Source organism: Vibrio sp. 10N.261.46.E11, from assembly GCF_041472735.1.
GTDB lineage: Bacteria > Pseudomonadota > Gammaproteobacteria > Enterobacterales > Vibrionaceae > Vibrio.
In genome coordinates this window covers 57,672-115,342 of the sequence record NZ_JBFRQW010000027.1, presented here as the reverse complement: position 1 = coordinate 115,342, position 57,671 = coordinate 57,672, and the positions used below count along the sequence as shown (strand labels likewise).

At 43.1% G+C, this 57,671-nt stretch carries 55 protein-coding genes and 2 pseudogenes (2 of these 57 cut by a window edge); 21 read left to right on the top strand and 36 right to left on the bottom strand.

The annotated features are described in order from the left end of the window. Positions 1 to 83: the 5' portion of a phosphoenolpyruvate synthase gene (gene ppsA, locus AB4407_RS09660; protein WP_372120401.1), read on the bottom strand. 2,290 nt of this gene lie to the left of the window's left edge; only the first 83 of its 2,373 coding nucleotides appear in the window; the start codon lies at positions 81 to 83; the stop codon falls past the left edge of the window. Positions 84 to 261: 178 nt separating this feature from the next. On the opposite strand from ppsA, the gene AB4407_RS09655 reads away from it, so the two are divergent. After that, positions 262 to 1,095: a pyruvate, water dikinase regulatory protein gene (locus AB4407_RS09655; protein WP_372120400.1), complete on the top strand. Its 834-nt coding sequence runs from the start codon at positions 262 to 264 to the stop codon at positions 1,093 to 1,095. Between the two features lie 167 nt (positions 1,096 to 1,262). On the opposite strand, the gene AB4407_RS09650 is transcribed toward AB4407_RS09655, so the two are convergent. The 5 genes from AB4407_RS09650 to AB4407_RS09630 all read right to left on the bottom strand — a co-directional run bounded on the left by AB4407_RS09650 (position 1,263) and on the right by AB4407_RS09630 (position 5,670). Further along, positions 1,263 to 2,435, bottom strand: a complete 1,173-nt coding sequence (locus AB4407_RS09650) for a serine protease (RefSeq protein ID WP_372120399.1) — start codon at positions 2,433 to 2,435, stop codon at positions 1,263 to 1,265. Further along, positions 2,435 to 3,112: a hypothetical protein gene (locus AB4407_RS09645; protein WP_372120398.1), complete on the bottom strand. Its 678-nt coding sequence runs from the start codon at positions 3,110 to 3,112 to the stop codon at positions 2,435 to 2,437. The genes AB4407_RS09650 and AB4407_RS09645 overlap by 1 nt, the downstream gene beginning before the upstream one ends. Before the next feature lie 324 nt (positions 3,113 to 3,436). After that, positions 3,437 to 4,069, bottom strand: a complete 633-nt coding sequence (gene grxB, locus AB4407_RS09640; protein ID WP_372120397.1) for a glutaredoxin 2 — start codon at positions 4,067 to 4,069, stop codon at positions 3,437 to 3,439. A 295-nt stretch (positions 4,070 to 4,364) separates the two neighbouring features. After that, positions 4,365 to 4,526 (bottom strand): hypothetical protein, encoded by a 162-nt coding sequence (locus AB4407_RS09635; protein ID WP_009846296.1) that lies wholly within the window; start codon positions 4,524 to 4,526, stop codon positions 4,365 to 4,367. 163 nt (positions 4,527 to 4,689) lie between these two features. After that, positions 4,690 to 5,670 carry a Gfo/Idh/MocA family protein gene (locus AB4407_RS09630; RefSeq protein ID WP_372120396.1) on the bottom strand — a complete coding sequence of 327 codons (981 nt, stop codon included), beginning with the start codon at positions 5,668 to 5,670 and terminating at the stop codon, positions 4,690 to 4,692. 604 nt (positions 5,671 to 6,274) lie between these two features. Here AB4407_RS09630 and AB4407_RS09625 point away from each other — a divergent pair. From AB4407_RS09625 to AB4407_RS09615, 3 genes and pseudogenes are all read left to right on the top strand, one after another. After that, positions 6,275 to 7,051 carry a glycosyltransferase family 25 protein gene (locus AB4407_RS09625; protein WP_372120395.1) on the top strand — a complete coding sequence of 259 codons (777 nt, stop codon included), beginning with the start codon at positions 6,275 to 6,277 and terminating at the stop codon, positions 7,049 to 7,051. A gap of 213 nt (positions 7,052 to 7,264) precedes the next feature. Further along, positions 7,265 to 7,747 (top strand): annotated as a pseudogene (locus AB4407_RS09620) (N-acetyltransferase family protein). A gap of 2 nt (positions 7,748 to 7,749) precedes the next feature. After that, entirely contained in the window at positions 7,750 to 8,523 is a 774-nt protein-coding gene (locus AB4407_RS09615; RefSeq protein WP_372120394.1) for a murein L,D-transpeptidase family protein, read from the top strand. A 105-nt stretch (positions 8,524 to 8,628) separates the two neighbouring features. Here the strand turns inward: AB4407_RS09615 and AB4407_RS09610 are convergent, their stop codons facing one another. From AB4407_RS09610 to AB4407_RS09580, 7 genes are all read right to left on the bottom strand, one after another. After that, positions 8,629 to 9,366, bottom strand: a complete 738-nt coding sequence (locus AB4407_RS09610) for a sulfite exporter TauE/SafE family protein (protein WP_372120393.1) — start codon at positions 9,364 to 9,366, stop codon at positions 8,629 to 8,631. 160 nt (positions 9,367 to 9,526) lie between these two features. Further along, entirely contained in the window at positions 9,527 to 10,246 is a 720-nt protein-coding gene (locus AB4407_RS09605; protein WP_372120392.1) for a glycerophosphodiester phosphodiesterase family protein, read from the bottom strand. A 56-nt stretch (positions 10,247 to 10,302) separates the two neighbouring features. Beyond that, positions 10,303 to 11,601 (bottom strand): sn-glycerol-3-phosphate ABC transporter ATP-binding protein UgpC, encoded by a 1,299-nt coding sequence (ugpC, locus tag AB4407_RS09600; protein ID WP_372120391.1) that lies wholly within the window; start codon positions 11,599 to 11,601, stop codon positions 10,303 to 10,305. Further along, positions 11,591 to 12,433 carry a sn-glycerol-3-phosphate ABC transporter permease UgpE gene (gene ugpE / locus AB4407_RS09595; RefSeq protein ID WP_048669553.1) on the bottom strand — a complete coding sequence of 281 codons (843 nt, stop codon included), beginning with the start codon at positions 12,431 to 12,433 and terminating at the stop codon, positions 11,591 to 11,593. The genes ugpC and ugpE overlap by 11 nt, the downstream gene beginning before the upstream one ends. Positions 12,434 to 12,471: 38 nt before the next feature. Next, positions 12,472 to 13,353, bottom strand: a complete 882-nt coding sequence (locus AB4407_RS09590) for an ABC transporter permease subunit (RefSeq protein WP_372120390.1) — start codon at positions 13,351 to 13,353, stop codon at positions 12,472 to 12,474. Between the two features lie 262 nt (positions 13,354 to 13,615). Further along, the gene (locus tag AB4407_RS09585; RefSeq protein ID WP_372120389.1) at positions 13,616 to 14,908 is read right to left on the bottom strand and encodes an extracellular solute-binding protein; all 1,293 of its coding nucleotides are present in this window, start codon (positions 14,906 to 14,908) and stop codon (positions 13,616 to 13,618) included. Positions 14,909 to 15,213: 305 nt separating this feature from the next. Continuing rightward, positions 15,214 to 15,816 carry a 2OG-Fe(II) oxygenase gene (locus AB4407_RS09580; RefSeq protein WP_108020116.1) on the bottom strand — a complete coding sequence of 201 codons (603 nt, stop codon included), beginning with the start codon at positions 15,814 to 15,816 and terminating at the stop codon, positions 15,214 to 15,216. Positions 15,817 to 16,018: 202 nt separating this feature from the next. Here AB4407_RS09580 and AB4407_RS09575 point away from each other — a divergent pair, with 202 nt between their 5' ends. Then, complete coding sequence (locus tag AB4407_RS09575) at positions 16,019 to 16,807, top strand: MBL fold metallo-hydrolase (protein WP_372120388.1); 789 nt, start codon at positions 16,019 to 16,021, stop codon at positions 16,805 to 16,807. A gap of 130 nt (positions 16,808 to 16,937) precedes the next feature. Here AB4407_RS09575 and AB4407_RS09570 read toward each other — a convergent pair whose 3' ends face one another. Together AB4407_RS09570 and rimK are read right to left on the bottom strand one after the other, a co-directional pair. Then, positions 16,938 to 17,366, bottom strand: a complete 429-nt coding sequence (locus tag AB4407_RS09570; protein ID WP_132745697.1) for a RimK/LysX family protein — start codon at positions 17,364 to 17,366, stop codon at positions 16,938 to 16,940. Positions 17,367 to 17,455: 89 nt separating this feature from the next. Continuing rightward, a complete protein-coding gene (gene rimK / locus AB4407_RS09565) occupies positions 17,456 to 18,361 on the bottom strand; it encodes a 30S ribosomal protein S6--L-glutamate ligase (protein WP_372120387.1) in 906 nt (301 codons plus the stop codon). Between the two features lie 602 nt (positions 18,362 to 18,963). On the opposite strand from rimK, the gene AB4407_RS09560 reads away from it, so the two are divergent. The 3 genes from AB4407_RS09560 (at position 18,964) to AB4407_RS09550 (ending at position 23,295) form a co-directional block, all read left to right on the top strand. After that, on the top strand, positions 18,964 to 20,748 hold the full coding sequence (locus tag AB4407_RS09560; protein WP_372120386.1) for an SgrR family transcriptional regulator: 1,785 nt from the start codon (positions 18,964 to 18,966) through the stop codon (positions 20,746 to 20,748). Positions 20,749 to 20,916: 168 nt separating this feature from the next. Next, positions 20,917 to 21,699: a 2-keto-4-pentenoate hydratase gene (locus tag AB4407_RS09555; RefSeq protein ID WP_372120385.1), complete on the top strand. Its 783-nt coding sequence runs from the start codon at positions 20,917 to 20,919 to the stop codon at positions 21,697 to 21,699. Positions 21,700 to 21,936: 237 nt separating this feature from the next. Further along, the gene (locus tag AB4407_RS09550) at positions 21,937 to 23,295 is read left to right on the top strand and encodes a Na+/H+ antiporter NhaC family protein (protein ID WP_048663277.1); all 1,359 of its coding nucleotides are present in this window, start codon (positions 21,937 to 21,939) and stop codon (positions 23,293 to 23,295) included. 81 nt (positions 23,296 to 23,376) lie between these two features. On the opposite strand, the gene AB4407_RS09545 is transcribed toward AB4407_RS09550, so the two are convergent. Further along, positions 23,377 to 23,772, bottom strand: coding sequence for a hypothetical protein (locus AB4407_RS09545; RefSeq protein ID WP_123284960.1), 396 nt, complete (start codon positions 23,770 to 23,772; stop codon positions 23,377 to 23,379). 156 nt (positions 23,773 to 23,928) lie between these two features. Then, positions 23,929 to 25,641, bottom strand: coding sequence for a pseudouridine synthase (locus tag AB4407_RS09540; protein WP_372120384.1), 1,713 nt, complete (start codon positions 25,639 to 25,641; stop codon positions 23,929 to 23,931). A 284-nt stretch (positions 25,642 to 25,925) separates the two neighbouring features. On the opposite strand from AB4407_RS09540, the gene AB4407_RS09535 reads away from it, so the two are divergent. Next, positions 25,926 to 26,378 (top strand): NUDIX pyrophosphatase, encoded by a 453-nt coding sequence (locus tag AB4407_RS09535; RefSeq protein WP_372120383.1) that lies wholly within the window; start codon positions 25,926 to 25,928, stop codon positions 26,376 to 26,378. On the opposite strand, the pseudogene AB4407_RS09530 reads toward AB4407_RS09535, so the two are convergent. The 7 genes and pseudogenes from AB4407_RS09530 to AB4407_RS09500 all read right to left on the bottom strand — a co-directional run. Next, positions 26,378 to 26,479 (bottom strand): annotated as a pseudogene (locus AB4407_RS09530) (nitrate reductase); the annotation flags it as partial. The gene AB4407_RS09535 and the pseudogene AB4407_RS09530 overlap by 1 nt on opposite strands. Further along, the gene (locus tag AB4407_RS09525) at positions 26,476 to 26,766 is read right to left on the bottom strand and encodes a putative quinol monooxygenase (protein WP_372120382.1); all 291 of its coding nucleotides are present in this window, start codon (positions 26,764 to 26,766) and stop codon (positions 26,476 to 26,478) included. The gene AB4407_RS09525 and the pseudogene AB4407_RS09530, both read right to left, overlap by 4 nt. Before the next feature lie 950 nt (positions 26,767 to 27,716). Further along, positions 27,717 to 28,574, bottom strand: a complete 858-nt coding sequence (locus tag AB4407_RS09520; protein WP_372120381.1) for a hypothetical protein — start codon at positions 28,572 to 28,574, stop codon at positions 27,717 to 27,719. Beyond that, a complete protein-coding gene (locus tag AB4407_RS09515) occupies positions 28,574 to 29,428 on the bottom strand; it encodes an ABC transporter ATP-binding protein (RefSeq protein ID WP_372120380.1) in 855 nt (284 codons plus the stop codon). Before AB4407_RS09515 ends, AB4407_RS09520 begins: the two co-directional genes overlap by 1 nt. Next, entirely contained in the window at positions 29,425 to 29,796 is a 372-nt protein-coding gene (locus AB4407_RS09510; protein WP_372120379.1) for a GntR family transcriptional regulator, read from the bottom strand. Before AB4407_RS09510 ends, AB4407_RS09515 begins: the two co-directional genes overlap by 4 nt. Before the next feature lie 357 nt (positions 29,797 to 30,153). Continuing rightward, on the bottom strand, positions 30,154 to 32,109 hold the full coding sequence (locus AB4407_RS09505; protein ID WP_372120378.1) for a putative bifunctional diguanylate cyclase/phosphodiesterase: 1,956 nt from the start codon (positions 32,107 to 32,109) through the stop codon (positions 30,154 to 30,156). A 59-nt stretch (positions 32,110 to 32,168) separates the two neighbouring features. After that, positions 32,169 to 32,726 (bottom strand): hypothetical protein, encoded by a 558-nt coding sequence (locus AB4407_RS09500; RefSeq protein WP_372120377.1) that lies wholly within the window; start codon positions 32,724 to 32,726, stop codon positions 32,169 to 32,171. A 542-nt stretch (positions 32,727 to 33,268) separates the two neighbouring features. On the opposite strand from AB4407_RS09500, the gene AB4407_RS09495 reads away from it, so the two are divergent. Both AB4407_RS09495 and AB4407_RS09490 read left to right on the top strand, forming a co-directional pair. Further along, a complete protein-coding gene (locus AB4407_RS09495; protein WP_372120376.1) occupies positions 33,269 to 33,958 on the top strand; it encodes a response regulator transcription factor in 690 nt (229 codons plus the stop codon). A 4-nt stretch (positions 33,959 to 33,962) separates the two neighbouring features. Further along, entirely contained in the window at positions 33,963 to 35,300 is a 1,338-nt protein-coding gene (locus AB4407_RS09490; RefSeq protein ID WP_372120375.1) for a sensor histidine kinase, read from the top strand. Positions 35,301 to 35,445: 145 nt separating this feature from the next. Here AB4407_RS09490 and AB4407_RS09485 read toward each other — a convergent pair whose 3' ends face one another. After that, complete coding sequence (locus AB4407_RS09485; RefSeq protein WP_372120374.1) at positions 35,446 to 35,991, bottom strand: GNAT family N-acetyltransferase; 546 nt, start codon at positions 35,989 to 35,991, stop codon at positions 35,446 to 35,448. A gap of 222 nt (positions 35,992 to 36,213) precedes the next feature. Here AB4407_RS09485 and AB4407_RS09480 point away from each other — a divergent pair, with 222 nt between their 5' ends. Next, positions 36,214 to 36,711, top strand: a complete 498-nt coding sequence (locus AB4407_RS09480) for an HD-GYP domain-containing protein (protein WP_372120404.1) — start codon at positions 36,214 to 36,216, stop codon at positions 36,709 to 36,711. A gap of 156 nt (positions 36,712 to 36,867) precedes the next feature. Here the strand turns inward: AB4407_RS09480 and AB4407_RS09475 are convergent, their stop codons facing one another. The 5 genes from AB4407_RS09475 to AB4407_RS09455 all read right to left on the bottom strand — a co-directional run bounded on the left by AB4407_RS09475 (position 36,868) and on the right by AB4407_RS09455 (position 41,614). After that, a complete protein-coding gene (locus AB4407_RS09475) occupies positions 36,868 to 37,587 on the bottom strand; it encodes a DsbA family protein (RefSeq protein WP_372120373.1) in 720 nt (239 codons plus the stop codon). Between the two features lie 111 nt (positions 37,588 to 37,698). Continuing rightward, positions 37,699 to 38,268 (bottom strand): protein disulfide oxidoreductase, encoded by a 570-nt coding sequence (locus AB4407_RS09470; protein ID WP_048661122.1) that lies wholly within the window; start codon positions 38,266 to 38,268, stop codon positions 37,699 to 37,701. Between the two features lie 3 nt (positions 38,269 to 38,271). Beyond that, positions 38,272 to 40,335, bottom strand: a complete 2,064-nt coding sequence (locus AB4407_RS09465; protein WP_372120403.1) for a protein-disulfide reductase DsbD family protein — start codon at positions 40,333 to 40,335, stop codon at positions 38,272 to 38,274. A gap of 95 nt (positions 40,336 to 40,430) precedes the next feature. Beyond that, the gene (locus tag AB4407_RS09460; protein ID WP_372120372.1) at positions 40,431 to 40,907 is read right to left on the bottom strand and encodes a hypothetical protein; all 477 of its coding nucleotides are present in this window, start codon (positions 40,905 to 40,907) and stop codon (positions 40,431 to 40,433) included. A gap of 458 nt (positions 40,908 to 41,365) precedes the next feature. Next, positions 41,366 to 41,614 (bottom strand): hypothetical protein, encoded by a 249-nt coding sequence (locus tag AB4407_RS09455; protein ID WP_372120371.1) that lies wholly within the window; start codon positions 41,612 to 41,614, stop codon positions 41,366 to 41,368. 250 nt (positions 41,615 to 41,864) lie between these two features. On the opposite strand from AB4407_RS09455, the gene AB4407_RS09450 reads away from it, so the two are divergent. The 5 genes from AB4407_RS09450 (at position 41,865) to AB4407_RS09430 (ending at position 47,247) form a co-directional block, all read left to right on the top strand. After that, complete coding sequence (locus AB4407_RS09450; protein ID WP_372120370.1) at positions 41,865 to 43,469, top strand: mechanosensitive ion channel family protein; 1,605 nt, start codon at positions 41,865 to 41,867, stop codon at positions 43,467 to 43,469. 164 nt (positions 43,470 to 43,633) lie between these two features. Beyond that, positions 43,634 to 44,467 carry a RecX family transcriptional regulator gene (locus AB4407_RS09445; protein WP_372120369.1) on the top strand — a complete coding sequence of 278 codons (834 nt, stop codon included), beginning with the start codon at positions 43,634 to 43,636 and terminating at the stop codon, positions 44,465 to 44,467. Positions 44,468 to 44,985: 518 nt separating this feature from the next. Continuing rightward, complete coding sequence (locus tag AB4407_RS09440; RefSeq protein ID WP_102457637.1) at positions 44,986 to 46,221, top strand: MFS transporter; 1,236 nt, start codon at positions 44,986 to 44,988, stop codon at positions 46,219 to 46,221. After that, positions 46,222 to 46,701 carry a hypothetical protein gene (locus AB4407_RS09435; protein WP_372120368.1) on the top strand — a complete coding sequence of 160 codons (480 nt, stop codon included), beginning with the start codon at positions 46,222 to 46,224 and terminating at the stop codon, positions 46,699 to 46,701. 81 nt (positions 46,702 to 46,782) lie between these two features. Then, on the top strand, positions 46,783 to 47,247 hold the full coding sequence (locus AB4407_RS09430; protein WP_372120367.1) for an aKG-HExxH-type peptide beta-hydroxylase: 465 nt from the start codon (positions 46,783 to 46,785) through the stop codon (positions 47,245 to 47,247). A gap of 250 nt (positions 47,248 to 47,497) precedes the next feature. On the opposite strand, the gene AB4407_RS09425 is transcribed toward AB4407_RS09430, so the two are convergent. Then, positions 47,498 to 49,345 carry a M3 family metallopeptidase gene (locus tag AB4407_RS09425; RefSeq protein ID WP_372120366.1) on the bottom strand — a complete coding sequence of 616 codons (1,848 nt, stop codon included), beginning with the start codon at positions 49,343 to 49,345 and terminating at the stop codon, positions 47,498 to 47,500. A gap of 220 nt (positions 49,346 to 49,565) precedes the next feature. Between AB4407_RS09425 and AB4407_RS09420 the strand changes: the two genes are divergently transcribed. The 3 genes from AB4407_RS09420 to dbpA all read left to right on the top strand — a co-directional run bounded on the left by AB4407_RS09420 (position 49,566) and on the right by dbpA (position 52,827). Continuing rightward, a complete protein-coding gene (locus AB4407_RS09420) occupies positions 49,566 to 50,159 on the top strand; it encodes a hypothetical protein (protein ID WP_372120365.1) in 594 nt (197 codons plus the stop codon). Positions 50,160 to 50,390: 231 nt separating this feature from the next. Further along, on the top strand, positions 50,391 to 51,299 hold the full coding sequence (locus AB4407_RS09415) for an aldo/keto reductase family oxidoreductase (protein WP_372120364.1): 909 nt from the start codon (positions 50,391 to 50,393) through the stop codon (positions 51,297 to 51,299). Positions 51,300 to 51,447: 148 nt separating this feature from the next. After that, positions 51,448 to 52,827: an ATP-dependent RNA helicase DbpA gene (gene dbpA, locus AB4407_RS09410; protein ID WP_372120363.1), complete on the top strand. Its 1,380-nt coding sequence runs from the start codon at positions 51,448 to 51,450 to the stop codon at positions 52,825 to 52,827. Positions 52,828 to 52,938: 111 nt separating this feature from the next. Here dbpA and AB4407_RS09405 read toward each other — a convergent pair whose 3' ends face one another. Then, the gene (locus AB4407_RS09405; RefSeq protein WP_372120362.1) at positions 52,939 to 53,112 is read right to left on the bottom strand and encodes an RNA helicase; all 174 of its coding nucleotides are present in this window, start codon (positions 53,110 to 53,112) and stop codon (positions 52,939 to 52,941) included. Between the two features lie 265 nt (positions 53,113 to 53,377). On the opposite strand from AB4407_RS09405, the gene AB4407_RS09400 reads away from it, so the two are divergent. Continuing rightward, the gene (locus tag AB4407_RS09400; RefSeq protein WP_372120361.1) at positions 53,378 to 54,214 is read left to right on the top strand and encodes a DUF6279 family lipoprotein; all 837 of its coding nucleotides are present in this window, start codon (positions 53,378 to 53,380) and stop codon (positions 54,212 to 54,214) included. 85 nt (positions 54,215 to 54,299) lie between these two features. On the opposite strand, the gene AB4407_RS09395 is transcribed toward AB4407_RS09400, so the two are convergent. From AB4407_RS09395 to AB4407_RS09380, 4 genes are all read right to left on the bottom strand, one after another. After that, entirely contained in the window at positions 54,300 to 54,923 is a 624-nt protein-coding gene (locus AB4407_RS09395) for a PolC-type DNA polymerase III (RefSeq protein ID WP_372120360.1), read from the bottom strand. A gap of 66 nt (positions 54,924 to 54,989) precedes the next feature. Then, positions 54,990 to 55,394, bottom strand: a complete 405-nt coding sequence (locus AB4407_RS09390) for a PPC domain-containing DNA-binding protein (protein ID WP_372120359.1) — start codon at positions 55,392 to 55,394, stop codon at positions 54,990 to 54,992. 113 nt (positions 55,395 to 55,507) lie between these two features. Next, a complete protein-coding gene (locus AB4407_RS09385; protein ID WP_233895636.1) occupies positions 55,508 to 56,713 on the bottom strand; it encodes a DEAD/DEAH box helicase in 1,206 nt (401 codons plus the stop codon). 196 nt (positions 56,714 to 56,909) lie between these two features. After that, positions 56,910 to 57,671: the final stretch of an NAD(P)/FAD-dependent oxidoreductase gene (locus tag AB4407_RS09380; RefSeq protein ID WP_017059483.1), read on the bottom strand. The gene runs 870 nt beyond the window's last position; 762 of the gene's 1,632 nt are visible here — the last part of the coding sequence; the start codon falls outside the window, past its right edge; its stop codon occupies positions 56,910 to 56,912.

Genomic DNA, 57,671 nt, shown 5'->3' with positions numbered 1-57,671 from the left:
TCGCCAAGTGAAGCATTCTTACCGCCGACTTTGTCGACATCTTCCATGGAAAGGCCATTGAACCATAGGGTGTTATTTTGCATTTATTTCTCCAGAAACATAGCAAGCATTGTAGGGATTTAAAGGCAAACGATTACGTATCAGTTTAAAAAAATGTAAATTATTTTTTAAAGCTGTGGGGGACGTAATAGTCAGCAGGGTTTCGTTATATATATTATGGTTCCCATCCTACTCAAAATAATTTTAAACATTAAATAAAAAATGCAAATTGATATCCAAAGTCGTGATGTATTCTATGTTTCTGATGGAACGGCCATAACATGTGAGACTTTAGGGCATGTTGTTCTAGGTCAATTCCCATTCGAAGCTAATGAAAAAACCTTCCCGTTTGTCGAAAGTGAAGACAAACTTTCTGATTTATTGAAAGAGATCGAGATTTCATATCGAGCAACAGGCCATGAACCTTTGGTTTTTTTCTCGATTGTGATTCCGGAGATAAAACTCAAGCTGTTAGATGCGCCTGCGCATTGTTATGACGTGTTAGAAAGTATCGTGCAGAAAGTGCAAGATGATACGAAAATGGCGCCTAAGCCGAAGCTGCAACGTTCTCGTAGCGTCAATAAAGACTCGGACAAATACTTCGACCGTATTGCTGCTATCGAATACACGTTAGCGCACGACGATGGCATTACTTTAAAAGGCTTGGAAGAGGCCGACATTATCTTGTTGGGTGTCTCTCGCAGCGGTAAAACGCCAACGAGCTTGTACATGGCAATGCAGTTTGGTTTACGCGTAGCAAACTATCCGTTTATCCATGATGATATTGCTCGCTTAAGGTTGTTACCGGAGTTTGAGATATATCGCCATAAGTTGTTTGGTTTGACGATTGATGCGGAAAGGCTGACCGAGATCCGTGAGAATCGATTGGCAGGTAGCGAGTACGCAAGCGACTCTCAATGTTTGTATGAGCTGCAAACGGTAGAAGGTTTGTTCAGGCGTGAAGCCATTCCATACATCAACACCTCGTCACTGTCTGTTGAAGAGATTTCGACACGAATCTTGGAACGTACAGGTTTGCGACGCCAACTTCTTTGATCTTTCGTTTGTGATCTAGCGATCTTGCTGCTTTATTCGAGGTGGCAATTTCATCAGCGTCCCTGAAAATAACAACCTATTTCTGATAAAGCCGTAAACGTAAAACCCAAGTTAAGTGTATTTTAATAAAAAGCCCCAGCTATAAGGCTGGGGCTAATAATCAAATATTACTGTTCAACCGACTTAACCAAAAAATGATCTATAGTTAAGTTCTCACCTGGTTCAATCAATTTAAACTCTACTTTCACTACATCGCCTTTTGCTTTAAATGCGTTTAGCGTAAGTTTCAAAGCCTGATCAGTTGCGTCTACATTGTGCGCGACTTGTCGGCCATCAATAAATACATCAAAAGGCTTTTGCCCTTTTTCTATCATGGTTTCAATCGTGTAGCTATCGCCTTCTGTAGCATAGAACGCGCTTTGAAGGCTTCCATCACTTAGCCATTTTGTCTCGTTGAAATCAACGTTGCCAGCGCGCCAGTAAGAATAAAATGCATGTAAGTTATCAATATCGTTTTGTGTTTCCGGCGTCCATTTGATAGCGTCAAAATCAATTGGCTCGGCATAGCTAAAGCCATGTTCTTTCATCGTCTTGTGAATGAATGGTAAACGCGCGATCACATCATCAAATGTATCAGTCCAGCCGCCGATTTCACTGGTGCTATACTGCAAACCAATCTCACCGATTAAGTAAAGTTCACCGTCTTTTTCAATAGTGATACCTGAACCGGAATCACCATGAATAGTAAGCCAGTTTAAGTCCGTCTTTTCTAATGTACGGAAATCATATGAATATTCAGCAAGCCAGCGATCTTCATATTCACTGTGCATTACCTGTTTAGTTCCGCCGTTTCTGTGGTTGTAATTGCCGTAACCAATTTGATTAACCTGGTAAACTTTCGAGTAATCAAACATCCCCTCTTTAGGTAGTTTTGCTGGCTCGATTTCTGTGATCGGCGTATCTAGTCGAACAAGGGCGAAATCACCAAAACCGCGATCATTCCTATATGGGAAATTGTATTCTCCAAATTGACCTTTCGGATCTGTGCTAGCAACTTTGCGCGTTACCTGCTGATAAACACCTTCTTCGTCTTTCTCGTATGAATAACAGGTCACAGTGTTTTGATATCCGTCAGACTTAGATCCGCTTACATGGCTTGCAGTAACTACCCAAAAAGGATCAATTAGCGTTGCTGAACCTGCATTCATCTTACAAGCAAAATCAAACTTTGTTTGCAATGCAAATTCTTTGTGTTGTTGAACTGAACGATCAAATCGGGTTAAACCAGCATTTGCAGAGAGTGAGGCTAAAACCGCCGTTGCAATTAATAGCTTTTTCATTATTCCACCTCACTTAAATTGATTGCTTCTAGTGCATGGTACGGATCGTCATTTTTCCAGCTGAATTGATCGTTCTTTGCTTTGTATGTAATTGTTAGCTCATCTGTTACCGTATGAGTTGAAAATTGGACGCTGTTCTTCGTCGTTGATATGTGCGATGGGTAGTAGTTTGTAATGGTTACACAGTCATTTTTCAAACATGCTGTGAACTCTGACATAGCCAGCCAGTTATGTGTATACAGATCTAGCTTGAACTCTCCAGCCTTACCGGGTTTTACGGTAAACTCAAAGCCACCGCCGGGCTTGACGAGAATTGCATGATTTGATTCACCTAGAAAATCTCTAGAGCTGCCACTGTTCCAAAAATATTCATTGCCGTGAGCTGGTTTTAGATGCTGGAATTTAAACTCACCGAATGTTCTAACATCGCTGATAAGATTTGTTCTTGGCTTTGATTGTGAACGGTTTTCACCGTACCAAAAAGCCCAATCTATGCCGTTTAAATCAACAGTATCAACATATCTAAATTCACTATCTCTCTCTGTTTTGTATCCGTGAAATTTTGATGTGACTAAAAGCGTTTCGCTTTGTTCCGTAGAAATATTGGAAAGTGTTGCTGTTTCTGATGCAATTAATCCGCTGGAAATTAATGCAAGTGATAAAAGTTTAAGCTTCATCATCAGTCCTTTTTATAGAAAGTCGCTGAATCATATATGGTAATTATGAAGCAAATGTAAGCGGTTTGTAAGAGTGTATTTTGATTGAATAAAGATCAAAAAGAGCGTCATGATGTCGTGATGATAATTTGACGATCTATATATCTAAGACAAATTTGATTCATCCCATTCAAACCGTTTCTCGGCTTCGTAGGTTCGTCTAGTTACTGATTTCATGCCACTTTCCAATTTTCTGATTGGGCAATGTCAGCTTTATTTAGGACGAGTCAGAAATCAATTTGGAAAATAAATAAAAACCGAAGCACTAGGCTTCGGTTTTTTAGTCTATTTAAGCAGCCCGACACCAAGCTCCTTGCTTTTGCGTTCCATCCAGCGATCAATTTCCGGTGGCCATTCAATACTTGGCTCTACGTAGAAACCACGAAGCATTGAGAAATAAAGAGCTTGATCAACCAAAGGTAGCGATGATTCACCATTCTCAAGTTCCATGAGAAGCTCTGCATCTTTTAGCAATGGGTTAATCAGTTGAACGTATTGTGGGGTCTTTTCTAAGAGTTCTTCAAAATTAAAGCCTTCGGTCTCTTTACTAACACGCCAAGCTTCTTTTGCTCCTGCAGAGCGATATTCAGCCAAGTCAAGATTCCACCAACGTGGGCGCCCGATCTGTTGAGTGAGAGGGAAAGATCGGCTTTGGAAAAGTGCAGCCTGCTCTGAAGGTTCACGTTGCTCATCACTTGATTTAAAATCCATGAAATAAGCAATGATGTCTAGGCTTTCGGCCATAATACAGCCATCGTCTTTTTGTAATACAGGCACCATCTTTTTACCGATCAGATCGATAAGCGTTTGGGCGTCATCATAATCGACAGAGACAAGATCGATGTCCAAGCCTAGAGATTGAGCAATGTAGGCTACTCTTGCACAGAAAGGGCAGTGGTCGTAAATATAAAGCTTCATAGCTTCCCTCAGTTCAGGTCATTATAAATATAAGATAATGCTAATGTACCAGAAGATCTTGCGAATACTAAGCATCAAGAGTAAATAAGTACTTGGTGTGAATACTCTTTGATTGATTCTATTGTCTGTTGGACTCGGTTTTACTGCAACGAGTAAACTAATGGGAAGGCTATTAAGGAATCTCAGGCACAAAAAAGGCCCTAGCTGTTCACTCTAATGCAGAAGAGTGAAATCAGCCAAGGCCTCAATTTTGTTACCTTTAGCAGAGTGACTACTAAAAGAGGGAGCGGTTAAACTATGCTTTTTTAAGGTCTTTTGCAGGGTAAGTAAGCGTCATTATTGCGCCTTCTACTGTTGTAACGTGAACGTAGCCGCCACCAGCACTTAGGCCAATTACAACCATTTCACCTAGCTCAACACCTTTTGTTGCTACAACGCGATCATCAACTGAAAACACTTTACACACCTTCAATAAATTAAATTAATACGATAGATATCGAACGCGGATTTAAACAGATGGTACCCCGATCAACTAATCCGGTTATTTATCGTAAAGATTAAATTTAGTTATGTACAAGTCAATATTTTTTAAAAATCAGTTGGTTAACCTAGCGATGATGTTATTTATCGGCAGGATAAACGACACCAACTTGCTGACGCATCTCTGTAATTAACTTGGCAACGGTTAAAGCACGAAGTTTGGCTTGAGCTTGTGTGGCTTTATCGCCCTCAATACAGCCTGCAAAGGCTTGCGCTTCATAATTCATTGAGTTTTCGCTCTGTGCTTGAGTGAGGTTTTCAATGCTGCCATCACGGTAGCGGATCTTAACGTCGGTGCATTCTGCAATGTGATCGATGATGATCGCTCCCTGTTCGCCTTGGATCTCGCTTGGTGCGTAAGAGTCGCTGACTTTAGAGTGAGCAAGAGTCACGTCAAACTCTGGATATTGGAAGATCGCACAGCCATGCGCATCCACACCGGATTCAAGCAACTTTGCAGAAGCTTGAGCATTTTCAGGCTTACCAAACAGAGCAACCGTTGCCGCTACACAGTAGAAACCAATATCGACGAGTGAACCGTTCGAGAAGGCCGGGTTGAAGGTGTTTGGGTTCTCGCCGTTTAAGTATTTCTGGTAACGCGATGAATATTGACAGTAGTTGATGTGCGCTTTATGCACTTTGCCTATCTTTTTTAAGCCGAGTTGAACTTGCTCAAAGTTCGGTAGAAACTGAGATTTATACGCCTCAAACAGCACCACGCTGTTCTTCTGAGCGACCTCAAACATCCGTGTTGCTTCTTCAATATTCGATGCGACAGGCTTTTCACAGATGACATGCTTGCCGTGTTCCATCATCAAGATGGATTGCTCGCAATGCAGTGAGTTCGGAGAAGCGATGTACACAGCTTTGACCGTGTTGTCATTTGCCAATGCGTCGAGTGAGTCATACATCGTTTCAACGTCAAATTCTTGGGCGAACTGCGCCGCGCTGGCTAGATTTCGTGAATAAACAGCAGCCAACTGCATCGATTGTGATTCATGAGCAGCTTGAACAAATTTCTGTGTAATCCAATTGGTTCCAATTACAGCGAACTTAATCATAGAGGTATCCAGTCGTTAGTGTATTGATTCTGCATAGATAGTAGCACTCAACGACTAGCATTGTTTCCGAGATTTGCGGAACAATTCGCTAAGATCTTTAGCCTGATATTAATATGAACTCATTCATACCTGAGTATGCGGAGCATCATAATAAAGTCTTTTTGTGCTGGTTAGGAGCTAGGAGGTGCAGGTTTAGTTTCAGTGATCGATTGTATTCTCTAAATTAGTGGTTTATCGGAAGTGTTTTAATATAAAAGACTCAATATCTAAAGAATGAAGAACTATTGATTATATCTTCTCGTCAATTCTTAAGGAGTATTATACAAGTCGAATAGATATGCAGTTGTATTTATATGCAATCGCGCAATTAACCTATGGTGTTTTAATATCATTTTGTTTAGCAATCGATAACATTTTAAGACAATAAAATGTTATCGATTGGGAGAAAACTACGTTACATAGTCACGAAGTTGAACATAATTGGAATAATGAACAACATTTGTTTTAGATTGGTTCTAATTATGAGAAATAGGGGGGTTACTTTTGTTGATATTTATATTAATTTCTTATGGGTTAAATTATTAGCAATAGGTGTTTTTTTACTGTGAAATCTATCATCATTTCGTTGGAGCGAAAGTCAGAGCGATTTTTATCTAGCCAAGAACAACTTTTAAATATTAAAAAACTAGACATAGAAAAGCTGAGTGGCGTTGATGCTAGCTTATCTAAAGACCACCCTTTGATGAAGCGTTATGATGAAGCAGCCTTTTATGCATTGAATGGAAGGGTTGCGGTTCCAGGTGAAATAGGGTGTTACAGTAGCCACTATTTGGCATGGGAAAAGTGTATTGAACTGAATCAGCCAATTATCATCTTTGAAGACGATGTTATGGTTGATGTTGATGTCTTCGAAAAAACGGTTCAACACGCCAGTGAGCATATTGAAGAGTGTGGTTATATTCGGTTAGAAAATTATTCTAACAAAAGAGAATATAACTATGTTGTTGAAAATCTAGATGACGAACAAAGTCTAGTGCGACATATTAAAACACCGTTATGTATGACTGCTTATATGATCACACCTCATGTGGCAAAAACGTTTATAGAAAAAAGCGATCGATTCCTGTACCCAGTTGATGTCTTCATTAGAAATGTATGGCTTCATAAACAACCAACCTATGGTGTATCTCCTGCTGGTTTAACTGGAGGGGCCGCGGAATCCGTGATCGGCGAAAGAACATTCCGTATTAAAAAATCACTCCGTATTAAAACTCTAAAATTCTTAAGTAAGTTTAGAGATGTCGCCATGAATGGTTTGTTCAATTTGACCTATACGGTAACAATCAAAAAAAGCAGACCCAAAATGTTTAACGGCTTTTGAACGTTTTTTATCTGATTGATTTTGCTTCATTAGTTTAGAACTCACCGAGATTTAGATATTAATAACAGCTCCCAATTGGGAGCTGTTTTTCGTTATCGCGTTATGTGATTAGTAGCATTAAGCTCTGACTAGAAAGTTTTGTTAAAAGAGTAGGACGGTGCACAACTAAGCTATTTTTGCTAAGGTGTTATTGAATGTAAAAAAGGTAGTGATATTCAAATCCGGACCGCCAAGGTAACTGATATTAGCTCGATCTTGGAGCTCTCTGAACAGATAAACCGTCAACACCACCTTGGTGCTCCTATGGTGTTTGCGCCAGCCTCACAGGGTTTAGGTGATAGTGAAGAATATTGGTTGGGATTGATGCTTGATTCGGTTGGCGCTTTCTTTGTTGCGGCTGACGATCAACAGGTGGTTGGCTTCTTAGCTGGGAAGGTAACGCAGAATAAAGGGGTTAGCTTTATTCAGTCGCATAAGGTGGCAAGGGTGAATACGATTGTGGTGAACGATCAGGTTCAGAGTCAAGGCGTCGGCAGAGCGCTGATGAAGTCATTCAATCAATAGGCGCAAGCGAGTGGTGCTATCGAGCTTAGGTTAGAAGTGATGGAGTTTAATCAGCAAGCTAAGGGTTTCTATGAGTCGTTAGGAATGGAAACTCAGTCACGAACCATGTCCATGCGTTTTGAGGAGATTTGAGGGTGCGTCTGTTTTGGTCTTTATTACTGTGTTTACTGTTTGTGGTTCCGAACGCGAATGCTGAGCAGGTCGTAGTCGAGAAAATAGTCTCTGACGCGACGGCGATCGAGACGATTGTATTCGAGTCGGCACCAGCTCACTCTCAGCGTGTCTCAACGTCTTCCTCTAACTCAACCTCTTCAGTGATCTCAAATTTCAAACATGTGATTATTGTGGATGATGTTCTTAGCCGTAACTCTGGCGAACAAGTTGCCCAGCTGTCTCAAGGTTCATCTAAACGTCTTCCTCAAAGCTCTTCTCAACAGTCTTACACTCTAGCCGGTCCCTCTTCTGAGATAGATTCGCTGTCGCAAGTGGTTACTTTAGTCAAAGTTGATAAATCGAAACGTAGAATGTACCTACTTAAGGGTGATGAGGTCATTCAAGAGTTTCGTATTGCGTTAGGGAAACAACCGAAAGGGCATAAACGTTTTGAAGGAGACAACCGAACACCTGAAGGGGAATACCAGCTCGATTATGTGATGGAAGAATCGGATTTTCACCGCTCGGTGCATATCAGCTACCCGCAACCTTCGGATATGCAGTGGGCTGAAGAAAATGATGTCGACCCTGGAGGGAACATCAAGATTCACGGTATTAAAAATGGTGAGCGCCGTTCACCGAGCTTTATTCAAAGCTTTGATTGGACGGATGGTTGTATTGCACTAACCAATCAAGATATGGATGAGTTCATCCAACTCGTAAAAATGGGTACTCCTATCCATATTGAATGGTAGTAATTGGTACCCTCTTTTCTTAATCATTTTCCGAAATCAATTCGCGCAGTCAATTTCCGTAATCAATTCGTAAAAACAACTTCCAAAATTAACCGTTAAAGCCAGTTACAGTAAGACTCGACCTGCACTGAATATCGCAATCACGATCAGCAATGCAATCGTGACTGGCTTAAACTTCGCTCCACCAAATCTCTCGAATAGTTTAGAACCCACATAACCGCCAAACATGCTGCTTGGTAACAATGCAAAAGTAAGCCAGACCACCTCGCGGTCGACTAATCCTGCGATAGATGCCGATACAAACGCACTGGAATCTGCCAACACAAAGAACGCAATCAAGCCAGCTCTGGCTATATGCGGAGCAACTGGGCTTGCCAATGCGTGTGTACCAATCGGAGGCCCTGACATTGAAGCTGCGCCGTTCATTATCCCAGCAAGGCTACCTAGAATATAGGGAGTAAATCTAGGCTCTCTTTTGTACTGGAACCCTTTGTAGATCATAAGTGCAGACGCAAAGATAAAAGCACTGATGATCAAAATGATCGTGTCTTGGCTAACCGATTTGAGCAACAGTAAACCTAAAGGTGTGAAGGCCAAGCAAGGGACAAATACCTTTGAAACCCAGCGCCAATCTACGTGATGTTTTACCTTCGGCAGCAATTGGATATTGCCTAACAGGTCGATCAGCATGAAAACGGGAACCAGTTCGATAACAGGGGCGAATAACGCACTTAATGGCAATGCCACTAAGGTGAAACCGAAACCTGAGAAGCCACGAACAATAGCGGCGAAAATGAAGATTGCACCCAAAATTGGGAAGGTTGGACTAAAAATGAGATCCATAAATTAAGTAACCAATGAAGCTGTCTAAATAGAGCGAGCTAATAAAACCAAGTGAGTAGCGGAATGTACTCCTACTCACTTGTGTTTGCTACCTAATTTTGAGGTTTCCCGAGAGTTAGTTTTAAAGCCTCTCGGGGTTGTTTTTACAGTATTCGCTTGGTCAATTTATAGAGGTAAATTGATTCGGGAAATCAGTAAATACGGCATCTACTTTTGAGATGAATTTGAAGTGAGACGGATCGTTTACGGTGTAGCACCATGTTTGGATTTTTGCTTCACCTAGTGTATCGAGATCGCTCTGATTCACGTGTTCGTAGTTCATGTGGCAGCTGAACGCTTTAACTTCGTCAATCAACATCAAGTCGGCTTGAGTCAGTTGCTCTGTAATTACACCAACGCGGTATCTCGGCAGGTGACGAGCCATTTCAGAAACCACTTGATGGCTGAAACTTGAAAGCAGCACTCTGTCGGTGTCTAGATTTGAACGAATCAACTCTGTATGTAGCAAATCAACGACATGAGGGGCTTGATGTCGACTGTCGACTTTAATCTCTAAGTTGACGCTGAGATCATGCTGCTCAACAAGCGCGAGCAATTCTTCCAGCGTCAATATTCTTTCACCAGCGAACTGCTTAGACTTCCAACTGCCAAAATCAAGCTGACGCAGTTCTGCAAGGGTGTGTTCGTCGACACGACCTTTGCCATCGCTGCAGCGCTCAAGGGTGTGGTCGTGACAAACCACAAGTTGATCATCCTGAGTTGGCTGAATATCTACTTCAATCCATTTCAAACCGAGTTTAGCGGCTTGTTCAATGCTTGCCTTGGTATTTTCTGGATGAGTACCTGCTACACCCCGATGACCTACGATGATAGACGACATAATTAATCCTTCTTAAAGACGCACCGTAAAAACGCAATAAATATCAGTGTACTCGATTAAGCGAGAGCCGTCGTTAAGCTTGTCGTATCTTCGTGTGGCTCCTGTGATGTGAAATTATTTGGGTGAATGCGTTTGCCATGATTGTCAAAAATATGCAGGTTGGATTTATCGATTCTTAGCCCTAGGGGGACAGCTTGGCACAGTGTCGTTTCGGGTGTGACTGCAATGAAGGGCTGCTCGTTCACCAGACCATGAACCAATTGATTTGGACCCAAAGGCTCAACCACACTGATACGCAGTTCAAGAGGCAAGGTGTTCATCATCAATTCTGAACCAATTTCAGAGTGCTCTGGACGAATACCAAGTGTGATCGCTGTATTTTTTACGTGGGCGTACTCGGGTAAGTACATTTGCTGATCACCAATCTCAAGGTATCCGTCATCGAGTGTTGCTGGTAAAAAATTCATTGCAGGGCTGCCAATGAAGCTCGCCACAAAAGTACTGGCTGGCTGGTGGTAGACTTCTCGTGGCGTCCCGACTTGCTCTATCTGGCCTTTGTTGAGCACCACGATTCTATCAGCCAGTGTCATGGCTTCGACTTGGTCATGAGTCACGTAAACACTGGTCACGCCAAGTTCGCGTTGCAGTTTTTTGATCTCTAATCTCATGTGAGCACGCAGTGAGGCATCTAGGTTCGACAAAGGCTCATCAAACAGGAACAGTTGAGGGTCGCGTACAATCGCTCGTCCCATAGCAACACGCTGGCGCTGACCACCCGAAAGCTTGGCTGGCTTGCGGTCTAGGTACTCTTCGATTCTCAGTGTCTTGGCGACTTTCTCAATTTTCTCTTCAATAAGGTGCTGACTAACACCTCGGTTCTTTAAACCATAAGCGAGGTTTTTGTAAACCGACATGTGCGGGTAGAGCGCATAATTTTGGAAGACCATTGCGATATCACGCTGAGCTGGCTTTTCGTTATCAACACGGCGACCACTTAAGTGAATCTCGCCACCAGAAATGCTTTCCAAGCCCGCAATGGAACGTAGGATAGAAGACTTGCCGCAGCCCGATGGGCCAACCAACACAAGAAATTCACCCTTTGCGATATCAAGTGAGACATCTTTCACTGCACGATGACCGTTCTCATAAGTCTTTACCAAGTTTTTGATGCCTAACATGGTAGGTGCTTTGTGCGTACGATCGTGAGTGGCTTGGGTGTGCCCTAACGTTTGTTTTAACTTTGGCATCGGGGTGTCCTCTGATTTTTGCGGAGAAGCTGGGTGAGACGTCTTGTACTCATCGAGTGATTGAATGCGGTTATCGGTCATTTGAGTTGTGTCGTTGCTATTTTTCACTTTCTACTAGCCCTTTTACAAACCAACGCTGAAATACAACCACCACTAAAACGGGTGGCAACATAGCTAAAATCACCATGGCAAAAACATAGTCGTAGCGCGGTAAACTGGTTTCATTGATGTTGTTGAGTACTTGTTTGATGCCCATCACGATGGTGTTGTAGCCTTCGTCCGTGGTCATCATGATTGGCCACAAATATTGGTTCCAACCCACCACAAACATGATGATGAAGATCGCGGCGATCATGGTTTTAGACAGTGGCAGTAAGATGTCGACAAAGAATCGAAACGGACCTGCGTTATCCAACTGTGCAGCTTCTAATAATTCATCGGGGATGGTTTTGAAGAATTGCCTGAAAAAGAAGGTTGCGGTGGCTGACGCGATCAGAGGTAGAATTAAACCTGTGTAGCTATTAAGCAGCCCAAGCCCAGCAACCACTTCATAAGATGGGATAATACGAACCTCTAGTGGTAACAGCAGGGTTACGAAGATCAGCCAAAACCAAGCCGTGGCGTAAGGCAGCCTGAAGTAGACCAAAGCAAACGCGGCCATCATCGAAATGATGATCTTACCGATCGCAAAACCTAGTCCCATGATCATCGAATTGGCGATCATTTTGCTAGCGGTGACTTCACCACTGAAGCCCATGCTTTTGTTCCAAGCTTCGCTATAAATGGCTGTAAAGTTATCGCCCGGTAACCACTGCAAGCCATCGCTGACAATGGTGTTTGGGTTATGCGTCGAGCTGGCGAAGATTAGCCAAATAGGGACCAACATGAACAGCATCCCAGCAATTAAAATTAGGTGGTCAGAGATCTTATTACTTTTCATAAATAACTCCTGTCGCGTTAAAACCTAGCTGTAGTGGGCTAGTAATGAACACGCTTTTCTACAACGCGAAACTGGATAAATGTAAGAGTGAGTACCAGTAGTAACAACACAACAGATTGTGCAGAGCTGCCGCCTAAATCTGCGCCAACAAACCCATCTCGATACACCTTGTACACTAACGAAGTAGTGCCGCCACCAGGGCCGCCGTTGGTCATGGTGTCTATGACACCAAAAGTTTCAAAGAACGAGTAGGTGAGGTTGATGACCAGAAGAAAGAAGCCTGTAGGTGCGAGTAGCGGGAAAGTAATGGTCCAGAAACGTTTTGAGTCGCTGACACAATCCAGCATTGCCGCTTCTTTTACCGCGTACGAGATTGATTGAAGCCCCGCCAGAAAGTAGATGAAATTCACCGAAACCTGTTTCCACACGGACACCAAAATCAGAGCAAACGTGGCATCCATCGGATCGGTCTGGAAGCTGAAATCCCAACCCACCACTGCAAATACCTCCGTGAATACGCCAATGTGCGGGTTAAACAGGAAAGCACCAATAACGCCTGCAATCGCGGGAGCAACGGCATATACCCAAGTGAGGGTGACTTTGTAAGCCCCTTGGCCATGAATGATGTTGTCGGCTTTGACGGCGAGCAGCAGCGCCAACGCTAGCGACAAGAAAGACACCACGATCGCGAACATCAGAGTGAAGCCAATCGAGCTTAGGTACTCACTCGATTCGAATAGCATTTGATAGTTTTCAAACCATACGAATATCGATGAGGTTCCCCAAGGATCTTCTAGCATGAAGGAGAGATACACCGCCTTTGCCGCCGGATAGATAAAGAAAACCGCGATGATGAGTATCTGAGGTGCCAAAAATAAATAAGGCAGTGGAGAATGAAAAAATTGTTGACGTCGTTCCACAGGGTAATCCCTAAAAATAATTACAGTGGCCAATATGAGCGGCCGTTACCATTAGCGCGATATCAAGGCATGCATCCCGTTGAGTTATCATTGTTGGAGCAAGAAATGGCGCTAATGAATAATCTCCTCACGCCTTGCCATTGCGTTTTTTAACGATGCAGTGACAAGTCGTGAGGAGCGATGAACGGCTCTGATTCTCTAAGCTTTAAGCTTGTGAACAGTTTCGTTTCATTAATCGATCCCGATCTAGTTATTAACCGATCTAGTTCATGGTGCGAGCGAAGCGTTTCAGTAGCTTACTACTTTCATCTTCGACTTTGTCTAGGCTGTTCTCGACGCTAGAACGGTCAGCGAAGATGTTGTCGAACTCACGATGCATCACTTCACGGATCTGCGGGTAGTAACCTAAGCGGTAGCCTTTAGTCCACTCGCCCGGTTTTAGACTCAGCTGTTTAACACCCACTTCTGCGTCGGGTTGCTCTTTGTAGTAGCCAGACTCTTTCGCTAGTTCATAGGCAGCAGTTGTTACAGGTACATAGCCTGTTGTTTGGTGCCAGTAAACCTGAGTTTCAGGCTTAGTTAAGTAATCAAAGAACGCAGCAACACCTTTGTCCTGTTTCTGGTCATGGCCATTGAGTGCAAACAGAGCGGCACCACCAATGAAGGTTAAGCCTGCATCTGGGTTAACTGATTTCCAGTAGGGAAGGTAGGTGGTGCCTAGTTCGAAAGGTACGCGGTTACGTAAGCCACCGAATGAACCAGAAGAACCCATCCACATCGCCACTTCTTGACGTTCGAAAGGTGTTTGGTTTGCATCCCAATCGCTGCCGTAATACTTGTAGTAACCTAAATCTGACCACTCTTTCATTTTGCTGACGTGCATCATCATGTCTTTGGTATTGAACATGATCTTAGTGGATAAGCCGTCGTAACCATTGTTTTGGTCTGCGACCGGTAGATTGTGGCGAGACTTAAAGTTTTCAAACATGATCCACGGCGTCAGAGATTGAGAAAACGCAATGTGCCCTTCGGCCTTCAGTTTCTTAGCAACAACTTCGAGTTCTTCATAAGTCTTAGGCGCCTCGGTTCCCACTTCTGCGAGAAGATCTTTGTTGTAGTAAAGAACCGGTGTCGAGCTGTTGAAAGGCATGCCGACCATCTTGCCTTGGTTGTCGGCATAGAAGTTACGAACGCCCGCTAGGTAGTCGTTCGAATTAAAGTTGTAGCCCGACTCAACCAGAATATCCTGTACTGGTTTCGCGACACCTTTGGCGTTCATGATGGTGGCTGCACCCGCATCGAAGACTTGTAGAATGTTTGGTGCTTCGCCTGCTCGGTAGGCCGCGATCCCCGCTGTTAAGGTCTCTGTGTATGACCCTTTGTAGATTGGCGTGATCTCGTAATCATCTTGTGACGCGTTAAAATCGGTCGCAATTTTGTTTACTGTTTCTCCAAGCTGGCCGCCCATTGCGTGCCACCAAGTAACTTGAGTCGTTGCGAACGCCGGCATTGCTGCTGTCGCAGAAAGAACGCCTGCCAAAATTAGCTTATTCATCTTCTTTTCCTTTTGGATGAAATCGATATAGAGGTATTGAATTTGAGTATTAACGAGACGGTAGGGGTATCGTTTGAAGCTATCTTGAACAGGACGTATTTCACTTACGTGGCTAAACCGTTTCACTGATATGAAAGATTCATTTCGATTTCATTTAAGAGAGAAGTTATTGATAGTTTTGATATTTACTGTGTGCGGTTTTTAAGAGGTTTGTTGTACAATGCTCGCTCAATATTTGTTCAATAAAAAAGCCTCTCGAAGGAGAGGCTTTGAATAAGCTAGAGCTTGTAAAAATCAGCTCAGTTCTAGTGTGCGATATCGAGTTGGTTGTCTTTCACGCCGTTAATGCGGAACCAACCAGCGATACTGAATCGCTCTGTGTTTGTCGGCAGTACCTCGTGTGGGAACTGTTCAGACAAGAACACAAATAGACGACCTGACTTTGGTGGAATGGTCGCGATGTGGTTGTCTTTCAGATCGTAAACCACAAGCTCACCTGCGTCCTCTTCTGTCCACTCGTCATTCATGTAGAACACGGTAGTCAGACGGCGGTTCTCATTGCCTTTGAAGCAGTCTAAGTGCTTCTGGTAGAAGTCGCCTTTTTCGTATTTAGCAAAGTGCGCTTCGTACTCGAACAGACCCAAAAAGAACGCTTGGTTTGCCGCTAAACGAATTTGTTCCATCTTGTCTAGGAACAGAGAAGCTGGCTCGCCCATGTCGCGGCGTACCCACTGAATTTTGTCACTACGAATGGTCGACTCTCGTGTTACTTCATCGTTACGGCCAATCCTAGCCTTTTTCCAGTTCTCTGGAATGCAATCCCTCAATGCCACCACTTCTTCATGCGTTAAGAAGTCATCCCAAACAAAGTAACCTTGGGTAGAAAGAGCATCGATTAGTTGGTTCATGTATAGCACTCAGACAATAAATTAGAGGCGCATATATAGTCCTAATAACTCAGGTCAACAAATCACGTATTTTGTCGTCACGATAAAAGTGCTGAAGATCATGATGTTTTGATGCAATTGGCCAATTAACAAACTTGTTACAACTGAGCGTGAGTTTGCTATGGTATAGGTCTGACCAGTTGGTTTATCACAAGGAGTGGGTTTGCAGCTGCATACCATTAAAGGTTACATCCAAGACATGTACTTGGTGGAGTACCCAGACAAATTACTGTTGCTTGATGGCGCGTGTCGAGCCGACATCCCACATTTGAAGACTTTCATTGAAACCGAACTTATGCGTGATTTTTCTGATCTACACACGGTTGTGGTCACACACATGCATCCTGATCACGCAGGGGCAGCGCATAAGCTCAGAAAGCTAACGAATTGTAACTTGGTTGCAGCAAACCGAGACAAAGATTGGTATCACGGCATTGATGGCATACTGATGCATTTGACCGATCTGGCATTGGCACGATGGATGGCGAATCGATTGGGCAAGCCCAAAGCAAATCTGTGGTATTCAAGAAAGTTGAAGCCGGATTACAAGCTGTCGGATGGTGATAGTATTCCGGGTTTTGATGATTGGTTAGTTCTGGAAACGCCAGGCCATACCGACAGAGATCTTTCGGTTTATTGTCCATCTCACAGCGTTGTCTATGTGGCAGATCTAATGGTGGAAGTGAAAAAGAAGTTGATTCCGCCTTTCCCTATCTTTCACCCTAACAAGTACCGAGCGTCAGTATCTCGTATCTATGACATGCAGCTAGATACCTTGCTGGTGGCGCATGGAGGACAAGTCGATTTTAGTCAGACAGCCTTTGAACACTTATTGATGAGTGCTCCAAGAAGGCCTGTGACACATTGGCGGGTAACCAAAATCAAAACTAAGAAACTGCTGCTATCGATTTGGCGTTTTGGTTTTCAGTCGCATGGTAAATCCAAGAAATAGATAAGCTAAAAGTAAAAAGCAGCAACTCGAAATTCAAGAATAGAACGATATAAGGCCAGTCATGAGACTGGCCTTATATCGTTGTGACTAGCTTTAGTTATAACCTGTGGAGCGGTTACGATGACTCGGATTAGTGGGTCAGCAGGAATTCACCCGCTGGGTCAACAATCACTTTGTCACTCATGCCTTGACGACCAAGCAACATCATATAAGTCATATCTTGACGGTTGCTTAGTGTGATTTCTATTGGCCATTGATTACCACCAATTTCTAACATTGTTTCTATCACACAGCGGTGCTCAGACTCACCATTGGATGATTTGATTTTGCGGTTTGCTTTTAATTTACTTTTACAGCGAACAGTTTCTTCTAGGTTGTAAATATCTGGATGTAAATCGAACTCTACGTATTTTTGACCATTCTCTTTAATGCAGATGATGTTGTCTACATGTAGAGATGATGTTTTTGCACCCGTATCAACACGAGTATGTAAGCGAGCGATTCCTAGCTCGGGTAAGCATAACGCTTCTGTATTTCCTATGATAATTTTTTGATTCATATTTTTTCCAATCATAACACTTCTTGTCAGTTTGGTGCATTAGACTCAAACTTCAACTCCTAATTATCAAAGTGAGGAGCCGTAATTCATCAGCCTTTGCCACGAGTACGGTTAGCGTTTGGTTTTGCATTTTTCTCGATGAATTCGAAAATCATGTCTGCTACATCTTTACCTGTCGCTTTCTCGATACCTTCTAGGCCAGGAGAAGAGTTCACTTCCATTACAACAGGGCCATTCTTAGATTGTAGAATATCAACACCACATAGGTTTAAACCCATGATTTTCGCAGCATTGATTGCTGTAGCGCGCTCTTCTTTGGTTAGTTTAACCAGTTGAGCTGTACCGCCACGGTGCAGGTTAGAGCGGAATTCACCCTCACCAGCTTGACGCTTCATCGCTGCAATTACTTTGTTGCCAACAACAAAACAACGGATGTCTGCGCCATTTGCTTCTTCAATGAACTCTTGAACCAAGATGTTCGCTTTTAGGCCCATGAACGCTTCGATAACGCTTTCTGCTGCTTTGTTTGTTTCTGCTAGTACAACGCCGATACCTTGAGTGCCTTCAAGAAGCTTGATAACCAGTGGCGCGCCACCTACGTTTTTGATCAAGTCTTGAATCTTGTCTGGGCGGCTAGCGAAACCTGTTTTTGGTAAGCCAATACCTTTACGAGACAACAGTTGTAGTGAGCGCAGTTTGTCGCGAGAACGACTGATAGCGACTGACTCATTGATACAAAAAGTGCCCATCATTTCGAATTGGCGAACAACCGCAGTTCCGTAAAAGGTAATGGAAGCGCCAATACGTGGGATAACCGCGTCGTATTGAGGTAGCTCTTCACCCATGTAGCGAATCTTCGGATTGTTACTCGCGATATCTATATCACAGTGCAACGTGTCGATAACATCGACCTGGTGACCACGTGCTTCTCCAGCCGCTTTTAAGCGAAAAGTAGAGTATAGATTTTCGTTGCGAGAAAGAATTGCGATACGCATGGCGTTTCCTTAGTTAATACCTGATTGGTAACTGCAAATAAATTAGTTGTTAGCTGAGCTTTCAGTTTTTTGAGGCTCCATGCTTGCTTCGGGGCGAACCTTAAGGCTTTTCGCTTAACTAAGAAAACGAATTAAATTTGTCGAGTCGACAACTGAAATTTATCGAATTGGTGAGCTATTGGTACAGCAGGCTTGAGAGGGGATTTGGAATGGAAAAGCGAGTTGAGACCTAACTCATATTGGGGGTAGGAGCATATTAGGTTGTGCTCAACTCGCGTTAACTCGGTGCTAAAAAGTGTACTAATAACGCCAGCTACATAGCTCTATAAGTGTTCGTAGTGCTTCTCTTTCGAGCTTGCTACAGGTGCTTTTTAACTTATTAAGATAGTATTTTCTCATGATGATTACTTCTCTTGTATTAGGCTTTGGTGGGAACTTAACGTTCCCTGCTGACCCATTAATGATGGTTATTTAATAGGAAGTAATAAACAGATGGGTTTTTAGTAAGTTGTTCCTGTTTTCGTCTTTTATCGCTACTTTTAAGCTGATGTGTTTTATAATGGGCTTAATCAGGAAGGGTTGTTTCTAAAAAGGTTCATTATTTGTCTGATCTAAACATGATGCGTTACTACACAAGGCTGGATTCGTTCGATCCTAACCTCTCACATTCGGTGACCTTAACGGAGGTCGCAGACAAGCTGTTTACCAGTTTGCGTCACGCTCGAACCTTGTTAGGTAAGATGCATCAAGCTGAATGGGTAGTGTGGGAGCCAAAAGTTGGCAGGAATCAACGATCTAACCTGACCTTACGCTTTAGTAATCAAGAGCTGACGCAACATGTTGCCGGAAAATTGATAGAGCAGGGCAAATACGAAAAAGCCCTGTCGATTCTAGACAATGACCGCGCAATCTTTGGTTCTCTCCTTCAAGAAACCTCAGGCGCGACAATGCGTGAAGGGCTGCTGCACGTACAATTAACCTATAAACGTAAGTTTGAAGATCTGTTCCCACACCATATTCACCGCAGTAGCGAACGATTTTTGATCAGGCAAGTATTCAGTTGCCTCGTCACTTGTAATGGCAAAGGCGAGTTGAAGTCTGAGTTAGCGCACCATTGGGAATATGATGCTGAGAAGTTGGTTTGGACCTTCTATTTGCGCCCCGGACTAACCTTCCACGATGGTCAGCCAGTTGATGCTAAGCAGTTAGTCTCGCTGTTTTCAGCCTTGCAAACCTTACCTTTTTATCAAACAGAGTTAGCTCATGTTGCTTCGGTTTACAGTGAACAGCCGCTGAGGATCAGCTTCCAATTGACTAAAGCTGACACCGGCTTCGCAGGCTTGTTGGCTGGCGTTAAGTATTCAATTCAACCCGCAGCGCAAGTGAACCGTGAGCCGTCACCATTAAGCTCTGTGCCTCACACGGTAGTAGGCACTGGCCCATTCAAAGTGGTCGAAACCAATAATGAACGCATCAAACTCGCCGCATTTGAGCACTATTATGGTTGTCGCTCGTTAACCGATGAAGTGACCATTTGGCTGTTTGAGGAATCAATGACGGGCACTGCTCGTTTCGATGATAGCCAAATGCACGTATCGCCTTATGAAGATTCGTCTTGTTTTCACCAGTTAGGGAAAAGTGACGTAGAACTCGTTTCTGCAGATACAGACGGCCTTCATAGCCGAGTCGAGGATGGGTGCTTATTTATCCTATTTAATCAGAACTCAGCGGCTAGCCCACTAAATAATGAGCAGCGCAAATACCTTTCAGAACTGACCAACCCACAAGCGATTTTGTCTCAGTTGGAACATAACAAGGGTTTGTTTAGCGTCTCTTTAGCTCAAAACATACTGCCAAGTTGGCAGAAATTGTATCGAACGCCTTCGAAAGAGGCTCAACTTCCGAAAAGAATGAGCATTGCGGTTTATGACTATTATGCGTTGTACCGATGTGCGATTTGCGTATCCGACATACTCAAACGATATGGCGTGGAAGTTGAGGTCAATACCTACAGCTTTCGCGAACTGGCGCTGCTCTCCCAGAGTGGCGAGTTAAAGGAGGATCTGGTGCTGTGTAACCTGAATCTCGATGATAATGCCCCGTCTTCGCTATTTTCGTGGATGATGAATGATCCTGTTTTGCACTCTGCATTGGGACATATGAATAGCGACTGGCTCAAGCAGCGTTTAGACCATCACAAAGCGTCGGTAGAACTGCCCAATTACCTAGCAGAATTAGAGCCCATTGCATCGACATTGATCTCTGATTATTGGTTAGTGCCAATGTTCCACCACCTACAAACCGTGCGTTTCCAAGGTATTTTGAAAAACGTCGCCATCACTAACTGGGGATGGCCAGATTTCAAGAATGTATGGTCGGCTGATTAGTTTCTGCCGCCTAGCTTTTATTTGGTAAAAGTAATATCTCTTCATGTGTTCAAACTTAGGATATGTGAAAATTGTTGTTTAAAATCTTGGTGCTATATCGTTATGAGAGTTCTATTCACTGTTCAGAGATCTGGTACTAAATTGATTATTAATTATTAGTGGTATTTTATGACAAGTGTATTTGAGCAGGCGGCTAAAGAGTTATTAAGCCGTCGCACCACGGGAACTAAAGCGCCAAGATTAATCGAACAATATCGCCCAACCAGTTTAGATGATGCGTTAGCCATTCAAGAATCAATGATTGAAATTCGTGCAGATAGAGTGGGGGGCTGGAAGTGTCTGTTACCTCTTGCAGAAAATAAATTTATCGTAGCGCCTATTTTCACTGACAACGTACAGCAAGGCGAAGTTTGTGAATTGTTCGCAGACACAAGCTCAGTGCTAGGCAAAGAGGTAGCCCGAGTAGAACCAGAAATCGCTTTTGTACTGACTAAGCCTTTGCCTGCGAACTTAAATGGTTACAGTGAAGCACAAATCAATGATGCAATTGGCTCTTGCCATATGGCACTTGAGTTAATTCAATCTCGCTTTGCCGATGGAATTGGTGCGGAGTTTTACGAAGTTTTAGCCGATTGCTTGGCAAACCAAGGCCTGTTTCTTGGTCCTGAAATAGAGAAAGATAAAGCGTTTACTGCTGCTAAGGTCGAAGTGGCTATAACCCAAGCTGGAAAAGTTCAGGCATTTTCTGGCACTCACCCTAACGCATTAGCTCAAAACCCTGTCTACTGGTTGATCGATACGATGACCAAGCGTGGAATCAGTTTTGAAGCGGGCGAGGCGATTATTACAGGGTCTTACTGTGGTGTGGTTGAGCTTGACTTCGACCAGCTAACAACCGTTGCTTATGATGGTATCGGAGAGTACCAAGTGACGTTCCAACAAAAAAACTAAGCAAGAAAAAAGCTAAATTAGCAACAGCACTAAGCAAGCAAAAGTTAGCTTCTGTGTAAAAGCTATCGGTTCTCAAAAGGCTATTTACTGGTGAGTAAATAGCCTTTTCTATTATGTGATGCTCAATAAGGTTCTTATTACTTTGCATTAAATTGGGCGTTTAGACGTCTAGACGTTGACAAGTTCTAAGTGTGACATTAGTCTGCTCTCCTTCCTGTTCTATAGCGTTGTCGTTCCATGTCCAATTCGAAAAATTCTAATGTGGTAATTGCCCCTTCGGCAGTTGCGCTTATCCCTCTGATCGTGTTCCTTGCGCTGTTTATTGGCGTAGGTACGTACTTGTCACTGCAAGGCGTCGATTTTGCTTTCTATCAGCTTCCAGCTCCGATTGCGGCTTTGCCTGCAGTGATGCTGGCGTTGTTGCTAAGCAAAGATAAATTGAACCGTGCTATCGAACAGTTCTTAAGTGGAGTAGGTCACAAAGACATTATCGCAATGTGTATGATCTACCTACTGGCGGGTGCTTTTGCGGCCGTGGCTAAAGCTTCTGGTGGTGTTGATGCAACGGTCAACCTTGGTTTGTCGGCGATCCCGACGAGCATGATCCTACCGGGTATCTTTCTTATTTCTGCTTTCATTGCGACCGCAATGGGCACATCTATGGGTACTATCGCTGCGGTTGCCCCTGTGGCACTAGGCATTGCTGACTCAGCTGGCATGAGCATTCCTCTAACCGCTGGTGTTGTTTTAAGTGGCGCGATGTTTGGTGACAACCTTTCTATCATCTCTGATACCACGATTGCCGCGACACGCTCGCAAGGCTGTGAGATGAGAGACAAGTTTAAAGAGAACATCCGCATTGCACTTCCTGCTGCACTTATCGCGATTGTTATCTTTGCTTTCAACAGCACGGCAACTCAAGTTCCTGAAACAGGCCCAATTGAATGGCTGAAAGTCCTGCCGTACATCACTATCCTAATTCTTGCGGTATCAGGCATGAACGTATTCGTTGTGTTGACGATCGGTATCTTGCTGGCGGGTGGTGTGAGTTTAGGCTCTGTTGAGAACTACGGCTTGACGGATTACGCTCAAGACATCTACGCAGGCTTTGGCAACATGCAAGAGATCTTCTTACTGTCGATGCTGATTGGTGGTTTGAGTGAGCTAATGCGTCGCCAAGGTGGATTAGCGTTTCTGACTAATCTAGTGAGCGGTTTGATTCGTGCGTTTGGTTCTTCACACTCTAAGCAAGCAAATGGCCGTGCGAGTGAACTAGGTATTGCTGGCTTGGTATCAATGGTTAACATGTGTACTGCAAACAACACCGTAGCGATTATTGTATCTGGTAGTGTGGCTCGCCAACTGGCGGAAGAGAACAATGTGTCTCCACGTCGTTCGGCAAGTTTATTGGATATCTTCTCTTGTGTGATTCAAGGTGTGTTGCCTTATGGTGCTCAGGTATTGCTATTAGGTTCTGTGTTCAACCTATCTCCGCTAGAGATTGTTTCTAACTCGTACTACTGTTTTGCACTGGCTATCGTGGCTGTTGTTGCTGTGTTTATCAAACACCCAGCACGCCAAGTGGCACAAGCTTAATACCCATTGATTATAATAAAGGCTCCTGAATAGGAGCCTTTACTACATGTGGTTGTGTTTAAGTGACACGCCAACTGGCACTTAAGTTAGCAGTGCTTGTCTGCCTCTTGGACGCTTTTCTACGAGTCCGTTTCTTTCTAAACCACGTCTTACGCTGCTGCATAGCTTGCCAAAGCGGCGCAGTTCTTCGAAATTTGGCCCTTGGCCTATTGAAATACTGTGTTCCCAATACATCAATTCACTGTCGACCATCTCTAGTAGTTTCTTAGAGCAACCAGAGCAGTTACCTTTTGGGCCACAGATAAACGTCTCCGATTCGTAAAGTGGGAGCTCGTTTTTAACTTCTTCAATTAAGTTAAGCATTGCCGAGTTCAAGTCTGGCTTTTTGGGTGTAAGTGGCTTCAAGCTTGGTGCTTGAGTCGCAATTAATGGGGAAGTCAGTTTGTTAGGTTGTAAGTTCAAAGCAGCTGATGACATATCAAAGGCCTCAAGGAGAGAAGAAGGTGGGCATGCTACTCTTCACAACAAAGTGAATCTTGATGTAGTGCAATAAGCGCGGATATATACCCAAAAGAGGTAGGAGCCACAAGCGTTGTGGCTCCTTTCATTAAGACTCGTTATTAATGAGTTATTTTAGAATTCGGCGTCGAACTGAAACTCCATCCACTCTTTGGTCACCGGGTGGTGCAGCGCAAGTCTTTCCGCGTGTAAGTGCAATCGGTCGGCTTTATTGCCATATAGGCCATCACCGACGATAGGCATGTTAAGGCCTTCTTCATGTGAACAGTGAACACGCAACTGATGTGTACGCCCTGTTCTAGGGTGCAGGTAGACCTTAGTGGTTTGCTCGTTTCGCTCAATCACTTCCCATTTGGTTTCTGCAGGCTTGCCGTGTTCGAAGCAGACAATCTGACGAGGGCGGTCATACAAATCACCACGCAATGGCAGTCGAACATAGCCTTCATCTTCTGCTAGAACGCCTTCAATCATTGCCACGTATCGCTTCTCGACTTCACGAGTAATGAACTGCTTCTGCAAGCTCTTGTTCGCACGTCGTGTGAGAGCGAAAATTAGAATACCCGAGGTTGCCATGTCTAAGCGGTGAATAACAAATGGTCCTTCAACGTCGGGATGCATTTCTTGAACGCGTGTGTAGGCGGAATCTTTGATGGTTTTACCCGGCACGGATAGAAAACCTGCCGGCTTGTGTATTACAACGATGTGCTCATCTTGGAACAGAATATCCAGCTCTTTGCCTTCAGCAGGGTTCTCTAGCAATGGGTTTGGATCGACTTCTAGACCTTTCATCATATGGCCTAAAATCGGTACACACTTACTTTGGCAAGAGGCGTAGTATTTCTTGTGCTTTCGGATTTCAGATTTCGGAGAACGACCCCACCAAAATTCAGCCAATGCCAATGGTGTGTAACCATTTAAGTACGCGTATTGCAGCAATTTAGGCGCAGCGCATTCGCCAGAGCCTGCTGGTGGTATCTTGTTTGGCGTGGTTTCAAAGATCTGGTTAAGGTCTTCAACGTTTCCTTCCGCATTTTGGAAAGCGTATTGTGAAAACAGCTTGTGTTGAAGCTGATGAGAAATGTGTGCTCTTTGCTCTTTTAGCTCAGCCAGTTGGGTCGTGAAAACATCAACTTTAGCCTGCAATGCTAGTAGGGTCTGTTCCCAGTTGAGTTTTAGGTACTTCTGCTGGTTCTTGTCGGCAACACTGGCCTTGTTTAACTCATTGTTCAATTGCTCGAAGGCTTGCTCATCAAGGTTTTCTTTACCTTGTTCACGTTGTTCTTTACGCGTTTTTCGGCCTTCAATAATCAATAGACGTTGAGCTTCAATTTCTTGCTCAGCTTGCGTTTTTTGCTGCGCCAGTTGCTCACACAACTCAAGGTATTCTGCGTTAGCTTGTAGTGCTTTGAATTTTGCATTCACAGCCATCATGTCAGCCGTGTCTTGATGGAAAAAACTGTCGCTGCTGAGCATGTCGAAGACTGGCGGCACAAAGTGAGGTAATAAATTTTGCTCAGCGATTTTGCCAGAGAAGGCAGAGAAGTAACCAAGCTCACCTGATGGACTTTTCACTAGCAACACACCAAACATCTTGCCGCGGCCTGTGTCAGAATCTAGCCCGAAGTCATGTTGCCAATCGGTTTGTGTTTCTAAGTATTGTTGAAGCTGATGAGATGCGATTTCACACAGTGGATGCGGTTCATAGTAGAACGGGAAGGTGAAACGCTCTGGCAACGAATATGACTCGATCGGCTGTTGAAAACGAGTGAAGCAATGCTCAGGTGTGTGGCTGTTTTCTGAGTCGTGCGTTGGTTTTGATGAGTGCATATTGTCGTCTTACTTCATGGTGATAAATGGCTGTGTGTCTATGGTGTATGCTTTGAGAGCTTAAACACAGTACAAGGCGGGGATTCTACTCTTTATCGAAAAGCGCCTCAAATAAGAATCGCTCAATGACTGGATACAAAGGCTGTTCTTGGACAGTTAAGCCTCAGCAGTTGCACTTGATAGCTATAAATTGATGAGTGGCCTCTCGTTTTTAATCATAGAAGACAACTTCATAAACGAAGGGTGGTAGCCTTGCCGCCCTCTGTTCAACCTAAGGTAACATTATGATTCCACTCAATACTTCGATTGTATCCGGTGTCGCAATTTCAGAGATCGACGGACAAACGAAAATGCTATTAATGAAGCGTGTGAAAGGCGAGTTTTGGTGCCATGTCGCAGGCTCGATTGAAGCGGGTGAAACAGGCTGGCAGGCTATCGTGCGCGAGTTTGAAGAAGAGACCCAAATTAAAGTGAAAGCTTTGTATAACGCGCAGTTTCTGGAGCAGTTTTACGAGGCTCACGTTAATGTGATTCAGCTAATCCCGGTGTTTGCGGTGCTATGCCCACCCAACCAAGCGATTGAACTGAACGAGGAACATACAGAGTACCGTTGGTGCGATTTAGAGGAAGCGAAAGCACTTGCGCCGTTCCCCAACCAACATGCCGTCTACGATCATATTTGGTCGTATTTTGTCGATAAGCCAGTCAATCCGCTTTACCGAGTCAAATTGAATTAGCATTGCGGTAAACCCAGTTGAGACACACATTCTAAAACCTGCATTCGCAAGGGATCTTGTTTGATCAATGTGATGATACGTGGGGCTAACGGGTCTGTCATTGTGGCGTGGTCACGTCGGTTACTTGATAATGACGCGTTACGTTCTTTGAGATGCTACCCCATTCAGAAGCTTTGACTCGCTGTTGGTGGGCTTCGAATGCTTCTTGGCTAGTGAATTCTTCATACACTTCAAAGCGATTAGGTTGAAGGGTGCTTTGACTGACTCGAAACACGATACAACCAGCTTCTTCCAGTGTCAGTTCTTTGTGCGCAACCAAGGCTTGTGTGACGGCTTCTAGGTCGTTGTCTGGCACTAGAATATGCCCTTGCAGAATTACTTTACTCATAATTACGTCCATTTAATTTTATTCACTACGGCTTTTTTCTATCAAAAGCTCTTCCGTTACAAACATAATCCCATTTTGAGTTTGTGTCGTATAGGCTTGTGTGAATAAAAAACAGCCAATTAAAACGGAATATTGGTTACATTGTAACTTAAGTTGCAGGGGAGGTAGGTTATTGGGAACTAAATATGCGTTAGTCCGGTCTATTAAACAGGTATCATTGAACTGTATTGGTACTGAAATGAATTTGTCATCTGAGATAACTAATCTTAATCTCGAACAACGGCTCATCGGATTAAATTGAACCACAGTTGATAACTAGGTCTTACTTTGATGTAAATGGTACTAAAAACTCTATAAATTTTGTGACTTGTATCATTGATCTGGCCATCAAACATCGTTAGATTCGAATGGTTAGCAATAAAAAATAGCTCAAGAAGAGCAGTTTAAGAAAAGGAAATATCCCTTATGAAAAAAATGAGAAGAGCACAGCTTCATCGCGTCCGTATCCAATACTGGAAAGACACAGCGAAAGAAGCTTCAAAGAAATAAGCTTTATATCTAAACCTATAAAGTTACAAAGCTGAAAGGCTTTCAAACAAAACCCTTAAATGGGTATGTAAAACGCAACAAACCGATTTCAATAGCACTCTCAAGGACCTTTATCAGGCCGGCGACTAAAGAAATCATCCCCAAAGAGCTGACAGGCATTAACAACAATGCAATTCAATGTCAGCTCATTAATACCCCCTCTCGTTATACCTACTTCACTTCGTTCTTACGCACCAAAATTAACTCGCATCCTCGACTATATCTTTTTCACTATTCAAGTCACTGAAACGCATTTCCCTTTACAGAAATCGCCAGCCAATAAAAAAGCTCCCGATTTCTCAGAAGCTTTGATTTAGGTCTTGTGCGTGCGTGATGAGCCTCTAGGCTCAGGCTCGATAACTCTAGCGCTGGAACAGCGTCTTTAAGCTCACATCATCTGTTCGGTTCAGCTTTAAGCTTAGTAGATAGCCGCCAACACCAATCATCACGTAAATACCTAAAGATAAAATAGGTGTTTCTACAATCGCGCTGAATGGGTTGCTTGCCGTTAGTACCTTTATTGGTAGTGATGCGATGAGAGAGAAGAAGTCATTGATGCCATAAAATCCAAACACGGCGACCGAGAGTAACTTAATCGCATAGCTTGAGATAAAAATGACAAGCAGCGGAGAGTTAACCAGTTGAGAAATCGCTAGAGTTACCGTTGCTAGTGGCAATAGAACTAACGCAACCAGCAGCATTCGACCAAAGAAAATCACCCAATTGGTTAGTACATAGAGTAGCGATTGTTGCTCTACTATCAGTGCTAATTGTTGTTCGCTTGAAATGTTCAGAATCCAAAACAGAGAATCAGCGAATAGAACCAACAGAGCGCAGATAGCGGGGATAACCACTAAACCGAAACCTAGCTTCACACTGTGAGTCATGGCGTTCGATACTGGCATACTTCTCCAAAACATTGAGCTGCCTTCTTGGCGTTCTTTACGCAGCGTTTTAGGGATATAAAGCGTCGAAAGCAACAGTGAAATCAAGCCTGCGCCAAAGTAGATCACTGAGTTTAGATCTTGTGCGAACTCTCTGTGGATGTCGCTCACGTCTCCGTTGACTTCCATTTGGAAGAAAAAGTCGTGTTGCGCCTGACCACTAAAGAAAAAGCTAACGAAGAGCAAGAAACCACACAACCCGACAAACAGAGGCAATCGAGTGTTAATTTTGTGCTCGATAAGCTCTTTTTCTAGCATGTAAAAACTTGGATGCATTATGCCTTCTCCGTCTGTGTTGCAAGGAATAGGTCTGCGAGACCCACGTTGTAGATGTTACCCAATGATTCAACTTGTTCTTTGTATTGGCCTTCCAGTAACCATTTAGTGGTTCCTAGCCCAGGCTGTGAGGTCAGTGGGTTGAGCTTCTGAATCTCGCTCGAGTGATTGTTTACGACATCGATAATGAAATAGTCGCTCTCGATGTCTTCCATGCTCTTTTGCAATACACAGTGGCCTTGTTTCAGAATCAACACGTCCGTTAATAGATGTTCAATCTCTGAAACCTCATGGCTAGCGATGATCATCGCGCGTTCACCGTCGTGGAACCACTCTAGAAGGTGGCGATAGAAAGTATCGCGGTAGAGTAGATCTAACCCAAGCGTAGGCTCATCTAAGATCAATACTTGAGTATCGGTTGCGATGATGATCGCAAGGTGAAGTTGTACCTTCATTCCTTTAGAAAGCTGCTTGATCGTTGAAGAGAGTTTAATGTTGGTGCTGCTTAGCGTTTGTTCAGCTTTTTGCTTGTTGAAGCTTGGGTGTACACCTTGGGTGTAGCGAAGCAGTTGTTTAACCGTCATCCACTCAGGCAACACGTTTACATCTGAAATGTACGATAAGTGCTGCATGAGCTCCGCGTGTTGGTGGATAGGGTGGTAACCATTCACCTCAATCTCACCTTGATAGTTGTGTCCACCAAGCAGTGATTTAATCAGTGTCGATTTACCCGCGCCATTGTGTCCAAGTAGCCCAAGCACTTGCCCCGGCCTTAACTCAAAGCTGATGTTCTCAACACCCACTTGGTTTGAATAGGTTTTGGTTACGTTTTTCACTGAAAGTAAAGTACTCATGACTTGTCCTTTATATGTTGTTCTAGCTGTTTCACGAGTTCTTCGACACTCATATCAATGATGCCTAGCGTCTCAGCGATGGCTGGGATCTGTGTATTAATGAAAGTTTGGTGTGCCGACTCTTTCAATTTTTGAAGTGCCCCTTCGGCCACATACATGCCTTGGCCGCGTTTTTTCTCTACCAAGCCTTCATCCACCAGTAACTGGTAGCTTTTCATGACAGTCAGGTGGTTGATCTTTAGATCGGCGGCAACCGCACGCACAGAAGGCAATGCTTGTTGTTCTAACCAAACACCTTGAAGAATTTGGTCACTGATCTTCGAAGCAAGCTGCCTGAAGATCGGTTGGTCGTCTTTCCATTCGGTCATAATCAAAACTGCATGGTGATATACATATGTATAACACTAACCTTTTTATTCGAATTGGCAAGGGTTTTATAAAAATGAAGAGGATATTTTTATGTTTGGAGGAATGTATTGGTTACGAGAACACTTGAAGCCTACTTCCTTGTGGGCTCTCAAGTCGTTGTATGATCTATGCCAATTAAATAAGAAAAGGCTGGCCATTAATATTTAAATGGGGGAGAGATAATTACTCCTCCGAGTGACTGGGTTTACTGTACAGATAACCTTGATGTAAGTTGTAGCCCAATTGACACAAGATATATTGCTGCCTGCGAGTCTCTACACCTTCATAAATCATCGTAATTTTTGATAAGTAAACCTTTATGATTCAGGTTCCCTACTAGACAAAAATCGCATTTCGACTTCATCGGGTGGGATAGGTTTGCTGAACAGAAATCCCTGTAAATATTGATATCCGCAACTGGTTAAGAAAGCTTTTTGTGTTTCAGTTTCGACTCCTTCCGCAACCACCTTAAGCCCCAATTTTTCACAGATAGCATAGGTGGCTTGGACAATCGCTTCGCTCCCTTTATAGGTGCCATGGACGAAGCTTTTATCTAGCTTAACGGTACTAATTGGCAAGTCATGTAACATAGAGAGTGAGGAGTAGCCAGTGCCGAAGTCGTCAAGGTGTAGCTCAACGCCTAGCGCTGAAATATCGTCTAACGCTTGTCTGACTTCACCGTGTTTGAAGATCATTGAGGATTCAGTGATCTCAAGGGCGATACTTTTAGGTTGAATGTTGTAGAAATTGAGCATGGCTGATAACTGCTCGGAAAAAGAAGTATGTATCTGAATACACGAGATATTAATACTCATCATCAATTCGTCATCAAATTCTCGATGCCATATCGACAGTTGCTTAAGTGCAGAGTTAAGGACCCACTTTCCGAGTGGAACAATCTGTCCAGTTTCTTCCGCTAGGCTAATAAACTCATCAGGCTCGATGTTGCCAAGATCCTTATCCGACCATCTGAGTAGGGCTTCAAACCCTTTTACGGTGTCGTTGTTGGCGTCTATGATCGGTTGGTAATGAAGGTTGAGGCCATCACTTTCTAGTGCTTGAGTTAATTTATGGCGTATCTCTACTTGGCGATAGAGGATTTTCGATAGTTTTGGAGTAAAGGTTTGGAAGCGGTTTCGACCATTGGCTTTGGCAACATGCATCGCCATTCCGGCCTGCTTTAACAATGAATCTTTATCTGTGGCATTATCGGGAAAGTGAGCGGAACCGATGCTGCAACCTACAGATAGGGTGCCAATTCCTTTTATGTGGAAACTCTTGTTCAAGGCATCGATTATGCGAGAGCAGAGTAAAGGGATATCTTGATTTTTATGGGCGTCAGCAATGACGATGAACTCATCACCACCAAACCGACCGATTGTACACGTTTCATCGAGCAGCTGTTTAAGGCGGTGACCAACTTGCTTGAGTAATTGGTCACCAACACTATGCCCATAAGTGTCATTCACCAACTTAAAGCCATCTAGGTCAACAAACATCAATTCAAAGGGTGAGCGACTGGCAAGGCTAGATTCTAATCTTTTGGTGATCCCGCGGCGATTATAAAGTTCAGTGAGACAGTCATGCTCGGCGTTATATCGGGCTTTAATCAACTTTTCTTTTTGCGTAGTGGTACAGGTCAGGTTTAATAGCAGTTCACTTTTGTCAAATAGCCACTTTCCATGAACATCGAAGTGATGAGTTTTATTCTCAATTTTACAGCTGACTTCTTCCAAAATGTCGCGCCCGTTTCGAGCGGAAAACAGCCATTGGTCTGCAATTTCTTCGCTTGAAACAAAGTCGGACAGGCAACTAAACGGTGAGCCGTAGTTTTTAGAAAAAGCTGAGTTAGCACTCACTACGCCTCCCTCTTTGTTGAATAAAAGAGAGAGGTTGGAACCATCAGAGTAGGTGAGATCGCGTTTTAAGCTCTCTTCTTCTGCGATGACTTGCGCTAGCATCCCTGTTCGGCCATCGGGTAATGGGATTCCAGAGAAAAGACATAGTGCGCGTTTAGAAATGTATTTTGGGGTGAAGTTCCACCAAGTCTTTACACTTTGATTTCGCTGAAATTGTCTTTGATATTCTTCAAGCGTTGCTTCGATCGCTTTCGACATTTCAACACCTAAATCGCGTGAGGTCAGTTCAAATAGAGATTCAGATTCCCAAAGAGGGAGGGCACTGCTGTTTGCCCAGGTTATTCTTTTATTATCAATGTCATATATCCAGATAGGACACTTTAGATGTTCGAAAGGTTGGTAGCTGGTCATCATAATGAACTCGGGGGACTCATATCAGGCGTTAAAGAAAAATCTTGTGATAAAAATAGTGTTCAAAGATGCAGTGAACGGATGATTTTGGTCACTTTTCCTTCTGGGGTTATTTCGATTGAATAGCCTTTCTTGTCCCCAAAAATTTCCCCGTTGATGAAGTTCCAACCTGATGATGTCTTGACGATTTCTTTGGGGAAGCGATCATCGAACATTGAATTATTTGTGTATACCGTCTCAATCGCTTCAAATAATAATTGGGCTTGATCTTGGTTAGTGACGATGAAGTCTTGTTTCAGGCACATCGTTAACTCTGGAAGGGGTTGAGTCGTGAAAGGTTCAGTCATCGCGCCTATTACCCCATTATGTGAATAAAAGCGATAGAAACCAGAGCTGCTCTCGTTGCCATCGGGAGACCTAATGCTAGGGGTCGCACTATAGAACTTACAGTTGAAAACCATCTTTTGGATAATACTACTTTGTGGCGTGACTTGAATATCTATCCAAGAACTTACTTGTGCTTTAATTTGATTCACCACCTCATGTTTATTAGGGGCAGCGGTGACTCGTGTTGCAAATAAAGCGGTCATGGTCAGTAACATTAAAAGCGATTTGTTCATCTTTAAGTGGTCCTGTGACAAAGTGACTTTTGGTTAATTAACAAGTCACAATTTGTTTATTCTTGGAGTGAATGATTGGCCGAATAAATTTTACTTGAAGAAGACATTATTTTATAGAGGCGAGCATGCTCTTGAAAGTTGGAAATACTAGCACTCCTAGATAGCAATCGTTCCCCCTGGTAGTCCTGATTATCGTTGTGGTTATAAAGTCTGATAATTTGTTCATTTGCAGTGTTACTAACTGTTGTGTTATTAATGGATGGTAAGTTCATATGAATGCGCTTTGTAAATTCTTTTAATGTAAGCACACGTAAAAAAGTAAGCAGGTGTAAGCGCTTGTGCGTCTAAAGCCGTTCGTTTTTGCGGGCAATCGTTCAGGAAAGAACCGTTTTTCTTGCTGAACGATGGTTTTTGTAAACGTGCATGTACAATAACGATTAATATGTTTTGCGTACGGTAAGTTGATGACTTTAATCACAATATTGATGATATATGAACAGTATATATACTGCCCTCGCTTTTAATAAATGCTGGTGATAGAAATGTCGAAAACCAAAGTGCTGATTGTCGAAGATGACCAGGCAATAGCGCGTTTAACTACACTTTACCTCGAAGCTGAAGGCTACAATGTTAGCGTTGTCCATGAGGGGGATTTGGCAATTGAGGCGATCCGCAGTATTGAACCCGATCTCGTTCTGTTGGATTTGATGCTTCCTGGTATGAGCGGTGCAGAGATTTGTAGACAGGCTCGCGAATTTTACAACGGAATGATCTTAGTATTGACGGCGTCAGCCGATGAAATGAGTGAAGTCAGTTTATTTAAGTTTGGCGCGGATGATTATGTTGCAAAGCCTATTCGTGGCCATGCTTTATTGGCGCGGATTGAAGCACTATTGCGTCGCGCAGCTCCTGTTACTACTGCTCCTGACACGACCGTTGAAACCCCTTGTGAAATTGTGATCAACAGCACCGCTCAAAGTGCAACGCTGTATGGACAAAATTTAAAGCTTACCTCTGCTGAATTTGAGATCTTAAATCTTCTTGTTAATAACATTTGTCAGGTCGTTACTCGAGATCAATGTTGCCAGCTATTTAGAGGTATTGATTACGCCTTTAACGATCGCTCTATTGATATGCGTGTTTCAGGGTTACGTCGAAAGTTGCGTATACACGCAAAAGATAAACAATTGATCCGTACGGTTCGTAACAAGGGGTATATGCTGGTTGTTTAAGTCTATGGCTGTGAAACTGCGATCTGTTTCTATGTTTACTCGTTTATACCTCGGGATTGTGACTGGAATGTCGGCAACGATATTTTTGTTTTGGAACCTTGGTGAAGGGCACATGCGACGAACCCAGATCGAAATATTCCTTAATGATGGCATCTACTTTTCTGAGCAATATGTCCGTCAACACAACCGAGAAAATTCGCTATACAAAGAGCTAGATAGAACAGGCTATCAGCAATTTTATATCTTCAATTTACGCCTGTTGGAAAATTGGTCGGGAGAGGCTCCTTGCCAACGATGCGAATTATTTACCACCTTAAATGGTGTTCCGATCTACTTAAGTGACAACGATCTCTATTCAGCAGTATTTCAGCTTCCAAATTCTAAATTTAGCTTTGCATTCAGTGAGGTAGGTGACTTTTTCTCACCTGAAATTGAATGGTATGAAGATTCAGAAAGAAACTTTTTTATCGGGCTTTTATTAGCCGTTATCTTTGCTATCGGTGCAAGTGTTTACTTACCTGTGAGGCGCTTTCAAGAAAGAATAGAGTTACTTGTTGAGAAGCAGAAGCAGTTTGGCAAGGGGAAGTTGAACACTCGCTCTGAGTTGGATGAAATTCACCCGGTGTCTGAGTTAGCCCAAAGCTTTAATTTCATGGCAGAGGAGATTGAGAGCAAGGTAAAACAAAGTCATATTTTTGCTCAGGCTATCCCTCATGAAGTTCGCACTCCGCTCAGTCGTATTCAACTGTCAACGGACCTCTTAAGAAGAGAAGCACCAGAACATCAGCAAGTTTTATTCGATGATATTGATAGCTATATTGAGGATATCAACGATCTCACCTCAGAAATTATCATGCTATCGAAATTGAATGTCATGGATAACTCTTTCTTTGAACTTGTTAAAGTGACAGTCGACCTTCGAGAGTATTGTTTAGATAGAATCCGTTACTCGAAGTTAGATAATGTGATTTTTGAGTCGAGAGTTGAGCAAGGGTGCAAGATTAAGTGTGATTGCTCGATGGCACGTTTGGTTTTAGATAACGTGATTAAGAATGCTGGAAATTATACGCAAGATAAAGTGTGGGTGACTCTGGACGAGAATTCAGAAAATTGGCTGGTACTCATTGAGGATAATGGTTCCGGTATACCAAAAGATAAGCGCGATGAAGTATTCCTTCCTTTCTCGCGATTAGATGCTAGCAGAGCATCGGCTACGGGTGGCTTAGGATTGGGCCTAGCGATAGCGATTTCAGCGGCTAAAAAACTCTCTTGGAATATCAGGATTTGCGACAGTAGCCAGGGTGGTGCTAAGTTCTGTGTCTTGATTCCAAAGAAAGCTTAAGATGCTCCTATCGGCAGCTTGTTCAAGATGAAAGCCACGGTGGAATATCGTGGCTTACTATTCTCAATAACTTAACTAGTACCAATAACTTAATTTTTATCAATAACTTAACGGTTATCATTGCCTTGCCAATGACAAAATCAGCCTAGTTATTGTTGGCTCTTGAACGATGAAGGCCATAAATAGCATGATCGACGATACGACCATTCAAGTTTTCATTGCGAGTAATGATACCTTCTAATGTGAAATGTAAGCGCTCACAAACCTTTCGACTGTTCTGATTGCCAGTTGCCGCTGATATTTCCACCTTTTCCATATCCAACTCATTGAAAGCAATATCAATGAGCTTCTCAACTACGCGTGTAACGATCCCGTTACCTTGGTAAGTCTCAGACAACCAATAGCCTATCGTGACTTTCTGTTTACTGTGATCAATGGTGTTAAAGCTACAGTTACCAACGATATTGTCTTTATACACAATCGCACAGGTCATGCTTTTGCCTTCCGCGTAATCATGTAGCGAGCGCTGGATGAAGATCCTAAAGTCCTGCTCAGTTTGACAATGTGGCGGCCAAGCTAGCCATTGGCTTAGATACTCATTCTGACCTTGTGAAATCTCCACGTAATGAGAAGCGAAATTCTCTTCAACCAATGCGATGGAGAGTTCGTTGTCGATAACCGTTTTAAACATGTCTTTCCTTTTCTTTTGGCTGATGATTTAACGGACTTTCAGTCGGCTGGCTATAATGTCGCACAAATTTTAATATGCAACCTTTTGCTCTGCGTATTTTCATGATACGTTAGTTCTATCACGAAACTCATTAAACCTTACAAGAGTTGTGTATATAATCATAAGCTATGCATTAGTATTAGCAGCCTAAATATATAAAAAATATAAAAATTCTAGGCTTAAATAATGAATCAACATTGCCATGAGGTAACCGTAGACCTAAGAAAGCTCTATTTAGCTGGTTTAGTTAACGATATTGGCAAACTGCAAACTCCTGGTGACATTCTTCATAAGCCAGATTTGCTCACTGACGAAGAATACTGTTGTATTAAACGCCATGCGACGGATACGCGATTCGCGCTGCAGGAGTTGTTTAGCTCGTCTCAGGTATGTCAGTGGGCTTCCGACCACCATGAAAGGTTAGATGGTTCTGGGTATCCCATGGGTAAAACAGCTGAAGACTTAGACCAACCTAGTCGGATTGTTGCAGTGGTGGATGTGTTTCAGGCGTTAACCCAGTCTCGCCCCTATCGTAAGGGTATGACACTGGAAGAAACTCTAGCGATTTTAACGGACCAAGTTGATAATTATAAGTTGGATCGAGAAGTGTTTGAGTGCCTTAAAGAGCATGCCGAGTACTGTTTTGAGTTATCAACGGATAAAAGAATGTACGCTTTTTAGCTTTGGTGGTTTTTAGGATTCAACTCACCTTTAAATCTAAATTGAAGGTAAATGGACTATTTACTTTATTCAAACAATGAAAAAGCCGACTACGAGTTACGCTAGTCGGCTTTTTATTATCTTCTCTTTCGAATCTTTATCTCTATCTAAACTTGATTAAAAAGCATCATCCACGATGTCTTTTAGTCGATCGTAAGGTACATAGCCCGGTAGAACCTGATCATTCATCATCATTGTTGGCGTGCCTGTTAAACGCAGAGCGCTAAAGGTTTGATGGTTGGTCATGAGTATGTCGCTTTGCTCTGAGGTCGTGTCCAATTGCGCTTCTGTTCCCGTTTTCTTCGCCACAGCTTGTAGTGAAGATTTTGTGTGGCTACCACTTTTTGCCATCAGCAGTCTGTTGACTTCAGGGAATGCTTCTGGATTACCTTTCCATACTTTCATCGCGTATAGAGCTGCATTGGTATCAAGGCCATCTACTTGTTGCTGCTTAAATGACAAGTACACATTGATGATTTTGATATCACTATTTTCAGAAGCTAATTTCACTAAGCCTTTCTCTAAGCGTTTACAGAAAGGGCAGTTGTAGTCAGTAAAGTTAACGATTACTGATTTGCCATTCGGGTTGCCCGTGATTGGGTGAGCGTCATTGTTATATAACCAGTCGTGACTCTCAGCTTGAGCTTTCTTTGCTTGCGCTTGGCCTGCGACATACTGCTCTAAGCTGGTATGCAAACCCGAAATAGTCGAAGGGTTTTCCTTCAGAAACTGATTAATTTCCTCAAGTTGTTGGGTTTGTTCTTTGCTTAGTTCTGCGAAGGCGTTGGTGCTCATTAGTGAGCATAAAATCAGTGTGCTTATCAGAAGCTTTTTCATGTTATTTATCTCGAATTCTTAGTAATGGTGAGCGATAATTTGGTGGCGCTCGCACTAGTGTTCTTTGTTTAGTGGATTTGAAACGACTTACTTGCCCTGTTTTCCAATAGGCTAGGCAAAGTAAGTTCTCAACCACAGCCCTATAGGAGAAGTAACGCCTGTCGCGATACTGCTTATCTCTCCATCTTTAATGATGACAATGCTGGGTGTGACATTGATTCCCCAGTCTCTACTGATATGCCCTGAAAGATCATTGATCACCGGGAAGTCATACTCTTTGGCGTCCAAGTAGCGTTGCACTCGCTCATCTGGTCCTGATGAAAGGGCGACCGTAACGACTTGGTGAGAGTCATTGAAGCTATTGATGGTTGGGCTCACGAATTTGCACGCACCACACCAAGTTGCCCAAAAATAGACAATGACAGGCTTACCGTTTTTACTGAGCTCGATAACATCAATATCTTCGCCTTGTATTGATTGTCCAACGATTGGAACCGCATCTCCTTGAGGCATGCTTCTGCTGTGATAAAAATCCATCGCAAATGAAACCACACCAACGATCAGTATCATTGAAACGAGTTCCTTTCCCCATTTTTTAAGGCGACTTGGCTTTTTAGCCTCACCCTTTATAGAGTGCTCTTTGGTCGTGTTGGGCTTCTCTTCATTGTTGGGAGTCTTCATTAGTTATCTCGCAGCATCGATGGCTTGAACGACAGTGTCACTGTTGAGAATGACAGGCAGTTGAATACCACTTTTATAGCTCGGACCGTAGACGATATTAAATGGCACACCAAATCGTCCATTACTTTGTAAGTATTGAGTGACACTTTCACTTGGAGTGGTCCAATCGCCTTTCATTAGAACGATATTCTCTTGTTGCAGATGGCTATAAACAGGGTCTTGAAGAATAACGCCGATTTTGTTGGCTTTACAGGTGATGCACCAAGCAGCAGTTACATCGACAAATACTGTTTTGCCTTCATCGATCAATTTTGGAATTTGTTTCGCATCCAGCTTTTGCCAAGCAAGGTCATCAACGATAGGTGTCGCCCAGTTATCTGCAGTGACACTACCTACGATAAGCGCTGCGCCAAATACTATTGTGGTGGTTGCCAAGATAGGAGCCAGCACCTTGGTGCCGAGCTTCTTGCCAATCCAAATCAATACTGTTGTTAGGATTAATACAGAAAGCACGATCGTTGGGAATTTTCCAATGAATGGGCTCAGCAGACTCGTTAACCATAAGCTGGTGGCGAACATCATCAAGCCGAAAATCAACTTAACAGTGAACATCCAAGGGCCAGGCTTAGGCATTAGCTTGGTTAGGCGTGGGAAGGCAGCAAAAACCAGCCAAGGTGCACTCATACCTATGCCGAGTGCGATGAAGATAGTCCATAACTCTTGATAGCTAGCACCAAGCGCATAAGCGACAGCCGTTCCTAGGAATGGTGCGCTACATGGAGTCGCCAATAGCGTTGCAAACATGCCTTGAACAAAGTGGCCTGAATGTGAATCATCCCCTTTGGTTACCATCCAAGTGTTCAAACCTGAAGGCAGTCTGAATTCGAATAAACCCAGTAGGTTGATTGAAAACAGTAAGGTGATGATGAGCATGAATCCGATGAACCAAACGTTTTGGAATTGGATTCCCCAGCCAATCGCATTACCGCCCATTTTGAGCACTGTCATACCTAAGGCTAATAGTGCAAACGAGGTGATAACACCCATCGCCGATGCTAGGAATGAGATTCGAATGTGTCGGTTTGATTCACCTTGGTTTTGAATGATGCTGTTTAGCTTCATTCCTAATACAGGTAAAACACACGGCATGATATTGAGGATCAAGCCACCAATTAAGGCAAAGCCAATCATCGCAATAAAGCTAGTATTGCTTGATTGATAGGCAATAGGCTCTGAGCCAACCTGAGCTGTCATCTCTTCAACAAAGTTAGTATCTGAAACCGTGACGCTAACGGTACGATCCGTTAAGTCGACGTCACCGATCCAGTTACTCACATCAAATACTGCAGTCATTGTATTGTCTGTGATGTGGACGGTGGGTTGAGAGAAGAAATCGTCAATCACTTCTTGGCCATCAATCAACACCATCGGCTTATCCCAGCCTCCTTTACTTGTTAGCTGAGTCACCAGTTGTTGCTTGCTCTTATCCCAAAACAGGCCATTCACTGAAGTGCGGTTAGCTTCTCGTGGTGACTGGCTCATGCCTTGGTTGAACAAGAACATCGCTTCTTCATCGAGCTCTAATGTTTGCGGATCAATGGGCAGCTCGATGTCGTAATCGGTTAACACACAGATATTGGTACACGACGGAAAGGTGAACGACGCCTTGAACAGTGCCGGCTTCGTGTTGTCTTTCAGTGTGAGTGTGACCGGAAAGCTGACATGCTTTTTGTAGCCCAACGTCATTACGTCTAGCTGCTCGTAGTACTTCGGAATTGGCCAATGCCACTCTACCGACTCTATGTTTGTTGAACCAGACCAGTCCCAACTTGGTGGAATACCACCTTCACCAGGGCTACGCCAATAGGTTTTCCAGTCGCCGTCGAGCACGACATCGAGCACGGTTTGAATCTGAGAACCGTTAACCGATTGTTCACCTGTCGACATCATTCGCATTTTGACGGGCGGGTGTTCAGGCACGCTGAGCCAACCTGTAGTCTGTGCTAAAGCATTAAATGATGTCATAACCAAAAGGGCAGTGACTAAAGTTTTTGCGCATGTACGCATGCAGAATGCCAATGAATCGACAAACTTAGTTAGTAGTGTGTTGTACACAAATGTATCTCCAAAAAATAAATAAAAGGGTGGAATAGCCCGGTTATTTACTCTCTAAATATACAGTGCTTTAGGTGTAGGCGGTGTTTTGTTGGTCGAGAAGAGCGATGGTTATCCCGAGACAATCTCGATATGTGAGGTGATAAGCTGTATGCAACAGCAATAAACAGGATAAAAGGAATCAACCAACCTGTTTTAGGTGTCGCGAAGGTGAGCATTTTTGAGCTTAGACTGCACGCGCTAGAATTTGGCGCTGACAGCGTTTTAGAAGCTTCTGAACCGAAAACACTGGCATAGAGCTCAGACATTTTATCGAAAGATGCGACGTTTGCTTGTGGGTGGCTGGTTTCTGCGCCGACAAGTATTGATTGTCCAATTAAGGAAGCTGAAGTGGTTACTTTGTTTGTAGACAGCGTACTTGCCAGACAGGTTACGATAACCAGTCCGGTAAGGAAAAGCGCCCAAAGCGAATGCTTTTGTCGGCGGCTCTGTTTGGATAAGAAAAGTAATGGTGTATTCAGCAAATCAGTCAGTAATCGAATCAGTTAGTTGTTAGTAGTTAATAGTTAGCAGATAAAACGAGCTCGTTGAATTGTGGCTAGCTTAGATAACTTTGCTCTGAGCTACAAGTCATAAAATTGTCAAAGCAAAAGAGATGCATAAATGCCAAACCTAGCGAGTGAGGCATCAAGGTTCGGCTTAAGTTCATAATAATTTTTCCTTTTTCTCTGACCGCTGTTTTTCTCATCAACGTGACTGTATTTCTTACCAAGGTGTTTTTTTTCTAACCAAGATAATTTTTCAAGGTGACCGTTTCAAAGTAACGTTTTAAGCGCGCCAGATACGCATGTATGAGAAGCAAGCGTGGCTGTGTTTGAAAAAGCTAACTAAACAGCAGACACAAAAAAGCCCAATCGCTCGTTAGGAACTGAATTGGGCTCAATCTATTAGTCTTTGGTGTTCTATGCTCTGTTCGGACGCCTTAATGAGTGCGACGAGGTCCGTTACGAACTAGGTCTTTACCATTTTCAAAGACCTCTTTAGTGATCCAGCGAGCAAGTAGAACCTTGTGGTTGCTATCAAATACAGCAACGAAATGACGACCATCTGAATTGTTGGTCGCCATGCCTACGCCTTCAACACCTTCAAGCCCTAAACCGCCATCTTCTACTGAAATTAGGAATCGCTCTAGTTCTTCTAGAGACTCAATAATATCAAGTTCGTCGTTCATTTTTTGCTCTCTTGCTGTGTGGCAACATCGAGTTTAAGGCGATTAGTGCATATGCCTAAGTGAAGATATTGACCGTTGTTTTTTGTTGGTTGCGTACTCTACAGGTCATAAGAGGGGATTGGAACTCTCAAATATTAGATCCGAGCTGATATTTTGCGAATATTTAACACAGCATACTTTTAAATGCTTGTTATCCATATTCTTTTTACTACTATTTATAGGGTCAATTTAGACATTCATAGGAATGAACATGATAAAGGTTTGGCGTTGTCTATTTTTAATGTTGGCGTTTGTCGCATTTGGAAGTTTTGCGCAAAGTGTCGATAAAATAGCAGAAGTACAAGACCAACTAATGTTGGATGTAGCCACATTAGAAACAGCCCACGATGCTGAAAAGCCGTTTTTAGAAGATATATTAAGGCGTAAAAACCAAGCGCTACGTAAAGAGATCTCCTCTCAGTTATCATCTGATAAGAAGCAAGGTTTAAACGTTGTTCTTGCCCAGCAGGTTGAGCTTTTACAGCATTTACTGTCATTGAACGAAGCTAAAATTGCCTCTATGAGCAAAGACAACCGTTCGGCTGAAGGGGATGCAAAAAAGCGTCTTGAATTGTTGATTCAAAAAAGAATCGGAATGATGGATGACTACTATCAGCAACTCTCTAAGACCTTAAGTTGGTCAAAAGATCGAGGCATTGATGTATCGGCTGCGGAAAGTCAGTTAAAAGCTGCACTAATTTCTCGTTCTCAATATCTGACAAATGCGATTCTCTATACAGACACGCAGCGTCAAGATTTAGAGCGCCGTTTGTCTTTTGTTAGTGAAGAAGAAAAGGCGACGATAAAAACTGAGTTAATACGTTTCAGAGAACGAACTAGCGTCATGGTTGTCAGCTTAGAAAACACGATCTCGTTGATGGAACCGTTTGGGGTAGATATAACGTCATATAAGCGCATTCTGTTAGCGACCACTGGTGATATAAATGCTGATGTATTGGATATTGATGTTGCGCTAGATCTATTGGATGGTTGGTTACGTTCGTTCAGTTCATGGGCTTTTGAAAATACCCCTTCTTTTATCGTTAAACTAGCTCTGTTTCTCAGTATTTTGTACGTCACTCGCCTTATTGCTAACGTAGCTCGCAAGACCGTTCGCAAGAGTGTTTCGCACTCTAAAATGGATTTTAGTGTATTGATGCAAGACTTCTTTGTATCAATCGCATCCAAAGCGGTGGTGTTTGTCGGCCTGCTTATCGCCTTGTCTCAAATAGGGATCGAGCTAGCACCGCTATTAACCGGTTTCGGTGTCGCGGGTGTCATCATTGGTTTTGCATTGCAGGATACGCTGTCTAACTTTGCGTCAGGTTTGATGATCTTGATCTACCGCCCTTATGATGTGGGTGACATGGTTAAAGTTGCTGGCGTGCAAGGCACAGTAAAAGACATGAGCTTAGTATCGACAACAGTTCAAACTATCGATAACCAACGCTTGGTGATCCCAAATAACAAGATCTGGGGTGACGTGATAAACAATATCACTGCAGAACGCGTGAGACGTGTTGATATGGTGTTTGGCATTGGCTATTCAGATGACATCGATAAAGCGAAAGCGGTATTAAATGACATCATTATTGCGCACCCTCTAGTGCTTAAAAAGCCTGAGCATATGATCAAGCTGCATACATTAAATACATCTTCTGTAGACTTCGTGGTAAGACCTTGGGTTAAGACAAACGATTATTGGGATGTGTATTGGGATGTGACGGAAACTGTAAAGAAACGCTTCGATGAAGAAGGCATCACGATTCCATTCCCGCAACGAGATGTGCATATTTACAATCACGAAGAGAGTTAATTCATCTTAAAGTTAATTTCATAATGTGAGAATCAAATGGACGCCGAATAGGTGTCCATTTTTGTTGGAAGTCAGTTTATCTGAATCTCGTTCTTTTATGTCACTTCACGCTAGTCAGAATTGCGTTATCATGGGGCAGGCTCAGTCTGGATAGTTGAAATCGAATGGATGATTCACAGCAAAACCCTAAAACGAGAAATACAACGGTAAGAAAAGCGACGCGAATCGAAAGTGTCATGAACTCTGCGATGTGGCATTTAACCCAAAGAGACATGACGGAAAGCGAGTTGATTGCGAAGTTGAAAGTGAAAACGGACAATCAAGATTGGATCAATGAAACCTTGAGCAACTTGAAAGGTTACGGCTATCTTAAATCCGACCAAGATTTCGCTGAGCAATTCGCAGAACAAGCCTTCTTTGGCGAATTTGGATCTCGATACATCGTAGAGAAATTGAAGAAGAAAGGACTCTCCGATTCGATTATTACTGATGCTATTCACAAGGTTTCTGCTGAAAAAAATATCGACGAACAGACTATCTTGATAGATCGAATCAACCACTATTACACCAGTTTTACCATGAGCCGTGAAAAGCTGGTTGCGACACTGCAAAAGCGTGGTTTTAGCTATCAGCAAGTAAAAGTCGCCATTGACCAGCACCCACAAGCGCATGAACTGAAAAGTAATATCCAAATCAAAGCTGAGAAAGCGGATTTGGAAAAAGAAGTGCTCAAGTATGCTCGTAAAGGCAAAGGCTTGACCGCTATCCAACAAGAACTAAGACAACGACAAATCGATACCACTGAGCTTTCATCGTTGATTGACCGATTGATCAATGAAGAGCAATTGGACTTTTACTCTTCCTGTTTAGAACAACTTCAGAAAAAATCTTATGACCTTAACGATCACAAGGAACGTTCAAAGGCCTACGCCATGTTGAGCCGCAAAGGCTTTTCATCCGATGAGATTAAATTCGCGTTGAGTGAAGGTAACGAGTAGCTAAGCCGGAAAAATTTCCTATGTAGTATGTTGGTTTGCCCTAAGTAACTATTGGACATAAATGAGTCATAGAAATTACTTAGGGTATTGCAAAATCTCTGGTGTATTGACTAATTTAACTTATTCACTACAACCACATACAATCTCGAAGGCTACATTCGGCGAACAATGACAAGTATCTAAAGAAAGTGTCCGACTGGAGTTGAGCAGACCATACTTCTTTCAACGCGAACAATAGAAAGCATGAAACTCAACTAACTACCCTATCAATAAATGCAAGAAAAGTGTGAGTTTGATTGCATATATAAAAATCACTAATCATACAATTTGCTTCAGCCGCCTCCCTTAAGGTACAAGATAACACAACAACTAATTAACATGGTTGTTATATATCAATAGATCACATAAGGAATATGTCATGAAGAAGCTAGACAAATCGAAACTATTTTCAGTAAACAAAAACGGCTCGCCTGTACTGAAGGTCGTCGAAAACTAATCTAGTCAATGGAGGCGATTTGATGAACTACTACCTATATATTTTTTCTCACTTAGCCTCCATTGTTGCTTTTCGTAGTACAACAATTGTCATCATATGGGCGGTAATACAGTCTTTCGGTCAAGCTGAGAGCGTAGGCACTCTCGTCGCGATCATGTGGATTGCGAATATCTGCTTCTTACCTATATCCGGTTTTCTACTGGATATGTACTCAAAAAAAACCATTATTCTGGTCTCTAGCGTTGGCTCTCTTTTAGCTTCAGCTCTATTGGTCTATTACTATGAATCACTGCTAAACTGCATACTCATTGTTTCACTCCTCTCGATTTTTAACAGTGCTATCTCAGCAGCTCCAAATAGTCTTATCCCCTTACTCGTTGGTAAAGAGAAGCTAACAAAGGCCATTGGCCTCTCTTCCACATTAAACTCGCTGCAAGTCATTATCGGCGTGGTCATCGGTGGGGGCGTTATTTATGCCATCGGTGTAGAGGTTTCTCTGTATGTTACCGCGACTCTTTACTTTCTTTCTCTGGTCTTGGTGCTATCTATGACATTCCCTAAAGCACCCATTGAAAGAGAAAAAACACCAAATAAAGCAACTCAAATCACTCAAGGATTTCGTAGTCTTAGAAGACTAAAACCGGAGTTCATGTTTTGCCTATCTGCGATGGTGGGCAATTTCATCTTGACACCTTTGGTATCGGTCATCATCCCAATCTATGTTCAACACGGACTCAATAACAACGTGGGTTATGTCGTTCTATTTGAATCAGCGATAGCAATAGGAATGATTCTTGGAGGAACGATATCGATCAGAGCTACCGTTTGGCTTACACGATACCATCAAGTGTTATTGGGAGGGTGTTTGATAGGACTTGGTGTTATCGGTTTCGCTTCATTTGAGCACGCTTATCTCAAAGCCGTCGCTCTGTTCTGCTCTGGGGTGGGATTGACGATAAAAAGCATACCATTTAGTTCTTTGAGAGGTCATGCCGTACCACATGATTATAAAGCTCGAATTGAATCCGCTATTTTCACGTTATGTATACTCAGCATTCCGATTGGAAGCTTTACGTTCAGCTACATACTGGATAACACACTCCTTGATATCAATAACCTTGTCATGTTCATGGGTGTACTCATTATCCTATCTCTCGCGTTTATCACTTTCTCAAAGGAATCAGTAAAAGCTCTCAAACAGGGCGATGACGACCTTGAGCATTACTACACCCAAAACTACCCAAAGGCTTTCAAGTAAATGGACATTGCAAAAACAAACTGGGCGACCCCTAATTCACACAATGCCAATACCATTATCAACCTTAACTTGGATGGGATTACAGACAGCTTTAACTACCTTTATGAATACTCCGGGCGGGACGATTCGAAGCTTGAGACATTCCTAACTCAAAACCGCTCTGCTTTACGTAAAAACATGCCGCAAGCTTTCCTATACCATGAGTATATGGTCAGGAACGTAGAGCGCTCCGATTTCAAACTTCAGGACACATTCGATCATCTGTTCACGGAGTTAGGCTCTGAGAGTTCGAGCCCTCTTGACATTGTCCCTTTTGGCGAGCGATACCAGGTATTTACAAACCAAGTTATTCAATCATTGATAGCCGCTGATCACTCGGAGTGTTATGGCGAGCATTTGGTGGAAAGAAACCAAGGGATAACCACTCCCAATAGAGACCAGTTTCAGTATACCCTAGAGGAAGTACAGAAGTGTTTGTAATACATAAAGAGCTCCTGCCCTGCATTGTATGAGGAAATAAACACGGTTGTATCTCAAATACACATAATGAGCTCGCCTCATGTGAACGCAGGTAGCTACCTGAGTATGCTCGGTATGTTCAATATTCGCTATTTAAAAAGCGATGTTGAGCACTGGAGTCGTTTAGCTGAACACATCATTCATGAAGCAGCCCATAACTTACTCTATCAACTGTGGTATCAAGAGCCAATTATCACCAGTGATGACGGAGTGTTTTATACTCCATTTCGAAAGGACGAGAGACCGATCAGCGGGGTATATCATGCGATGTTTGTGCTCGCACGAACCATCTATGGCTTTAACCATTTGTTGTCCAATCCTGATATTGAGCTCAAACAGAGTGATATTAGTAGTCACTATAATGAAGCGAATAACCAGCTTCCTTTTACAGAGAAATTTTTTCAAACCGTTGAGGTGATTGAACAATCCGGGAGGCTTACACCATTTGGCCAAAAGGTAATGAACGATTGTATTAGCTTGGTCAAAGAATGCCAGTATCGAGTATAAATGTAGTTATCATGTAATAGCTCTAAGATACATACTCCTTTGTGTATGTAATGCACATTCAGTCAAAATCAGAGCCAGACATCGACGCGCTTCTGCCTTAGAACTTCAAGTACTAACAGGGTTCATGGAGCGGATACAGTTAAACAACGAGACTTTAAAACAAGAAAAATCTTGCTCTGACACACTTTGGGGCAAAAATGAGTTATGTCACGACTCATTTTTGCCTTTTGCATTGGTAATAAAACTCAATCTATCGACCATATTGCTCAACAATAAAGTGCTCAAAATCATCGCACATTTGGTCATTCGACTTTTCATTATTCGCTAACTCGGTTGCACCATCAACAATCGATATCCTCGCATTTAAATCAGCGACTTGTGCACGTTTACGAGAAGCCAGTTGTTTGATTTTTTGCTCTTCAATGGCCCATGCTTGTTCTGGTGATAAGTTACATTCGTCGGCAAGGTATTTGGCATTGAAGCCTTCCCCAGTAAGACTTTGTATTGTCCCGTTATGGTTCACGCTATTGCCTTGATGCCAATAGTGCTCAGCCAACAAAGGGCCGATCTCTGGGTTATCTGTTAAGTAGCCAAATTTCTCGGTGAAATATGCACGCGTTTGGTACACCGCCATATGAGCCAATAAGTAACCTTGATATGCGCAAGATGCTTCATCGGACAATAAGTGCGGGATCGCCATCAGTGGGCGAGGGCTGCAATCTAATCCTAGAATCTTCTTTTCACTGTTGCGGGCAAGCGCCGTGATCTTTTCAGGCGTCAGATCTTCATCAGCCAGTTCATAGAGTGCTCGCTCAAAATAAGGAACCACAAGAATGCTGCGCTCTTGATAAGCGCGGAATGGTTGTTTGTTGTCGATGATGGCCTTGATCAATTCATCTGGTACAGCTTGGCCTTCTGAATTAAGCGCGTATTGTTTTAGCCAATCGGCGTCATTCAACAAGCTGTCACAGAACATGGATTGAGTTTCGGCATAAGCCATCGATGTTGGTGCAAATTCTTGAGAGAAACAAGGCGCATTCATTTTAACATTTGCGAAATGCGCAGCGTGGCCGCCCTCATGAAACAGTGTGTTTATACCATCATAGCCGCTGCCGATTTGATCTGGTTTGGCATTGCTTGTGAAGTTAACCTGTGCAGCAACCCATTCACCTTGATCATAGAAAGAAGGGATAGGCCCATGACAGAAGCCATTTGGGTATTTTCCTTTACGATCGAGTAGATCTAATTTAAGGGTTGCTTGTGAGTATTCGATGTTTAGGCGACCAAAAGATTCAATCCAGCGTCGAAGAGACTTTGAGAACGGAACATAAGGATCAAGATCATTCATAACGTCACCTGCAAAAGAGTAGGTAAAGTTATGGGCTTGAAGTGCATTATCGCCTTTCTGCTCAGCCAAATTGGCGAGGCTTTGCTGGTGGCTATCGCGTGTACGAGCTTCAAAATCATCCAAGATGGTAAACAGTTGCTCAGTCGTCATCTGTTCGGTTTTAACCACCGAGTAATCAAAGAAGGTTTTAAAACCCAGTGATTGAGCAAATTGGTTACGTTTTTTGATTAGCTCAATGAAACCGTTGGCCAGTAACCACTGCTCTAAACCCAATAGTGCTTGGTGAGCAGAAAGCCTGACTTGCTCGTTGCTATTGCTTCTTACTGCTGAACCTAAAACTGGCAGTGATCCTTCTGTTTCATCACCCTTTTCATTTACGTAAGTCATTACGTGATTTTGTTTCTTCTCAAATAGCTCAGCTTCAAACTTGATGAGGTCTGCTTTTAGCACTTGTGATTGCTCAGACTCAATAGCGTGAGATCTAAAGGTTGCTAGCCAACCATTCAGCCCGGTCAATGTGCTCTCTTTTTCTTGAGGGTCTTGAATGTCATCGATAGCAGCGAGTTGTGTTTCGATAGCTGCAATCTGTTCGGCAGAGCTAAGAAATTCAGTCCACTGAGTCTGCGCGAGTGTAGAGCCATCATGGTCGTCACTGATTCCCATATAAGTATCCCAAAAGAAGTCTTCTTTTGTTTTATGAGTCGCAAGATACTTTTGATTTAATTGGTTGAGATAGTGCGTGGCAGTCATGGACGTTCCTTGTAAATTAATCAGTAATTTCAATATTATGACACATTCACCGATGTATTGTGTGACGGCAGATATAACAGAGTGCAACTCTTATTATTATCAATTTTGTTAATATTATCTTTGGGCAATATTTTTTGCTTTATAGATGTAAATCGAGCAGTTGTTTGTTGACTGGTCACGTATAATGGGCACTTCATACCGCGCTAAATAAGCACAATTGATGAAAATTTTTCCTGTCTTAAGCTTACCTTTGTTACTGGTTTTGAATGCCATTACATTTTCCGCACAAGCAACCGAAAGCTGGTGGCTGCGAACGGTGTTCAATACGAGTTCAACTCAGCCTAGTTCCCAGCACTATATTAACGACATAGATTTAATGGATTGTGGCGAAGTCGAAGGCACTCAGTTGTGCAGTGACCAAACCAAATATTACGATCTGGATGTTTATGTTGAACTGGAGCTAGGTGAATCAAGTGTCGAAGTGGTTCGCTTAAATCTGCCATATTCGAACCTAAGTTACACAAAGCTTCAGGCATATCTTCGTCAAGATGGCTTTGCTCTCAGTTCAATTCGCATTGGAGAGGATGATTTTGATGTCGTCGCTCAACTCGAACAAGCGAAACGTGAGGGCGTTGGTTACGATAAGGTAGATAAACAACTCGTCGAATTCATCAATGCACCACATCATTCCTCTGAGCAAATGAGTTTATGGAATGTGCCTAGTTCTTCCTTATCCTCTTCTCGTTCTTCAGCTCCTTGGATTCAGCTACATAGTGATGGTGACAACTTAACGGTCGAACTAAATCGTCTTTAATTGTTCAAATTTATAGATGGTTTCGTCATTCATTATTTGTAGTTCATTAGAGAGAACAAGCCTTTTGGAAGAGCGACTCACGGACAGACCGCAAGTTATTATTCATTTAAGTGTTCGTTTTTCTGTGGCTCTCACATTTTTAGTAAGCGTTTACCTTTGCCATTTGTTATACGTTGAGCCTTCGGTAAAACGAGCTTAGGATACGTTCAGTATTGATAAAGGAGACAACCCATGGTTGCAAAAGTAACGGTAGCGCCACAAGGCCCAGAACTTTCTGAGCTGGTGCAAGGATACTGGCGTACAGCTGAATGGGGTATGACCCCGCAACAACGCCTGACTTTCCTGAAGCAGCACATTGATCTTGGTATCACAACGGTTGATCACGCGGATATTTACGGTAACTACCAATGTGAAAAGTTGTTTGGTGAAGCATTAGCGCTTGAGCCAAGCCTTCGTGATGATATCCAAATCGTCACCAAGTGCGATATCAACTTGTGTGGGGACCATACTCCTGATCGCAAGATCAATCACTATGACACAAGCGCACAGCATATTTACCAATCAGTAAATAACTCTCTAGAGCGTTTAGGTGTAGCCGAACTGGATGTATTGCTTATTCACCGTCCTGATGTACTGATGGATGCAGATGAAGTGGCAGAAGCGTTCGCTGAACTGCATAAGGTCGGTAAAGTTAAGCACTTCGGTGTCTCTAACTTCTCACCTCGTCAATTCGACTTGCTGCAATCTCGATTAGGTAAGCCACTCGTCACCAACCAAGTTGAAATCAATCCGCTGAACTTCGAAGTCGCGCATGATGGCACGCTGGATCAACTGCAGATGAACCGAATCCGTCCTATGGCGTGGTCTTGTCTCGGTGGCGGCAGCATCTTTAGTGGTGATTCAGCGCAAGCGATTCGTGTTCGTGATGAACTAGAAGCGATTCGTCAAGAAGTGGGTGCAGACAGCATTGACCAAGTTATTTACGCTTGGGTTCGTCGTTTACCATCTAACCCGATTGCGATTGTTGGATCAGGTAAGATTGAGCGTGTGAAGACGGCTGTTGATGCACTGAAAATCGAACTGACTCGCGAGCAGTGGTACCGCGTATGGGTTGCCTCTAAAGGTCACGGTGTGCCATAGAAAGCAATTCATATAGAAGCGAAAGCCAGCTAAGAAAGCTGGCTTTTTTGTGTTCGCCTAACCTATTTCTTCAAAACTGTGATTAAGGTGGAATAATTTTCAAAAACACTCATAATGCACTCTGTTTTTCACCAGTTGGATATTTCCATTGAGCACTTCAAAATTCTCTTCAATCGCCCTTAAACCAGAGCTTCTAAATACGTTAGACTCTCTTGGTTATACTGAAATGACGCCGATCCAAGCGTTAAGTCTTCCTACTATCCTAAATGGCAAGGACGTTATCGGTCAGGGTAAAACGGGTTCAGGTAAAACAGCTGCTTTTGGTTTAGGCGTGCTGCAGAACCTACGCGTTAAGCGTTTCCGTGTTCAGTCTTTAGTGTTATGTCCGACTCGTGAGCTTGCAGACCAAGTAGCAAAAGAGATCCGTACTCTTGCTCGTGGTATTCACAATATTAAAGTGCTGACACTATGTGGCGGTATGCCAATGGGCCCACAGATTGGTTCATTAGAGCATGGCGCACACATTCTTGTGGGCACTCCTGGTCGTATTCTTGACCACCTAGAGAAAGGCCGTATTGACCTGTCTGAGCTGAACACACTTGTGTTAGATGAAGCGGATCGCATGCTAGAGATGGGTTTTCAAGACGCTTTGGACGCAGTGATTGAAGCGGCGCCAAAAGAACGCCAAACTCTGCTATTCAGTGCAACTTTCCCTAAACAGATCAAATCTGTTGCAGACCGCATTATGCGCAACCCAGAAATGGTGAAGGTTGAGTCAACGCATGACCACTCAAGCATCCAGCAACACTTCTACAAGCTAGAAGGTTCTGAAGCTCGTGATGATGCTCTAGAGTTGCTGCTACTTCATCACCAACCGGAATCTGCGGTTGTGTTCTGTAACACTAAGAAAGAAGTGCAGAACGTAAACGATGAGCTAAGCCACCGTGGTTTCAGTGTTATCGAACTTCATGGCGACATGGAACAGCGTGAACGTGACCAAGCTTTGGTTCAGTTCTCAAATAAAACCATCTCGATTCTAGTGGCGACAGACGTTGCGGCTCGTGGTCTTGATGTTGATAACCTAGATGCTGTATTCAACTTTGAATTGTCTCGTGACCCTGAAGTTCACGTACACCGCATCGGTCGTACTGGACGTGCAGGAAGCAAAGGCGTAGCTATCAGCTTCTTTAGCGAAAAAGAAATGCACCGTGTTGCTCAAATTGATGAGTACATGGATATGCCAATCGAGCCGTCTCAATTGCCAGCAAAACCAATTGCTAAGCCATACTACTCAAATATGGTGACGATCCAGATTGATGGTGGTAAGAAAGCGAAACTTCGCGCAGGTGATATTCTTGGTGCGTTGACTGGCCAAGGCGGCATTGATGGTAAATCAGTCGGTAAGATCAACTTGTTCGCGATGCGTGCTTACGTTGCTGTAGAAAGATCAATGGCTAAGAAAGCATTAGCTAAAATCGAATCAGGTAAAATGAAGGGGCGTCAATTCCGCGCCCGAATCCTGAAATAGTTCGAGACTGTAGCCCTTTACTGCAAGTGTCATTCTAATGGCAATGCAGTAAAGGGTGTTCCACAATTGGTTATTACCTTGGCCTATTCACCAAGGCTGTTAACCATAGATCTATTCATCCGGTCTGATCGAATAAAGATCATTGATATGTTTTCCTTCGCTAAGATACCAAGCCATCGCTTCCTGTCGATTATTAGCAAATATCGTAATTGTGATTATTTTTCCATCGTCAAAATAGCAAAGCTCATATTCTAATTCGCTTGTATGATGAGGAATTGCGGACATAGCTTGCCTCCCAAATACAGATCATCTGAAATTATGCAAAACATATACCATGTTATATGTGATGTATTGCTTTTTAATAAGCAATAAAAACTAAACAACATCATCGCAACAAATGAATTTTATTTTAAGCATTTGCCGAAACTCCCTATTTAGCAAGACAAAGCCTCAATTTATCCGAAAGTTTTACGAGAACCCGATTTTGTAGCTAATGTTATAAGATCGTATTGAGGTTCGTCGTTGAGTAAAATTTTGTGAGGGGGGGGGAATGAGAAAGTGCCGTTGGTTAGTCTTATTAAGCTGTCTTATATTCTCTGGCTGTGGAACCAAATTCGCTTATAACAATTTAAGTTGGTTTGCCGTTAGCTATATTGAAGACTTTGTTTCTCTATCTAATAGTCAAGAATTAGAGCTCGAAGAGCGATTAGACTTATTGCAGCAATGGCACAAAGAAACCCAACTGCCATTGTATATCTCGCAGTTAGAAGTGATTCAGAGCATTGATCGTTCCGGTATAACCCCCACGTTTATTACTGAACAAAGTGACCAAATTAAAAATCATATTCGCTCGATCGTTAATAAGTTTGCCCCCGATATTTACGCGTTGAGTATGCAGTTGACTCCTGAGCAAGATAGCGAGTTCTTAAACAACTTTAGAGAAAAGCAGCAAGATTATTACCAAGAAAGATTGTTGTTGAATGAGGAAGATTCAAGAGAGCGATATCGAAATCTCATAGAAGAGAGACTAGAGCGATGGTTAGGTTCGGTATCGAAAGAGCAAAAACAGATTATTTTAGATTGGTCTCAAGCGTGGGTAAATACCAACGATAACTGGCGCCAATATCAAAATAACACCTACCAAGATCTCACAACACTGATGGAAAAGAAGAGTGATCTACATATCACTCAGCCAATTATTATGAACTTGCTTCTGAATAACGAAGCTTATTATCCTGAAGAGCTGGAGTCTCAGATCAACAAGAATATGGAAACGTCAGCCCAGTTCTTAGTCGATATTGTTGAGGTCAGCAGTAATAAGCAGTGGTCTTATTTCATTAATGAATTAGAGAGCCTCAAATCAACGCTAGTGACACTGCAGGAGTAGGGCTCGAGTAAGCTTCGTTAATAGCTAAAAAGGCTGATCGTGTTAAATCCATCAGCCTTTCAAATATTATCGTATGGTAAGGGTTTTAACCTTGATTACTCATCAACAGCTTTGGAATAGAGCCTTTCGCTGTCTTCGATATTTTTTGCATCAGTTGAAAGCTTGGCTGTTGAATACCGTGGTCGCTTTGCAGTTCATCAATCATTAATAACCATAAGCGCGCTGTCATTTCTGAATCGGCTAACGCTCTGTGGAAAGTGCCGTCATTGTCGATATTCTTGAAACGCACAAGGTCGCCTAGCTTATGAGTTGGTGCGTCTTGAATTAGACGACGAGCAATCAGCATTGAGCATGCAAATTGTCCATTGTAATCGCGACCAATATTATCTAATTCCGCATCAAGAAAGCGCTTATCAAATGAGGCATTGTGAGCGACAAGTTGGCTGTCTTGAATGAAGTCTGCAAACTCATCCATCACTTCACTGCAACTGGACGCTGTGCTTAACATACGGTTACTGATTCCGGTATAACCTTCAATGAATCCACTGACACGAAACCCTGGGTTCATGAGCTGTTGGAAGGTGTCGACGACTTCGCCGTTAACGAGTTTCACCGCACCGATTTCAATCGCTCGGTCACCCATGTTTGGTGATAAGCCTGTGGTTTCGAAATCGAGAACGATAACGGAGTCTGCGGAGTTTGGAGCCATCGTGTTTCCTAATTGCTATTGGGTGGTATCGCTTTATATGAGGCGTTTGGTGCTGCTATTAATAAGTTATTGATTATTGCTGCTGATAGTGAGCTCAGTGTAACCCGTCGAATCGTCATGCTCTCTGTTGAAGGTCAAAGTATCGTAGCGATGAACGATCAATTCAGCCGTGGTCGCGATAATAGTCTCTTCAAGCAAATGCCCACCAATCACGTTGCCATTTTCATCAGCAACGGATATATGAACATGCTGGTGGTTTGGGGTTAGCGTCGCCATCACAGATACGATTTCAAACGGAGCTTTGATGAGCTTGGTGTTGTTCGCATTAGCCAATCGAATATTGAGTTGAGAAACACATCCGACACAAGACGCAACAGAACCCGCTGAGATATTGTGTGCTGTCACAAGCTTTTGGAGTTCAAGCTTGAGGTCTTGGCCGCGGGTTAATCTCGTTGCGATAGGAGTAATCATCTCAATACCTCTGTTTTATCTTTATCCGTGAATCAAAGAACAAAACGAAGCCACATTGGGCTTCGTTTGAGTGATACGTTGGCTAGTTATCGCGGCTAGTTAAGCTTTGATCGTTACTTGCCTTCTTTCTCTTGCTGCTCTCTTTTCTTTTTAGGAACAAAGTTCAACACAGAAATAGGCACTTCTTTGCGTGGTTCGAAACCTTCAACCACGCGACGTTCAATCAAGTGGCCAAGACGTTTTTCAATGATGCACAGGTTCTTGAAGTTATCTTTCGATAGGAAAGAGATCGCTTCACCAGATGCATCAGCACGGCCTGTACGACCAATACGGTGAACATAGTCGTCTGCTGGGAATGGGATGTCGTAGTTCACTACGCGGCTTAGGTTATCGATATCGATACCACGAGCAGCAACGCCAGTCGCTACCAAGTACTTTAGACGACCTTTCTTGAAGTCAGCCAAGATCTTTTCACGGATCGCTTGGCTGCGTCCACTGTGGAAAGCTTCTGCCTGAATGCCACGCTTTTCAAGTTGAGCCACTAACTTAGCCGCGCCATGTTTAGTTTCGATAAAGATAAGCGCTTGATCCCAATTACCTTCGGTAATCATGTGGCTCAATAGTGCTGACTTACGGTCTTTATCTACCGTTACCAACCATTGCTCAATGTTCGCTTTAGACGCGTCAGTTTTCGCAATTGAAATCTCTTCCGCTTCACTGATAGCACTTTTCGCTAGCGCACGAACTGGCGTTGAAAGCGTTGCCGAGAACAGTAGGTTTTGGATGTCTTGTGGTAAACGCGCAATGATCTTGTTGATGTCTTCAATGAAACCCATGTCTAGCATGCGGTCTGCTTCATCAAGAACCAATACTTCAACTTCATCAAAGTGAACGGCACGTTGTCCGTACATGTCGATCAAACGACCTGGAGTTGCAACCAGAATATCAACACCTTCAATCAGACGATCTTTTTGATGTTGGTAAGACACGCCACCGTACATCGCTAGTGATGTTAGGTTTAGGAATTTTGCGTACTTAGTTATGTTCTGCTCAACCTGAATCGCAAGTTCACGAGTTGGTGTCAGAATAACAGCACGAATGCGTTTTTTACGTTGTGTTTCACCTTTACTTAGCATTTCTAAGATAGGGAGAACAAAGCTCGCAGTTTTACCTGTACCTGTTTGTGCAGCAGCAATAAGGTTCTTACCAGAAAGCACAATCGGAATTGCTTTTTCTTGAATAGAGGTTGGCTTTTCATAGCCTTGTTTTGCAACGGCTTTAACAATAGGTGAGCTTAATCCAAGCTTGGAAAATGGCATAAGTTTCTCGGTATGATTTGGCTAAATAGCGATGGAAAGGTTCAACAATCTTATATGAGGATAAGATTAATGGCTGCATTCTACCATGTTGCTTGCTCACCGCTAGTCACATGCACATAAAAAAATCCAGTGTCGACAAGACACTGGATTTTCAGTTTTGGGTGTTCGCTATTTAGCTTGGGTTTATCGAAAGCGTTTAAGCGATCTCAATCTTCTCGGCTTGGTTTTGCTCTGCCATTGATAGTGCTAGCGCTTCTGCAGCCTTAATACCATCAATACCAGCGGAAAGGATACCGCCTGCGTAGCCTGCACCTTCGCCAGCAGGGAAGAAGCCCTTAAGGTTGATGCTTTGGAAGTCTTTACCACGTTTGATGCATACAGGAGAAGACGTACGAGTCTCAACACCAGTTAGTAGGCCGTCTGGTGTAGAGAAACCTTTGATCTTCTTCTCGAACGCTGGGATTGCTTCACGAATCGCTTCGATAGCGAAATCAGGCAGTGCTTTTGAAATATCAGTCAGGTGGATACCCGGTGTGAACGACGGTTGTACTTCACCGATTGCACTTGGATCGCGACCTTTCAAGAAGTCACCGATTTTCTGAGCTGGTGCATCGTAGTTTTCACCACCAAGTACATAAGCGCCACTTTCTAGTTCACGTTGTAAACGGATACCAGCCAGTGCGTCACCTGGGTAATCACGCTCTGGGTCGATACCTACAACGATTGCACTGTTTGCGTTACGTTCTGCACGAGAGTATTGGCTCATGCCGTTAGTTACTACGCGGCCTTCTTCAGACGTCGCAGCTACTACAGTACCGCCTGGGCACATACAGAAGCTGTATACAGTGCGGCCATTCTTACAGTGGTGAACCAGTTTGTAGTCCGCAGCACCTAGGATTGGGTTGCCTGCGTTCTTACCGAAACGCGCTTCATCAATCATCGATTGTTTGTGTTCGAT

Bases quoted from the DNA above. Each gene is read 5' to 3' on its own strand.
- AB4407_RS09655 (WP_372120400.1), top strand. From the start codon at position 262: ATGCAAATTGATATCCAAAGTCGTGATGTATTCTATGTTTCTGATGGA.
- AB4407_RS09650 (WP_372120399.1), bottom strand. From the start codon at position 2,435: ATGAAAAAGCTATTAATTGCAACGGCGGTTTTAGCCTCACTCTCTGCA.
- AB4407_RS09645 (WP_372120398.1), bottom strand. From the start codon at position 3,112: ATGAAGCTTAAACTTTTATCACTTGCATTAATTTCCAGCGGATTAATT.
- grxB (WP_372120397.1), bottom strand. From the start codon at position 4,069: ATGAAGCTTTATATTTACGACCACTGCCCTTTCTGTGCAAGAGTAGCC.
- AB4407_RS09630 (WP_372120396.1), bottom strand. From the start codon at position 5,670: ATGATTAAGTTCGCTGTAATTGGAACCAATTGGATTACACAGAAATTT.
- AB4407_RS09610 (WP_372120393.1), bottom strand. From the start codon at position 9,366: ATGGATCTCATTTTTAGTCCAACCTTCCCAATTTTGGGTGCAATCTTC.
- AB4407_RS09605 (WP_372120392.1), bottom strand. From the start codon at position 10,246: ATGTCGTCTATCATCGTAGGTCATCGGGGTGTAGCAGGTACTCATCCA.
- ugpE (WP_048669553.1), bottom strand. From the start codon at position 12,433: ATGAAAAGTAATAAGATCTCTGACCACCTAATTTTAATTGCTGGGATG.
- AB4407_RS09585 (WP_372120389.1), bottom strand. From the start codon at position 14,908: ATGAATAAGCTAATTTTGGCAGGCGTTCTTTCTGCGACAGCAGCAATG.
- AB4407_RS09580 (WP_108020116.1), bottom strand. From the start codon at position 15,816: ATGAACCAACTAATCGATGCTCTTTCTACCCAAGGTTACTTTGTTTGG.
- AB4407_RS09570 (WP_132745697.1), bottom strand. From the start codon at position 17,366: ATGAATCAAAAAATTATCATAGGAAATACAGAAGCGTTATGCTTACCC.
- rimK (WP_372120387.1), bottom strand. From the start codon at position 18,361: ATGCGTATCGCAATTCTTTCTCGCAACGAAAATCTATACTCTACTTTT.
- AB4407_RS09555 (WP_372120385.1), top strand. From the start codon at position 20,917: ATGACAAGTGTATTTGAGCAGGCGGCTAAAGAGTTATTAAGCCGTCGC.
- AB4407_RS09550 (WP_048663277.1), top strand. From the start codon at position 21,937: ATGTCCAATTCGAAAAATTCTAATGTGGTAATTGCCCCTTCGGCAGTT.
- AB4407_RS09545 (WP_123284960.1), bottom strand. From the start codon at position 23,772: ATGTCATCAGCTGCTTTGAACTTACAACCTAACAAACTGACTTCCCCA.
- AB4407_RS09540 (WP_372120384.1), bottom strand. From the start codon at position 25,641: ATGCACTCATCAAAACCAACGCACGACTCAGAAAACAGCCACACACCT.
- AB4407_RS09535 (WP_372120383.1), top strand. From the start codon at position 25,926: ATGATTCCACTCAATACTTCGATTGTATCCGGTGTCGCAATTTCAGAG.
- AB4407_RS09525 (WP_372120382.1), bottom strand. From the start codon at position 26,766: ATGAGTAAAGTAATTCTGCAAGGGCATATTCTAGTGCCAGACAACGAC.
- AB4407_RS09520 (WP_372120381.1), bottom strand. From the start codon at position 28,574: ATGCATCCAAGTTTTTACATGCTAGAAAAAGAGCTTATCGAGCACAAA.
- AB4407_RS09515 (WP_372120380.1), bottom strand. From the start codon at position 29,428: ATGAGTACTTTACTTTCAGTGAAAAACGTAACCAAAACCTATTCAAAC.
- AB4407_RS09510 (WP_372120379.1), bottom strand. From the start codon at position 29,796: ATGACCGAATGGAAAGACGACCAACCGATCTTCAGGCAGCTTGCTTCG.
- AB4407_RS09505 (WP_372120378.1), bottom strand. From the start codon at position 32,109: ATGATGACCAGCTACCAACCTTTCGAACATCTAAAGTGTCCTATCTGG.
- AB4407_RS09500 (WP_372120377.1), bottom strand. From the start codon at position 32,726: ATGAACAAATCGCTTTTAATGTTACTGACCATGACCGCTTTATTTGCA.
- AB4407_RS09495 (WP_372120376.1), top strand. From the start codon at position 33,269: ATGTCGAAAACCAAAGTGCTGATTGTCGAAGATGACCAGGCAATAGCG.
- AB4407_RS09490 (WP_372120375.1), top strand. From the start codon at position 33,963: ATGGCTGTGAAACTGCGATCTGTTTCTATGTTTACTCGTTTATACCTC.
- AB4407_RS09485 (WP_372120374.1), bottom strand. From the start codon at position 35,991: ATGTTTAAAACGGTTATCGACAACGAACTCTCCATCGCATTGGTTGAA.
- AB4407_RS09475 (WP_372120373.1), bottom strand. From the start codon at position 37,587: ATGAAAAAGCTTCTGATAAGCACACTGATTTTATGCTCACTAATGAGC.
- AB4407_RS09470 (WP_048661122.1), bottom strand. From the start codon at position 38,268: ATGAAGACTCCCAACAATGAAGAGAAGCCCAACACGACCAAAGAGCAC.
- AB4407_RS09465 (WP_372120403.1), bottom strand. From the start codon at position 40,335: ATGCGTACATGCGCAAAAACTTTAGTCACTGCCCTTTTGGTTATGACA.
- AB4407_RS09455 (WP_372120371.1), bottom strand. From the start codon at position 41,614: ATGAACGACGAACTTGATATTATTGAGTCTCTAGAAGAACTAGAGCGA.
- AB4407_RS09450 (WP_372120370.1), top strand. From the start codon at position 41,865: ATGATAAAGGTTTGGCGTTGTCTATTTTTAATGTTGGCGTTTGTCGCA.
- AB4407_RS09445 (WP_372120369.1), top strand. From the start codon at position 43,634: ATGGATGATTCACAGCAAAACCCTAAAACGAGAAATACAACGGTAAGA.
- AB4407_RS09440 (WP_102457637.1), top strand. From the start codon at position 44,986: ATGAACTACTACCTATATATTTTTTCTCACTTAGCCTCCATTGTTGCT.
- AB4407_RS09435 (WP_372120368.1), top strand. From the start codon at position 46,222: ATGGACATTGCAAAAACAAACTGGGCGACCCCTAATTCACACAATGCC.
- AB4407_RS09425 (WP_372120366.1), bottom strand. From the start codon at position 49,345: ATGACTGCCACGCACTATCTCAACCAATTAAATCAAAAGTATCTTGCG.
- AB4407_RS09420 (WP_372120365.1), top strand. From the start codon at position 49,566: ATGAAAATTTTTCCTGTCTTAAGCTTACCTTTGTTACTGGTTTTGAAT.
- AB4407_RS09415 (WP_372120364.1), top strand. From the start codon at position 50,391: ATGGTTGCAAAAGTAACGGTAGCGCCACAAGGCCCAGAACTTTCTGAG.
- AB4407_RS09405 (WP_372120362.1), bottom strand. From the start codon at position 53,112: ATGTCCGCAATTCCTCATCATACAAGCGAATTAGAATATGAGCTTTGC.
- AB4407_RS09400 (WP_372120361.1), top strand. From the start codon at position 53,378: ATGAGAAAGTGCCGTTGGTTAGTCTTATTAAGCTGTCTTATATTCTCT.
- AB4407_RS09395 (WP_372120360.1), bottom strand. From the start codon at position 54,923: ATGGCTCCAAACTCCGCAGACTCCGTTATCGTTCTCGATTTCGAAACC.
- AB4407_RS09390 (WP_372120359.1), bottom strand. From the start codon at position 55,394: ATGATTACTCCTATCGCAACGAGATTAACCCGCGGCCAAGACCTCAAG.
- AB4407_RS09385 (WP_233895636.1), bottom strand. From the start codon at position 56,713: ATGCCATTTTCCAAGCTTGGATTAAGCTCACCTATTGTTAAAGCCGTT.